Below are 57,671 nucleotides of genomic sequence, written 5' to 3'. Positions count from 1 at the left end.
TGAGAAATAAAGGGTTATTACATAGTATTACGGCCATTGGAATTCTGAAAAAATCGGTGTTATTTTTTGAGTATGTAAGTGCTGAAAATAAGCGACGCTTAAAGAATTAAGAAAAAGTCATAAGTAAATTTCTATTACGTTTGATTCTATGGTTCAACTTGCTATGGGAAAGAAGGCTTATAAGCCTTCTTTCTTTTTATTTGAACAAACTTTTGGGTAATTATGTTAAAATATAATATAGATTATTTTGGGGGATAATATGGGCCTATTTGACAAATTATTTGGAAATAGACAACAGAATATTGATTATCATATAGGTGATGCCATCTTAAGTAATGATGCTCGAAACGAGAGAGCAAATCGATTGCTGGAGTATGGCAGGTTCCTGCATACTCTAAATTCTGAGGATAGATATATTGCAAAAAGCGAATATTTAAAGCAAATATCAGATTATAAAGATGATGTAGATTTCTTCAGTGTACTTAAACAAAGCGGAATGCTCAAAAGCTTTTGTAAGAAAAACGGAGTACAGGTCAAAGATGTAGACAGCATTATCGAGATGGATGCTGACTTAGAAAAGGTTATAGATGAGCATAACGAAAAATTCATTGCAAAAGCAATGGTTGAAGAAAAGCAGTATCTTGATGGTATTTTAAGAGCAGTGGATTCCAATATTATCTTGGATGATGACCAGCGTAGAGTTGTGCTTACTGATGAGGATTACTGTTTAGTAATAGCTGGTGCAGGCGCTGGCAAAACGACAACTGTTGCAGCAAAAGTTAAGTATCTTGTTGATAAGAAGAATATTGACCCTTCTCAGATATTAGTGGTTTCTTTTACTAATAAAGCTGTAAACGAGTTGAAAGAACGCATTCAGAAGGATTTAGGAATAGATTGTCCTATAGCAACATTCCATTCTACCGGAAATGCGATAATTCATAAGAATTCCCCAGACGAAAAATTGAATATAGTTGATCAATCAAAGCTTTATTTTGTTATTCGCGATTACTTCCGTAATTCGATTATGCGTAATGAAAGTGCGGTGAACAATCTTATTTTGTTCTTTGCATCTTATTTTGATGCGCCTTATGAAGGAAATGATTTGAATGGATTTTTCAATAATATTGCTAAAGCAAATTTTTCAACGATGCGAAGTGATTTGGAGGACTTTAAGCGTGAGGTGATTGATGCCAGAACGAAAAAGTCCGTGACGATTCAAAATGAAATATTACGTTCTTATCAGGAAGTTGAAATCGCAAACTTCTTATACCTTAACAATATTGATTACGAGTATGAGCCAATTTATAAGTATGACATTACATTTGCACGTAAGCCATATACTCCTGATTTTATTATTTTTCAGGGGAATAAAGTAGCTTATATAGAACATTTTGGGATTACAGAATCTGGTAAGAATGATAGATTTTCTGATGAAGAGATTGAAAGATACAAGAAGGCTGTTAATGATAAAGTGACACTTCATAGGCAGCACGATACAACGCTTATTTATACTTTTTCGGCATACAATGATGGTAGAAGTTTGATTTCCCATCTGAAAGAAAAACTTGAAGAAAATGGATTTGAACTAAATCCCAGATCAAATAAAGAAGTTATGGAGATGCTTGTTGCTGGAGAGGAAAACAGGTATATCCGTCGATTGATAAGTCTTATTTGCCGATTTATATTTAACTTTAAGGTAAATGCATATCAGACAGATGATTTTAATAGAATGTATCATTCTACTCAGAATGTGCGTAGTAGATTATTCTTAAGCATTTGCAATGATTGTTATTTAGAATATGAACGTTGGTTGAAAGAAAACAACGCTGTTGATTTCGAAGATATGATAAATGAGTCTGCTAGGCTTCTTAGAGAAGTTAAAGACATGAAAAAGAAGTTGGATTTCAAATACATTATTGTTGATGAATATCAGGATATTTCACGTCAGAGATTTGATTTAACCAAGGCATTATCAGAAGTTACAGATGCAAAAATTATTGCAGTAGGTGATGACTGGCAGTCGATATATGCTTTTAGTGGATCCGATATTACTCTGTTTACAAAGTTCGAAGAGATTATGGGATATGCTAAGATGCTTAAGATTGTTAGGACATATCGTAATTCTCAGGAAGTAATAGACATTGCTGGAAACTTCATTCAGAGGAACAGGGAACAGATAAATAAACAGCTGATTTCTCCTAAACATATTGAAGACCCAGTTCTGATTTATACATATGATGGTTCAAGAAAAAAGAAGAGTGCTGATTGTAGAAGTGGTAGTAACTACGAGATGGCACGAGCCATTGAAAGAGTCATTGAAGATTTAATTGAGTATAAGAAGAAAGACCATGTAAAAGTAGGAAAAATCCTTCTTTTGGGAAGATATGGGTTTGATGGGGATCATCTTGAACGTACAGGATTATTTGAATACATCAATAAGACTAATAAGATTAAGAGTGTAAAGTATCCAAAACTGGATATCACATTTATGACAGCGCATTCATCTAAAGGTTTAGGTTACGATGATGTTATTGTAATAAATGGTAAAAATGAGACTTATGGTTTTCCTTCTAAAGTTGAAGATGATCCAGTACTATCATTTGTTATAAAAGGTGACCGTTCAATTGATTATGCGGAAGAACGTAGACTTTTCTATGTAGCAATGACACGAACAAAAAATAGGGTATTTTTTATTGCTCCTGATGAAAATCCATCAGAGTTTTTGATTGAGCTTAAAAAGACGTACAAGAATGTGAAGTTGCTTGGAGAGTGGAACGAGGATGAGCCTGTAAATATAGTAAAAAAAGCATGTCCAATTTGTGGATATCCTATGCAGTTTAAGTATAAGCGCGCATATGGATTACCACTTTATATATGTACGAATGAACCAGAACTGTGCGGCTTTATGACAAACGCATATCAGGCTGGTAAGCTTTGCGTACAGAAGTGTGATAAATGTAGAGATGGTTATTTGATTGTAAAACCCGGAAGAGATAAGAGTTTCTTCTTAGGATGCACAAATTATAAGCGGAATGGAACAGGCTGTAATAACACTATTAATAAACAGGCCTATTATGAAATGATGGGATATCAACTTGAACCGGAACCTGCTATAGAGAATAAGCCAGAGTTGCAGGAACCGATGAAGTCGAATCATAAGCCTAAGAGTTACAAGGTGGATAATAGTCCTGTAAAGAATAAGGATTATGTTGAAATACAAAAAGCAAATGTGGAACCAGTTCTTTATAGAGGTTATGATTTGAATGAGGTTGTTTATCTTACACTGTGTGCTTTACAAAATGTCAGTAGTGTCCGTTTCTATGGAATTACAACGTTATGTGAGGTTTTGCATGGTAGTGCTAAACAAAAGCTTTTAAAGGCAGGATTGGATATGGTCCCAGAATATGGTGTTTATTCAGATATTCCCATGGAGGATTTGAAAGGAATTGTTGAGTGGTTGATAAATGAGCATTATATGCTGCAAACAAAAGGGCAGTATCCTGTTTTACATTCTACGTATGAGGGACTGCATTATTCGGAAACAATTAATAAAACAATGCTTAATAAACTTAGTGTATTTTTAAAATCAAATGATTGAAAACAATATGGAGTCGTTTTGCATGTTGACATATATAAAGGAGGGTAAAAATGCAAGATTTTAGAAAACAAATAGAGGAAGATATAGCAGAATATGCTGAGAAATATTCGAGTATATCTAATATTAGTAAGCCTGAATGGGCATTTAATTTTTGGGTTCTTGATAAACTATTTTCTGAGGATGAGCAGTTAATAGAAGAAAAGATAGTCGATTATGATGATAAGGGAATAGATTGTTATGTTTGGCATGAGGATATGAAGGATTTGTATCTCATTCAAAACAAATTTTATTCAGAAGGAACGAATCTTTCAGTAGATTATGTAATGAATGATTTTTTGACACGAGCGATAGGCGCTTTAGAAAAAGGTACCTATACAAGATCGAAAGAATTGCAAGATATATATAATAAATTCCATCAGGAAGAAGATTTTCATATTTACTTTTATTTATATGTTACTAATAATTCTTCGAAAACTAAAAGCATTATGGAAAACATTGCAAAGTTTAATCAACAAAATGCTCATAATAGGATGGAAGCAAAGTTTTTCTCATTAGATGATATACAGCAGACATATTTTGATGAACCTTTAGTAAATAAAAAATCGTTTAACTATACTATTAATACGATTAACAAAGGTACCATCCTTAATGTAAACAACGATGCATATAAGATGACACAAGCACTAGATGCAAAATATGTGCTTACTCCGGTGCTGACAATTTATAAAATGGTACAAGCTGCTAAGAAAGAAAATTATCCATTATTTGATGATAATATTAGGGAATATTTAGGTGGTACAGGTGGTGTTAATAAGAAAATAAAAGATACTTTAAATAATCCAAATGATAGAATTAATTTTTTCTTTTATAACAATGGAATTACTATGATAGTGGATGACATAGGTTCTGAACAAATGGGAGTACAGGGACGTGAATTTGAAGTTTTTGATCCACAAATTGTTAATGGATGTCAAACAGTAAGCACTATTTATGATGCATTGTCAAGTTTACCACCTAGCTCTTTAGATAAAGAGTTTGAAAATACATATGTCATGGTAAAAATATTAAAAATTCCTGCTAATGATGGAACCTTAAAGGAATTGTATCAGAATATTGTACGTTATAATAACTCTCAGAATGCTATTACAGAAAAAACATTTACTGCAATAGCAAATGTATTTAAAAGAGTTCAGGCGGAATTCGAGGCTAAGGGATTTTTGGTATGCATAAAACAAAGTGACAAATATACTTTCACAACAAAGTACAAAACACCTACAGCATTGATAGATGCAAATAAATTATTCATTAATCGTTTTGGATTGGATGAGCTAACAAAAGTTAAGGATTTTGTAATAGATTTAGAGAAGTTATTGCAGGTGTTTGTGGCTTTTGAATCTACTCCTTTAGCTGCAATCCAAAACAAGTCTAAGCTTTTAAAACAAAATGATAATATGAATAAACAAGTGGTAGAGTTTATTAAGAATCCATTAGTTACATCAAATGATTTGTTGAACTTATATTTATTATATTTACGCGCAGAGAAAGAGAAAAAGACAAGTCAAGATGGTAAGTCACCTAATCCATTCTACCTTATTTATTGCTTTTCTAAGTATGAATGCTTGGGGGATCCATCAAAAATAAGTGTAAAGCTTTCTTCAAAAGAAGAAATAGATAAAATTGTAAAAAAATATAAGCTTACACTAATTAGGTATTACAAAAAATGGGTGTCTATGAATCCGGGAAAAGAGTATAACGATATGATAAAATCTCAGGTTGATATTTCTATTCTTGATGAGGAGAAAGATGGTGCAGAGGATTTGTTGGCATTAGGTGATATGTAATTACCGGAGAGAAAATAGCAATGGAAGTACAATTTGATGACTTAGAAAAATCGGATTTATATGTTGATTGTGTTTATAAAGGCGGTACTGTGCCAAACATGTCCTCGGAACCATTTCATAAACTAATTCCAGGTTGTGAAAATGCTGGAGGATTTAGAAAGAAGCTCAGAGAAGATGGCTCTGGTAAGTATGCATATGTGGTTCTGTATACTTCAATGGAAGAACTTGAATGGCCAGATTACCTGGATGAGGAAACTGGTATTTTTAGATATTACGGTGATAATCGTGAACCAGGACGGGAACTTACAGATACAAAGAAAAAAGGCAATAAAATCCTTGAGATGGTCTTTGATTTATTGAATGAAGGCGTGGCTCTAGAGGATATGCCACCATTTTTCATCTTTAAAAAGACTGGAGTAGGTCGTGATATACAGTTCCTTGGTCTGGCAGTTCCTGGTAATCCTAAGATATCTCCAGATAAGGATTTGGTTGCGTTTTGGAGAACAGTTAAGGAAAAAAGATTCCAGAACTATGAGGCTTATTTTACTATATTAGATACTGGAAATAAGCCTATTTATCGGAATTGGATTGAATCCTTAATTTATGACCATGACAATAGTTTACAGTATGCGCCGGAAGCATGGCGGCGTTTTGTGAAACTAGGTCGTAATGGAATTACAGCATTAACAGCGCCTCGAATGCATAAGATACCTACCAGGTTTGAACAGCTTCCGGCTGGAAGTGATACTGAAGGATTATTGTGTCTTGATGCAATTAGGAATCATTACAATGATTTTAGTCAGGGATTTGAGGCTTGCGCAACAAGCATAATAGGTAAGATGGACACTAATTTTGTAGACTTCTCACTAACAAGACCTTGGCGTGATGGTGGTAGAGATGCACTTGGTTTTTATTCTATTAGTGCAGGTGGTAAAGTAAACTCGCCTTTGAAAATTGATTGCGCATTAGAGGCAAAGTGCTATGCTCCTACACATGGTGTAGGAGTTAAGGAAATGTCTCGCCTTATTTCGCGTATCAGATATAGGCAGTTTGGAATAATGATTACAACAAGTTATGTAGATAAGCAGGCATATCAAGAGGTTGTTGAGGATGGACATCCAATACTCATTGTTTCGGCTGTTGATATAGCTGGCGTTTTGCGTAAGAATGCAATTAACTCTTCAAATGTAGATGAGTGGTTAAAATCTGTTGATAGCACTGATAAAAGGATAATGGCATATTACCAAGGAATTAAGGATATTATGAGCAATAAATAGTTAGGGGAATTCTATGTTTAGTGATAAACTTGGCTACGATCCTGCTAGCCCAGACAGCATAGAAGAATATGCGAAAAAACTAGAGGACAATACGTTTATAGACGTAATAAAATCCAAAGGAATTGAAGAGCAGGCTGCAGTTCAGGCTTATGCCAATAAACTTCGTAAAGGCGGATTAGGTATTCTTCTTGAAGAAGTATATTTTGGGTACAAAGCTAATTCCAAGCAAGAAGCTGATTTTCCAAAAGCTGGTGTTGAATTAAAAACAACTCCATACGAGATTACTAAAAAAGGAGAACTAAGGGCCGGAGAACGCGTAGTTATTACAAATATTAGTTATGATGGTCCAGTTGAAGTTGATTTTTATAAGTCACATGCATGGCTAAAAATGCGGCATATATTGCTAATTTATTATTGGCGAAATAAATTATTGGAAAATAGACTTCTGTATCCAATTAAGTATGTTAGATTATTTACTCCGCCAGAGGATGACTTAGAGATTATTAAGCGAGATTATAACTATATCACTGACTTGATACAGCAAGGGCGCGCCCATGAGCTTTCGGAAGCAGATACAATGTACCTTGGTGCGTGTACTAAAGGTGCTAATGCAGAAAAGAGTACAGTTCCTCAGTTTTATGGTGATAAGACACCAGCAAGAAAGAGAGCATTCTGTTTTAAGAACTCTTACATTACATATGTGCTGAATCACTATATTGCTGGTGATTCAAGCGATAATTCTATTTTGAAAGATGCTTCTGTTTTGAAGGAGAAGTCTTTTGAAGATATTCTTACAGATATTGTTAGCGAATATGTTGGTAAGTCTGATAAGGAATTATGCGAGAAGTTTGGCCGGGAATATAACAATAATAAAGCGCAATGGAATGATTTGGCGTGCAAGATGCTTGGAATCAGGGATGAGCATGCTGATGAGTTTGAAAAGGCCAATATTAAAGTTAAAACTATTCGTGTAGAAGAGAACAACAAGATTGTTGAGAATATGTCTTTCCCACCATTTAAATTTATGGATTTGGTGGATGAAGAATATGATGAGTCCACTTTGCATGATTACTTTGATGAGACACGACTATTTTTTTTCGTATGGAAGAGAGATGGAGATGTTTATCGCGTAAAGGGATGTATGCTTTGGAATATGCCGTTCCATGATTTGGATGTTGTAGTGCGCCAAGAGTGGGAGCAGTACAGACGTATCATTCGATACGGAGTAGAGTTTACCAAGCATATTGATTCAAAGGGGAAGATAAGTTTTTCAAATAATCTTCCGAACAAAAGTGAGACAGAGATTATTCACGTTCGCCCTCATGCTACAAAGGCTGCATATCGATTTAACAATGGAGACGAATATGGAAATGTAAATCGAGACGCAAATGTCTTACCAAATGGTGAATATATGACTACCCAAAGTTTTTGGATAAATAATTCATATATTTTAAAACAGATAAAAGATTTGGTACGAGATTGAAAAAATGATCTAGACATAAAGTGAAAAATGATGTAATATTATTTCTAGAAAAACAAACGATCGTTCACACATTTGTTCGATCAGGGTATTAAAGGGAGAGAACAGTGAAGAAATCAGTATGTGAACTCTTTGCAGGAGTAGGCGGTTTTAGATGCGGCCTCAATAATATTAATTCTATAGAGGATTTGAATCGCCCAGAAAAGTGGGAAACAGTTTGGTTCAGTCAGTGGGAACCAGCTGATAAGAAGACACAATGGGCACATTCTTGTTATGTAAATAGATTTGGTGATTGCAAGGATTTAAATGGCAATTATACAACTAACGATGATATAAACACAGTTGATAAGAATACAGTTCCAAGTCATAGTTTATTAGTGGGAGGTTTTCCTTGCCAAGACTATTCTGTAGCGTCATCATTAGCTACTTCTAAAGGCCTTGAGGGTAAGAAAGGTGTACTCTGGTGGGATATTAGAGATATGCTTGAGGCAAAGAAAGCACCTTTTGTTTTACTTGAGAATGTTGATCGATTATTAAAGAGCCCAGCAAAACAACGTGGTAGGGATTTTGGTATTATTCTTGCTTGTTTTAGGGATTTAGGATATACAGTTGAGTGGCGAGTTATTAATGCCGCTGAGTATGGTTATCAGCAGAGACGTAGAAGAACATTTATTTTTGCTTACAAAAATAGCACAGAGTATGCAGCACAGATTAAGCATGCAATAAAATATAACAGCATGTTTGGTGAAGAGATTAAGCGTCATAACATGGTTCATCTTATAGAGCAGGAAGGATTCTTTGCAAAGTGCTTCCCAGTAGATGCTACTGATGGAAAGAAGATTAAGTCAGGAACACTTCCAATGGGAATTGGTGAGCTTTCCGATTCATTTACATTTGATTTTGAAAACTCTGGTGTAATGAAAGATGGAGTTATATATACGTTAAAAACATTTCCTAAGTACGATGGAAAACAGATTACTTTAGGAGACATCATGGAAGATGGAGAGATTGATAAGTCTTTCTTCATTCCAGAAGATAAGCTTTACTATACTAGCCCTGATATACATCACAGTGACGAAACAAGAATGCAACTTGAGCCAGAGCAACGAAAGACTTGGCAGTATATTAAAGGTGCTAAGAAGATTAATCGTAAGGCTGCTAATGGACATGAGTACGTATTCTCCGAAGGCGCTGTACCTATGATAGATGAATACGATAAGCCTGCTAGAACTATGCTTACATCTGAGGGAGGTTTCAGTAGAACTACTCATATTGTAAGAGATAAGCAGACCGGTGCCATTAGATTACTTACACCCGTTGAAATGGAGCGAATCCAAGGCTTTCCATCAAACTGGACAGAAGAGTGTCTCGTACATGGTGAAAAGGTTGAAATGCCATTAACAAAGCGTAGATTTATGATGGGAAATGCGCTTGTGGTAAATCTTATAAAGCAGATGGAGCCATTGTTAGATGAGATTATTTCTTGTGAGCCAGAGATAGAGTTGCAATATAATATTGCCGAAGGAATAGAGCTTGAAAAAGAAACAATTTAATTATTTGAAAGATTAGCGATTGTAGTTTTTTACAGTCGCTTTTTTGTTATTTAATTATCGCATATACGTATTGAATGAAAAGCTTGGATTATAGTAAAATTATAGTAGATTAGTGCAGTTAGCATAGGAGGAGAATGATGGGAACGAGAAGACAAAAAAACGATAAAAGGAAAATAGAATTTGATGATAATCGTGATAGAATAATCAAAAATGTACAAGATTATTTGGAAGCAATTGAAGATATAAATGATAGATTTAGAAAAGAAGATGAAAACGGTATAGTTGTATATAGAGGCGAGCCTGTAACATATCCTACTTTTGCCATGCCAGGGATTTTTCGAGAGCCTTATTTAAAAAAAGACCCATATTTTGAAAGAAATCTCCTTGAAGAATTAAAGGCCAATAAGTTGACTAGTGGAGAGAGTTATCTTGAAATTGCTATAGATTCTCAACACGGAGGATTTCCGAGTAGATTGTTAGATGTATCATATAATTGCTTGGTAGCGTTATATTTCGCTGTAGTTTCTACCCCACAAAAACGAGATGAAGAGAGAAAGAAAGATGGCAGGGTTTTAATATATAAATTAAATAAAGCCTATTGTCCTAAAGCGACTAATGTTAAAGAAAATTATAAAACGATTTTGGATAATCCTACAGATATTAGAAATTCGGGCGTTTTTTCAGTTAATCATAAATTAGTTGATCATATAAAATTGAATAGCAGAATAATTGCTCAACAAGGTGCATTGATATATTTTCAGGGCCTTACCTGCGAACCTATTCCTGAATATATGTATGAAAAGCTGACTATCGATAGAAATAGTAAAACTACAATTGAAAAACAGTTGGAACAATATTTTGGCATTAATACTAGTTTTATATATCCAGAAATTGAACATGCTGTTGATAAATTTAAAGATAAAGCTATACGAATAGAGTCTATGGAATATACGCTTGATAATGAAATTGATTTATCAATTAGAAGTATGAAAAAAATAATTGATTTTAAGTTAAAAAAGTTAGAAGAGGGGGCAATGGATATTGATGAGCAAGTGAAAATAATTCAAGCTGTTGAAGATTCAATTAAATCTTTCAAATACGATATAGAAGAATGTATATATGATTTAAATAAAAATGAAGGCATAAATGAGAATAAGAACTTTATAAAAATGCTGGAAAAAGCTATTGGGGAAGTTGTTTCTTATTACAGCAATCATCCTAATATTTTTATTCTGGACAATAATATTGAAATAGATGATTCCGAACTAAAAAATTTAACTGATTTAAGTGAGTATAGGGGGTAATGATGATTAATTATTTTGATCAAATAACAAAGGTTCTAAAAAGCAGAGACGAAGATTTTACTTTGTCTGAAGAAACAGAAAAACAAATTAAAGAATTGGTGAAGGAATTAAATGTTAAAGATGAAAAAAAAGGAGGTATTATTTGGGCTGGTTTATACGGACTAAATGACAATACTCTTTTTATTAATAGTAAAAACATTGAAAAAAAGATTGGTACAAGGAAAGTAAGTGCTGAGCTAAAAAAAATGATACAAAGTGTTTTGAAATCTAAAACAGACGATGAAAAAGACACATTAAATAATTTATATTTAAAAGATTGCCTAATATATATTTTTGTATCATCTATTAAAGAGAAGATTAGAATAAAATCCCTAGTTGCCAGTTCATTAAATGTTAGATATATATTTGTTCCGGATAAACAGATTGACAATAAAGAATATACAATAACAATTGATAATAGAAATAATACATTGCGTAAGTCAACAAAACACATAGGTGAAAAATCATATATGACAAGTGAAGTGTTTGTTGCTAGATTATATGATTTAATACAATTGTATAATGGTACAGGTGACAAGTTATTTGATAGTAACGTACGATTGGGCCTATCTAGCGATACAAATGGAGTTGCACCTGCAATGATTGAAACATTAAAAAAAGAACCACAGAACTTCTGGTTTTATAATAACGGTATAACAATTATTGCAGATAGGATTTCTCTAATAAAAAGAGATAGTATTACTTTGAGAAATACTAATTATTATTCAGTAATTAATGGGGCTCAAACTATAACAACTTGCGCGGAATATTTTTTAAAAGAGATTTCGAAAGAACGAGTAACATCTAATGGAGATACGGAAGATAATCCAGATTATTTAGAATGGCAAAAGGCCGTAGATAATGCTTATGTATTATTAAGGGTGATTAGTGCAAGGACTAAATTAGAAAAAGAAAAAGAAGAAGAAAAAGAAGATAAAGAAGAAAAATATATAAGAAATGAATTAGCAGAAGAAAAAGTAAGTGTTTCATTGAACAGACAAAAACCTATTGACGGTGAAGATTTGGCATATGTAACTGATTATGTAAAAACAATTAATGGATTACGTGAAAATGCGATATTTAAAGATAAACTGTATTCTAGATTAGCTTTCAGTATAGCGAGAAAAGGTGATGATTTGCTTGAGACTAGAGCCTATTCACTAGGAACTATTGGAAAGATAATTTACGCCACAAAATTTCAAAAACCAGGATCAGCTAAGAATCAAGATATTCCAAAGCTAACTAGAATGGATAAAGGAAAGCTTATAAATACAAATATTTTTGTTGATATTGATGATGAAGCTAGTGAGGATAAGATTAAATCTACATTTCTAGAAAACTACGGAATGGTAAATTTTAGCCGTGATATACTAAAGAAGTGGGATAAAAATGCAAAACACTATTTAGAGAGTTTTGAGTCAGAAAAAAATATTGATAATAACGGCGAATATAAAAAGTATGGAAATGTATTACGTAGGGGCAAGGTGTCAGCCTCACATGGTAATTATTTATTTTTAGCATTTGTAACATGGAGCTTGTTTTCAAACGAAGATTTTGTTGATGTGAATACCACAATACACCCAATAGTAGTTCCTAATATTATAAAGCTAAATGAAGCAATGAATAGTGATATTGATTCATACATATTCAAACTTTTAGAGGTATACTTTGATTTAATAGAAAGCTATTTAAAAAAATCTGATGAAACATTGACTGAAAAAGATTTTAAAAGTGATGTTTTATATACAGATATTGATAACCTACAAGATGAAGAATTAAATGGGTATAGAGATAGAATACGTAGGGCTGTTTTTGACAGTGATGTGGCAACTGACGATGAGGATGGTGACACACCAGAGTTTTTACTTGATTTACCGCAGACTCTTGTTGACATGACAAAACAGATTAACGCCGAACTTGTGAAAAAGACTAACCCCAATAATAAGGGAAAGCTGTTCTAAAAGTAGATATATTGGTCAGCGCACGGAGGTTTTATGAACATACAAATTTTTGGCACTAAGAAGTGCAACGATACAAAGAAAGCAGAGCGCTTTTTCAAAGAGCGTGGCATCAAGTATCAGTTTATCGACATGAAAGTAAAAGGCATGAGTAAGGGGGAGCTTACATCTGTTGCTTCTACTAATGGTGGTATCGTAAATATGGTTAACGTAAATGCGAAGGACCAGGATGCTGTTGCTTTGTTTCAGCATATTGCTGATGAGGACAAGTTGGAGAAGCTTCTTGAATCACAGCAGATTATCAAGACTCCAGTTGTAAAAAATGCAAAACAGTCTACACTTGGTTATCAGCCTGATGTGTGGAAGAAGTGGGAGTAGAACTACTATAAATGTATTGAAAAAGAGACTTAAAATGTCATGAGTAGGGGGGAATATAAAATGTGGGAGATGGATTACGATGCGGCAGCATCACATTGGGAAAGAAGGATGCGGACTCTGTTCATATGGAGCCAGCAGCATTAAAAGAAAAGATTGAAGCTTTTATCGATGCTCATAATACATGTGCGCTGGCTACGTCTTCTAGGGATTGCGTGCGCAACACACCTATTGAATATAACTATGCGGATGGAAACTTTTATTTTTTCTCAGAGGGCGGCTTGAAGTTCAGAGGGCTGAAGGAGAATAAGAATGTGGGCATTGCCATTTTTGAACCTTACGGTGGTTTTGGTCAGCTGAAAAGTTTGCAGGTGCAGGGAGTTGCGTCTATGGTGGAGCCATTTTCTGATGAGTATCTGAAGCTGATGGAGCACAAGAAGATTCCTGTGGAGGTTATGAAGAAAGTGCCTCAGCCTATGAATTTGATTAAGGTTGAGCCATCTTCATTTGATTATCTGGATTCAGAGTTGAAGAAGGATGGGTTCGGGAGTAGGCAGCATTTGGATGTATAGAACTGAATGACTATTTGTACTATTACATAACGATTTAGTCACATCATGATGATATGCTATGTATTATAGGAGGTGCGTAGCTATGAGAGAAAACACTAAGCAATCATCGGACCAATTAAGAGGAATTGCGGGCTTGGTTATGTTAATTGGTATAATAATAGGCTTTGGATTAGGAATACTTGGAATTTTTTCTATTTCAGTTGGTTCTAGTAATACTTTCATGGGAATCGGCGGTGTAGGTTTAATTATTCTTGGTGCTCTTGTTATATTCTGGCATTATGTAGTTTTTGTTATGATCTCGGCATATGCAACTATTGTAGAAAATTCTGATAGGACTGCGGTTGTAGATGCTATTTGGGAAGTTGCTGAGAATCTACAGCAAACTCATAAAATCTAGATAGAAACTATAATTTTATTTTTTAATATTTCGAATAAAAGAAGCAGAGGAGGTTCCTCTGCTTTTTTATTCGAAATATTACTGCCACTGTTAGAGAAAATATTACGGAAAGAAGGGCAGGTTCCATTATTCTGAACGAATATAACGCATTTACGGTTTGGTTATGGTATCAAATAAATGACCCATCATTTGTAAATGCCAATATACTTTATTACGTTTGCTAGCTTAAACAGTTATGATAAAATGTAAATTATCGTAAATACGTAAATAAGTAAATAAGTAAATAAGTAAATAAGGGGGAACCAATGGAATATATATTAAAAATAATTAGATGTGTAGCTTATTCTTTACTGACTATGTGTATCGGACATATATTATATAAATTGGGATTATTGGATCCAATAAAAATTAATTTGATTCCTAATATTTCAATAATTACTGTAGATATTATATTAGTTATTTTAACAGTAATACTAACAATAATTTATTTATGTGTAGAACAACCTAATAGTATTTTTTTAATTATAAAGAGATATAGCGAATATTTTTATATAATTATTGGCGCGCTTGAAATAGTGATGTTGTTTAAAAGCTCAAAATTAGATTTTCTTTGTCAGTTCTTTCCATTAATAGAGGCAACAGTGCTTTATTATCTATTAAATTTAGAAAGTAGTAAATATTATGATTTAAATATAATTGAGAATAATAAGAAAGCTCTTTATGTTGAAAAACCAATTGTTGGAAAGGAATATTTAACGATTCCTCAAAAAAAAGCTTTTAATGAATTGGTTAAGCTTATAGATGAAAGAAAAAGTGAAGATAGCTTTAATATTGGATTAATCGGTCCTTGGGGGTGTGGTAAGTCTAGTATTATTAACTCATTGATAAATGATTTGTCAGATTCGAAACGTGACAATAGATATTTTATCCTGAAAGTTGGTGTATTAGAGTTAAACAATATTAGTAATATTGTTAGTTATATTCAAGGATATATAGAAGATTTATTTTCTCGCTATGAAATATCTTTAATAAATAAAGCACGCTTATTATCATCGTTGTCTTTAGTTCTAGAATCGAAGACATCAGTAAAATTTGGATTTGGATATGAAAGTAAGAACACTTTTCTTGATCTAGAGAAAGAACAAATGGTTCTTGAAAAGCAAATACAGCGATTACTTAAAAAATCTAAAAGAAAAAATATAATTCTGATTGTTGAAGATGCCGATAGAATGGAAAATAAGGACAAGATATTTAAACTTATGGCAGAGTTTTCGGGCATAGAAGGTTTTATAGGAATAATATGTTTGGATAAAAGTAATGATATTTTAATTAGGCCTCGTTATATTCAGCAGGAAGAAGGTACTGATTCTGTAAGCAAGCCAGTTGGTGATGAAAACTTGTATCATGATATTGATAAATTCATACATATACGAGTTCGTGTTGATTCAGATAGTAAAATATATAAAAATGAAGTTCTGACTCGAGAAGTACTTGGTCAATATAAAGATGGGTTTAGAAAAGAAAATGCATATATACAACTATCTCAAAAAAAGGAGGACCAGAGTCTTTTTTCGCTGTTAGGTTCTAATACTGTCGTTAATAACAGTCTAGATAGAAATGAATATGATGTTTTAACGGATATCTTTTTTGCCGTTCTTTCTCATAATACAAAAAAAAATCTGGGGAAATACTTTGATGAACTTGCATATTTATTCATACTAAATACTATTGAAATTCGCAAGTATTTTGGAAAACGACTACAAAAGGATGGAAAACTTAAAAATGATAAAGAGGACCATGGATTTCTGGGCTTTTATGCTATGTATATAAATCCTGAATTTAGTGAGCATTTAGGAATGGATTATCTTAACCGTATAGGTAATATCTCAAATGAGTGTTTTTCAAAGCTGTTAATAATAAGCAAAGCACTTGTAGATTATGCGGATGACTTATTTATAGATGAATCTACAGCTGCAGAATTATGGTTAAAATATATAAATAAGGATAATCAGAACTACAAGTATAGTCCAGATAACGAAATTGCAGAGAGTCAAGTCGGACCTTACTTGGAATTGGTTTTTGATGATAATGAAATAGAACAACTCAGTAAACAAATTAGTAATAAGAATTATACATTAGCATATAATCTAGTAAAAGAAGGTATTGCCAGAAGTTTAAATCTTTTGAGTTTTTCAATGGTACTTCAAGATTTTATTCTTTATGTTAGAGATGTGGCTAATAATTACCGATGTCTAAAAATGCAGTTGAGAGAAGCTGATTTATTACAGTTAAACTATTTAGATTATTTAATGGGGGAATGGGTGCCTAGAAAAGAGATATATGAGTATTTTAATAATCTTGAAGAAAAAGAGCCTATAGTAAAACAAGTAAACTATTCGATTCCCTCTATAAGATCAGTAGTAGACACAATTCTATTTGCAAATTATATCCAGCCGCATATTGATAGTATTCAAACAGATGAGCTTAACGATTGTAGAGCATATTTTATAAATGGAAAAAATAAGGATTACATCGTTGTATCAAAGAAAGAGAAATCTATAGAGGAAAATATATATATTGATATAGACAGTTTAAAGGTTATTAAATCTGAACAAGCTGATGAACAATTAGTGGAACAAAGAAATAATATTGTCTGGGGAAAAAGTGGGAATAAGCAGCATTTTGATGTATAGATTCATGCATGGCATATTTAATAATTCTAGTAGAAGGTAAATGAATAATGTTAAGTAAAATAAAGAAATCATTAAGTAGTATCGACTACAGATTGTTTGTAGCATTATTGTTTATGGGACTGTGTCCAACGTTGTACACGACACTGCGCACATATTTTCTTGGAACATTACCAGGTGAATGGTCGTATTCTATAGCAGGACAGTTGTCATGGATAAACCTGATTTATGAAGTTATTAATGAGGCGATTATATTGCCTCTATACTTCTTTATGGGAAGTGCATTAGCTGACAAGAAAAAGTTTGCAAATCGAATACGCAGTGGGCTGCTTATATCGTTTGGCGTATATGCGATTTGTTCAATTCTAGTAGCTACATTCATCAATCCATTGCTTAATTTTATGGCAGTATCTACAGATATACTTGTAGAATCAGCATCGTATATACGAATTGAATGTGTGGCTAATGTGTTTGGTATTTTATACAGTTTCATGTTGGTGGCACTTGTCGCTATCGGAAAAGATAGGCTGGTGTATATTATGACTTGCGCTAAATTGGTTATGTGTATTGTATTGGATACTATGCTGGTATCGAAGTTGCCTATATCTCTTAAGCTTGGAGTTAACGGAATTGGTATATCAAATTGCGTTAGTAATTTAGTGCTGTTTGTAATCGCAGTTTTGTTAATACAAAGTCAAGGATTTCCAGTATTGTCAAAGGATAAAATCTCTTTTGGATGGATGCGCAATTTCTTTAAGATAGGAGGAATTTCTGGCCTTGAATCTTTTGGAAGGAACATTGCTTATATGCTTATGGTTTCGCGTATGGTGAATATGGTTGGAGAGCAGGGAACCTATTGGGTTGCTAATAATTTCATTTGGGGATGGCTGCTACTTCCAATTACGCAATTGGCCGAGCTTATTAAGCAAGAGACGGCAAAAGATGAGAATGCGGTGAAGGAGAACACACCAGGATATTTCTTTATTACAACGATAACATGCTTACTGTGGATTGTTCTAATCCCAGTCTACAAGCCATTTATGCACTATGTGCTTGGGTTTGATGAAGTTGAAAAGCTATTTGGTTTAGTAATGGTATTGTTGGGATTCTACGTGTTATATGCGTATCAGAATATTTTTGATGCAACTTTCTACGGACGAGGTAAAACAGAATATATGCTGTTAGAGTCCGTAGTGACTAATAGTATATATTATGGTTTATTCTTTGTGTTATTTATTACAGGAGCATGGACACCAACACTTATAGGTATTGCTTTGATGTTTGGCGGCGGAAATGCATTTGATAGTGTTGTGTCATTTCTAGTGTATAGGTATTATAGAAAAAATAGCTGTGATTTTACCTAGAGTTCCATCGGCGAAGCCGATTACAATCCTTCCTTGCTCGCGTCAGCGAGTGGTCTGTGGAGCTCGGGCAGACCTGGCCGCGGAGCGGGCTGCTAGGAATGGTACAATAATAAAAACTAGGACGGATAATATTTTTATGAACATACAAATCTTCGGCACTAAGAAGTGCAACGATACAAAGAAAGCGGAGCGCTTCTTCAAAGAGCGTGGCATCAAGTATCAGTTTATCGATATGCGTGAGAAGGGCATGAGCAAGGGAGAGCTTACATCTGTTGCTTCTGCTAATGGCGGTATCGCAAATATGGTTAACGTAAATGCGAAGGACCAGGATGCTGTTGCTTTGTTCCAGCATATTGCTGATGAGGACAAGTTGGAGAAGCTTCTTGAATCACAGCAGATTATCAAGACTCCGGTTGTGAGAAATGGAAAGCAGTCTACACTTGGCTATCAGCCTGATGTGTGGAAGAAGTGGGAGTAATATGGCAGAAGAAATTTTTGACATCGTGGATGAAAACGGGCAGCCTACAGGCGAAACAGTGACCAGATCACAGGCGCATGCTGAGGGCATTAGACATAGAACAGCACACATATGGGTGGTTCGTGAAAATGGAGATAAGACAGAGGTTCTTTTACAGAAGAGAGCTATGAATAAGGATTCTTTTCCTGGCAGATATGATACTTCATCAGCTGGGCATATCCAGGCTGGGGATGAGCCATTGGAATCTGCTGTTAGAGAATTGTCGGAGGAGCTTGGCATCCAGGCGGATCCAGATGATTTGCATTTTGCAGGAACATTTCCAATTCAATATGAAAAGGAATTCCATGGCAAGCCTTTTAAGGACAATGAAATTGCATTCGTCTATGTCTATGACGAGGAGGTAGGAATCGATAATCTTACCATTCAAAAGGAAGAGCTGGACAGTGTAGAGTGGTTCGACCTAGAGGAAGTGTATCAGGCATGCCAGCCACCAAGGGATGAGAAGTTCTGCGTTCCTATAGGCGGGCTTGAGATAGTTCGTAAATACGTTAAAGCAGATGAGAGAAGGTCTGAAGGCATGGAATCAGGAATGTCTATTGGTATGTGCATCGGTATGGCTGTTGGAGCGGCTATTGGAGCATCTGCCGATAAAATTGGAACCTGGATGTGTGTTGGCATGATATTCGGAATGATGCTTGGAATGGTTATGGGAAATAGGAAAAATAGTGAAGAGGAAAAATAGCTAGAAGAAAGCCACTGGGAAAATAAAATTTGTGCAAAATAGAACTAGTGTTCCGAAAGGATGTTCGGTATAATTAGAACATATTATAGGGTACAGGAGGTAGTATTGTGAAGACCCTACAGGAACTTACATTATTGGACAAATTTTTATTTGATGAAGTGGTGGAGGACAGTGAGGCTTACGAGGCGCTGCTACGCATAATCTTGGGAGATGAGGAGCTTAACCTTCTATCAGAGGCACAGACTGAAAAGGAATTTAGAACAGCCCCCTGGCTTCGCTCCATCAGAGTAGATGTATTTGCAATGGATGACAAGTGCAACATCTACAACACGGAAATGCAAAAAGGGAAGCGAGATGATTTGGTTAAGAGAACCAGGTACTATCAAGCTTTGATTGATTCGTCCCTTTTGACGCCAGGCGAAGTTGATTTTAATAGTATCAATAACACAACCATTATTATGATTATGCCATTTGATTTGTTCGGCTTAGGCAAGTATGTTTACACCTTTGAAAGTGTTTGTATGGAGCATCCAGAATTAAAGCTTGAGGATGGAGCAAAGCGTATTTTTATTAATACTCATGGCACAAATGTTAGCGAAGTTTCACCTGAATTTATTGCGTTGATGAAATTCATTGAATATAATGAAGATGAAGAGAATAATAACATCATGGCCTCATCAAATCTTGAAAAGATTAAGGCGCGAGTCGCGCGGGTGAAGGCCAGCGAGAAAGTAGGTGTTAGGTATATGCAGAAATGGGAAGAGGAAGATCTCATAAGACATGAGGCCTTGGAGCAAGGTCGAGAAGAAGGTCGAGAAGAAGGCCGAGAAGAAGGTATAGAAATAGGTAAAAAGCAAGGTGAAAATCTAGTAATAGTTCGATCTATAAAAAATTTAATGAACAATATGGGCATCACAGCAGAAGAGGCAATGAGCAATCTTGGTATTGCCAGTGCTAATTATGACAAGTATTTAAAAATGCTATAGAAAATACAAATCAGGAGGCACTTCGTTGCCTCCTGATTTTAGGTTTGGTTACAGGGTTTGCTTGGAATGGTACAATTGTACATGAGGGGGATTTTTTCATGAAAACACTTATTATTTATTATTCCCATGAGGGAAATACTGACTTTGTTGTTAAGAAAATTGCAGAGAAGATAGGTGCTGATACATTAAGATTAGTTCCTGTTAAAAAGTATCCAGAAAAAGGATTTGCAAAATTCTTCTGGGGCGGGAAGAGTGCTGTTATGGCAGAAACTCCTGATTTGGAACCATATTCTATAGATTTAGCTTCTTATGAGCAGATAGTATTTGGTTTTCCGGTTTGGGCTAGCAATATTACTCCACCACTTAGAACATTTATAAAAGAGAACCCTGGGATTAAAGAAAAGAGAATTGCAGCATTCGCATGTCAAAGTGGAGCTGGTGCAGAGAAAGCTTTTGGAAAATTGAAGGAGAGCATTGGGATAGATTCGCTTGCTGCTACACTTATTCTTATTGATCCAAAGGACAAGCCTAGTGATGATAATGATAAAAAAATAGAAGATTTTTGTAAGGAAATCTTTTAAGGTGAAAAATGTAGAAAAGCAGTAGAAGGAGAATAGTCTTATGAGCAGTTTAAAATTGATAAATGGATCATGTGCAGACCAAAAGGTTGATGCAGTTGTTAATGCCGCCAATAGATATTTAGCTGCCGGTGGTGGTATATGTGGTGTTATCTTTAGCAAAGCTGGAATGAGAGAATTATCAGATGCTTGTGATAAATGCAATCCACCTCTAAATGATGGTGAAGCGGCTATTACTCCAGCTTTTAACATGACTAATTGTAAATATATAATTCATGCAGTAGGTCCAAATTTTGGAGCTACTCCTAAAGCATTTGAGGAATTATTTGAAGCTTATTACAATTCTCTAGTTGTTCTTAAGGATAATGGTCTTCATAGTATTTCATTCCCTTTAATAAGTTCAGGAATATTTGGCGGTAGTTTAGCAGATGCTCCTGGAGAGTCAGCTAAACAATGCAAGAGAGCATACGAGAGCTTCACTAAGGATTATCCAGATTATGACGTGGATGTATTACTTTGTGCTTTTACAAGTAGTGAAATGAAATCAGCTGAGGCGCAAATATAGGAAATACTGTAAATATGGAAGAAGTGGGAGTAGTTAATATGGGAAAAAAATTTGGCGAATTATGTATGTTTTTAATGCTAGCTTTTTTGGATTTTGCCCTTTTGACATTTGGATACGTAATCATAGAAGATTCCGTTAGATACCAAAGAACTGACGATTTAATTGATAGAATTGTTGTACTGGCAGTTGTAATTGTAGTAGGGATTGTGATTCCCGCGCACGTGGTTTGCTGGAATATTTATAAAAGTAAGGCATCTAATTGGGAATATACACATGCTACACTTACAGGACATGAAGAAACGTACCAAGAATATGTGTTTCCCGGTTCTAATCCTAGAACAGCAACAAAATACAGGAAATACAAGGACATTCAGATTAAATATACTGTTAACAACAGGGAATATATCAAATATATTTCTGATCATGAAGCTAATAATCGAAGACATGGCAGGGTGAGAATTAAGTATCTGAAGAAACGTCCATCATATTTTAGAGTTGTTCGGGGGAATTAGGATAAAGAGGCATTGAGTGAGGATAGAAGCAGTTGAGGATTTTAGCTAGAATAGAGCCATCGAGAAAATAAAATTTGTGCAAAATAGAACTAGTGTTCCGAAAAGATGTTCGGTATAATTAGAACATATTATAGGGTACAGGAGGTAGTATTGTGAAGACCCTACAGGAACTTACATTATTGGACAAATTTTTATTTGATGAAGTGGTGGAGGACAGCGAGGCTTACGAGGCGCTGCTGCGTATAATCTTGGGAGATGAGGAACTTAACCTTTTATCAGAAGCACAGACAGAGAAGGAATTCAGGACAGCCCCATGGCTCCGCTCCATCAGAGTAGATGTATTTGCAATGGACGACAAGTCCAACATCTACAACACGGAGATGCAAAAAGGGAAGCGAGATGATTTGGTTAAGAGAACTAGGTACTATCAGGCACTGATTGATTCGTCCCTTTTGGCGCCAGGCGAAGTTGATTTTAATAGTATCAATAACACAACCATTATTATGATTATGCCATTTGATTTGTTCGGATTAGGCAAGTATGTTTACACCTTTGAAAGTGTTTGCATGGAGCATCCCAAATTAAAGCTTGAGGATGGAGCAAAACGTATTTTTATTAATACTCATGGCACAAATGTTAGCGAAGTATCACCTGAATTTATTGCGCTAATGAAATTCATTGAATATAATGAAGATGAAGAGAACAATAACATCATGGCCTCATCAAATCTTGAAAAGATAAAGGCGCGAGTCGCTAGGGTGAAGGCCAGCGAGGAAGTAGGTGTTAAATATATGCAGAAATGGGAAGAGGAAGCACTTATTAGGCACGAGGCTTTGGAGCAAGGGCGCGAAGAAGGACGAGAAGAAGGTCGAGAAGAAGGTCGAGAACAAGGTCGAGAAGAAGGCCGAGAAGAGAAACTTGTTGAATGTATAAAGTCGTTGATGAGTAAATTAGGCATCACAGCGGAAGAAGCAATGAGCAATCTTGGTATTGCCAGTGCTAATTATGACAAGTATTTAAAAATGCTATAGAAAATACAAATCAGGAGGCAACACGTTGCCTCCTGATTTTAGTTTTAGTTACAGGGGTTGCTAGGAATGGTACAATAATAAAAACTAGGAAATAGGTATGAGCAAGGGGGAGCGTGCACTCCATGTGAAACTAGAGAGGATTAATAGTATGAAAAGATTGATTATTATTACATTATGTATTGCTTCAATTGGTTTAATGGCCTGTAAAGAGGCTGAGCAAGATGAAATAAATGAACCTATTTATTCTCCAACTGAAGAGATAGAGGTTGAGGTACCAGAGTTAGAAGAGCCAGTTCAGGAATACAGCATGTCTTCTTTGATAGTAATGGTTGAAGATGGGACCACTGAAGAGCAAATCCAAGAGCTTTGTAATGCTTATAACCTTGAGGTTATGTATAAGTACGATGTGATATCTGGATATGCATTATCTATAAAAGATACAATTAATGACCAGCAGTTAGATTCTCTCATTGAATCAATAGAAAGCTATAGCTTTGTTACTGCTGTAGAGAAAGATTCGATTATTCAGCTAGATGACGTGGAGGAATAATTATGTCAGTGTGGCATAACTTTTTGATTGATTTTCAAATCCTACGGGCAGCTGATTAAAAAATTGATTTTGAACCGTAGGAATGGGGGAGATTTGATGTAATCAGGGCTGAGGTATTATTAATTAATATACACATTCTATAGAAAGTCTTATAATTTGGCTGTAATTTATAGAAATTCATTGAGATAATACACACTAGTGGTCATTTTTCTCTTTTTCCTACGGGTGAAATGTCCTATTTGAAATTTGAACCGTAGGATTTCAATTTTCTTCCTGATTTTAGGTTTAGCGGCAACAGCAAGACTTTAGATTTCTCCCAAAATGTACAATGTATTGGGAAATATTGACATTACTTGGGAGAAAGGAGTATTTATTAAATATATGCTTAGTATCATACGGAGGCAGACCTGGCCCTAGAAGGGCCCGCTAGGAATGATACAATAAGATGGACAAAAGGGAGAATGCAAACATGATGAGAATGAGAAATGTATTAAGTTGCGTAATAATTGGTAGTCTGCTCATTGGCTGTGGGCAGACTATTTCTGATGAAGAGGATATTTCTGATACAATTGAATCGACTACGGAGTCTCAAGATACTGAGGAGAATGAGGTAGCTGAAGAAAGTGTGGGAGAATATCCTACTGAGTGGGGCCAGGCATATTGGGATTATATTAACAATATGGAAGTTGGTTCAGATGATTCTAATAAAGAAGAGACTTTGAACACTTGGGACTATACTCTTATTTATTTGGATGACGATGATATACCTGAGCTTATGATTGATACAAATATGGAAGCAGGTGGAGAGCTAATTGCAACTTATTATGATGGTAAGGTTGTTGATTATGCGCTAAGCCGTATTGGCACGAAATACATTCCTGAAACTGGGTTATTATATACTGATACTGGCCATATGGATTATTATCCTGTATATATTTCCAAATTGGAAAATGGTCAATTTACACAAATAGCCGAAGGTTTATATTACATGTCTGATGAAGAACGTGAACGACTATCGAATCTAGATGAGTTAGAGGAAAGTAGTATTAACTATACATACGAGTGGGAAGGTAAAGAAGTTACAGAAGATGAATTTGATAACAATATTTCAGCATATATAGATAAAGATTTATTAGAGAGACCAGATAATTATTATCAGCTTGGCGAGATTCGTGCGATGCTACAAACTGGCAAATGGAGCTCCTATGGCCATAGGTATGAATTGGTTAAGGAAAATGTATCATGGCAGGAAGCCTTTGATGAGGCGCAGGCCATGGGCGGATATCTGGCCACAATTACCTGTAATGAGGAACTAGAAGTAGTCCAGGAACTTATAGAAAAGGAAAATATGACTGACAACTCCTTTTATATCGCCTTTAGGAAGTGTGAATGGGAAGGTGATGTATTCCTGAGTGATCGTTGGGTTATTCCGTCTGGGGAAACCGTAAATACGTATTCTTCGTATGATTATGAGTACAGGAATGATCCTGATTATGATTCATCATTTAAGGAAACTGAGTGGGACGTAGACGATGGCAAGGCTGGGCTTTTAATGTATGGCTCATCAGGACTGTATCTATATTTTGCGCCCGATGATATAGCTGAAAGTGTGCCTAAATATAAGGACCATGTAGGGTATGTGATTGAATATGATGAGTAGGAGGAATTTAAATTAATGCCTAATGAAAATGGTACATGGGTAATGTATGGAGTGGAATGGGATGATCCAGAATGTTTACATACAGTTGATGAAGCAATTGAATATATAAATGAAATCGGATTTCTGCCTCTATTTAAGAATGAAATTCCCGGATTTTCACTAGAAGAGCGCACAGTTCCCGAATATTGGTGGAGTGGCAATCCAACACTTGATCCATGGGAATGGAGAGAAATAATAGCACGTCGTGGTGACATTGCCTATGGTAAGTTTTTCAATAAGAAAGCTGGATTTATTTCGAAGGAATGGTTTCCATTTTTTGCTAACTACAGGCGTGATGGCTATGACTTTGATGCTCTATGGGATGATGAAAAAGCTTCAAGACGCCAAAAGAAAGTTATGGATGTTTTAGAAATCTGTGATGAAATATATTCTAATGAATTGAAACAAAAAGCAGGCTTTGGCAAAGGCGGCGAAAAAGGCTTTGATGGTACAATCACTGACCTTCAGATGATGACATATCTTACAGTACGTGATTTTAGGCAACGCAAGAACAAAAAAGGCGAAGCTTATGGCTGGCCTATCGCCATATATACTAAGCCTGAAAATATCTATGGGCGTGACCATGTGGCATCTTTATATAGTATGAATCCCGCAGAATCTGGAAAAGCTATAGCTGAGCATATTATGGAAGTATATCCTATAGCAACTGAAAAACAGATTAGAAAGATTTTACGGGGAGTGATAACTATATATAATACATAATCGACGAAAGGGAAAGAGTAATGCGGAAAGTAAGATTAATATATGCACTTTTAGCCATTTTTTCAGCATTGTATTCAATTGCTGTATATATGGTGGGAAGTGGTACATTTTCATTTATTATATGGGTCTTTGCAGCTATATTTTTTGGCTTCCTGTATCTGATGGACAAGAAAAAATTATGGCCCAAAGTACCTAAAGCGATAAGATTTGTTTTCAGAATTATTGTAACCACTGGCATCGGCATTTTCATCATATGCCAGGGGTGTATACTCACTCAGTTCTTTTCAAAAGGAGAGAGTGGAGCAGATTACATTATTGTTCTGGGCGCGCAGATGAAAGACTGGGGGCCAAGTGTAGTCTATAAGGCAAGGCTTGATTCTGCAGTTGATTATTTGAATAGTAATCCTGACACGAAGGTAATTGTTACTGGTGGCCAGGGCGTCAACGAATCCATCTCCGAAGGTGAAGGCGGGAAAATTTATCTTATTGAACAAGGCATATCAGAAGATAGAATTATAGTTGAAAGTGAGTCACGAGATACTGATCAAAATATCAGCAATGCAATGAATCTTGTGGAGGTATCAGCTGATATGAAAATCGGCATCGTCACAAATAATTTCCATGTATTCAGAGGAGTGATGATTGCAAAGCGCTACACTGATGCTGATGTGACAGGCATTGCTGCTTTTACGGAATACCAGTATCTTCCTAACAATATGGTGAGGGAGACTTTTGGGATTTTGAAAGATATTTTCTAGAAGATAGTATATAATCGTTATATTATTAATTTAAAGAAGGAATAGTTTATTATGAATTTATCTATGATACATCATGTGGCTATAATCGTTTCTGATTATGAAAAGTCCAAGGATTTCTATGTTAATAAGCTAGGATTTGAAATCATCAGAGAAAATTTTAGGCCTCAGAAGAACGATTGGAAGCTAGATTTGAGGATAAATGAGTCAACTGAACTGGAAATTTTTGCACCTCAAAATCCGCCTAAAAGACCATCATATCCAGAAGCTTGTGGCCTTAGGCATTTAGCGTTTGAAGTTGATGATATCGTAAATACGGTAAATGAATTGAATGCCATTGGAATCGAATGCGAGCCCATCAGGACTGATGAATTTACAAATAAAAAAATGACATTCTTTTTTGATCCAGATGGATTACCACTAGAATTACATGAATAGATTGAGAGGTTAGTTTTATGTATTATGTTCCAGATGGCACAGAATTAGCAGGCTTTTATGAATGCTCAGAATGTGCTAACAGATTTTTATCAGTTCAGGTTGGTCCAAGTTTGGTTTGTCCATACTGTGGCAAGGAGCCAGATATGGAAATTGGACCAGATGAAGAAATGCCGGTGGTCAAGGAAACAGCAAAGCTTTTGCAGGTTGTTAGAGGCGAAGAAGATGTTGAGCGAATGGACGCACTACTTTCATTAGCTGTCACCGGTGGCGATTATAATTGGATGTAGAATGAATGGAGATATAAATATTTATGGGATTTTTTTCAGAGATAGATGGAGAGCTTAAGCCATCGGATGAATATTTAGCTACTCATAAGCTGGAGGGCTATGAAGAGGGCGACATGGAACACGACGACTATGAAGTAGAGGATGATGAAGTTGCTATGTCTCTTATGAGGAAATGTAAAGATTGTGGCAAAGCCTTTACTTTGGCTGGCGCCATTAAGGAATTTGATTCCTATTTTGATGGCGAGTTTTTCTACATGGAAGAATTCGTCGGCCAGCTTTGCGGCAAGTGCGCTATTGCTGATGTAGAACAGGATTTTGATTAGGCGAGGCATTTAGTCTTGTTATTGTTTTTCTAATACTGTATGGCGAGGCTGAGGCCTCGCCTTTTTTGTGGTCGTTGCTCATTTTTACATAAAAAATGATAAAGTTAGACATACCTAACTAAAAGTAGTATTATGTAATCAAATTAAAACTATTTAAGAGTGGAGGGTAATATGAAACCAGATTACAAAAATTGGATGCCTAAGGGAATGATTCTGGGAGTGCAGACTGTATCAGTTTTTTTTCTTGTGTTGACGTACTTTACTTTTTACAGAACACCATTGGGAAAAGTTTTTTTGGCACTAACAGTGATATTTTTATTGTGTAGCATATGGATGTATTTGATGTATAGAGCTTTCTCATATGATGGCAAGCGACAGATGTCAAAACAAATAATTAATGGTGTCTCTTCTTATATCAGCATTCCAGCAGGAGGTAAATGTCTTGATGTTGGCTGTGGAAGCGGTGCGCTGAGTATTGCATGTGCAATAAAAAATCCTGAGGCTGAGATCACAGGAATCGATAGATGGGGCAAGGAATATGCATCCTTTAGCAAGTCGCTCTGTGAGAACAATGCAAAAGCTGAGGGCGTTAATAATACCACATTCTTGCAGGGAGATGCTTGTTCTCTTGATTTCCCAGATGAAACATTTGATGCAGTAACAAGCAACTATGTTTATCACAATATACCTAGTAAAGATAGGCAGGCGATTCTTTTAGAGACACTGAGAACTCTCAAGAAAGGTGGAACATTTGCTATTCATGACATCATGTCTAAAAGCAAATATGGTGATATGGAAAGCTTTGTTAAAAAACTGAAGGACATGGGGTATGAAGAAGTAAAGCTTGTAGATACAACAAATGGAATGTTCATGAGCAAATGGGAGTCGGTATGGATGGGCCTGAGCGGCTCCACAATTCTTATGGGAAGAAAATAGGCCAGATATTAAAAAGGCGAGGCATTTAGCCTCGCTTTTTTTTATGGCAATGATAATTTTTTAAGATACTATTTGACAAGTTAGCTATACCTAACTATAATGTTAGTCGGAACTAACAAGTTAACAGTGTTAACTTTGAAAGGAATTCACGTGAAAACCAAAGAAACTAAAGAACAAATTTTAAAAGCCGCAATGGAAGAATTCATGGAGAAGGGCTATAAGGATGCCTCCATGAGAAAAATCGCAAGTAAAGTAGGTATCACAGCCACCGCTTTGTACAGGCACTATGCTAACAAAGAGGAGATTTTTGATGCTGTTGTTGAGCCTGCTGTTAGTGCTTGGGAAGGATTATGCCAGACAGAAGAGGCAAGGCAGGTGGGCACTGCTAGAGAAGATGGCGTTGAAGCCATGTGGGAAGATGAGGATCAGGCGAAGATTATCGTTAAGCTCATTTACGATAATTTTGACGCCCACAAGCTTTTGTTTTGCAAAAGCGAAGGCACGAAATATGAGAATTATCTTCATACAATTGTCTCAAAGGTGCAGGAAGCTACGCTGGCTTTCAAGGATGAGCTTGAAGCTGGAGGCATGCTTGTAAATTCAGTTGATGAAAATGAGATGCATTTGCTTTTAAGCGCGCAATACACAGCAATGTTAGAGATGGTTCATCATGATTTCACATACGAGCAGGCCCTTCACTATTGCGATACCATATCCAGATTCTTTAAGGAAGGTTGGAGAAAATTCTTAGGTTTCTAAATTTGTTCTTGTTTGCCAGAAGGAGGAATTTATGAAGAAAAAAAGTACGTTCTCCTGGGTTATTCATTTTGCAGGGAGAAAGAAAAGTTTTTACATTGGCAGTGTGCTGCTTGCCATTATCGGTGTAGCCATGTCATTTATTCCATATTTGATAATTGCAAAGATTGTTGGAATGCTTTTATCAAAGGAAATGGATTTCAGCCATTACATGTCACTGATTTTGATGATGGCGTTATGTTGGATTCTTAGAGTTGCACTTCACTCAACATCTACAACATTGTCCCACATTGCTACATTCAACGTATTAGGCGGAATTAGAACTCAGCTTTGCAAGAAGCTTTCAACTATTCCACTTGGTTCGGTTTTGGATGATAACAGTGGTGCCTACAAAAATATTATTGTAGAGCGCGTTGATTCTATGGAAACAACTTTGGCTCATATTGTGCCTGAGTTTACAGCAAATATCTTGTTGCCTATAGTCATGTTCATTTACATTCTTGCTTTGGACTGGCGTATGGGCTTAGCAAATCTCATTTCAGTTGCAATCGGTTTATGTTTTGTGGCTGGTATGATGGCCCGAAGTCAGGGTGAATTCGAATATACGATACAGAAAACTAAATATTTGAATGATACAGCTGTTGAATATATCAATGGTATCGAGGTTATCAAAGCCTTTGGTAAGACAGGAAGTTCTTATGAAAAATTCGTGCTTGCTGCAAAGGAAGGTGCAGATTGCTTCATCAATTGGATGAGAAAATGTATCTGGTTCCAGGCGGGAAGCTTCGCTTTCACACCAGCTACATTCCTTGGAGTTCTCCCAATAGGTTTGCTTTTAGTGAAAAATGGTGGCATGACACCAGAGGATTTCATCACATCAGTTATTCTTTCGGCAGGTCTCATGGGACCTTTGATGATTGCATTCTCATACATGGACGACATTATGAAAATGCAGGCAATCTTTGGAGAGGTTACAGAGATTATTGAAAGAGAAGATATGGTGAGACCTGACACTCTTACAAAGCTGCCAGTGGGCTCTGATATCACTCTCAGAAATGTGTATTTTTCTTACAAGGATAAGGAAATTTTGCACGGCTTGAATATGGATATCAAGCAAGGTGAGGTTAACGCATTTGTGGGACCTTCTGGTTCAGGCAAGAGCACCATTGCCCGTCTCATCGATTCACTTTGGGATGTGAATGAAGGAACCATCACTTTTGGCGGAGTGGATATTAAGGAGCTTCCGCTTGATTATTACACAAGCCAGATTGCTTATGTCGCCCAGGACAACTATCTATTTGATATGTCTGTTATGGAAAATATCAGACTGGGCAAGGCCGGTGCTACAGATGAAGATGTTATCGCTGCAGCGAAAGCTACTGGATGCCATGAATTCATCCTTGGCCTTGAAAATGGATACGACACCATAGTTGGTGGCGCAGGCGGACATCTATCAGGGGGAGAGCGACAGAGAATCTGCATAGCACGAGCAATGCTCAAAGATGCACCGGTTGTAATTATGGACGAGGCTACCGCATATACGGACCCAGAAAACGAAGCACTGGTACAGGAAAGCGTGGCAAAGCTGGTTCAGGGCAAGACACTTATCGTTATTGCTCATAGACTTTCAACCATCATTGATGCGGACAAGATTTTCGTTATAAATGATGGAAATGTGGAGGCAGAAGGCACTCATGCTCAGCTCCTAACTGATTGTCCTCTCTACAGAAATATGTGGGAGGCACACACCATGTCGAAGGATGATGACAGAGTGGATTCAGTTATGGGTTCTGAAGCTAGAAGGGAGGCCGCTCATGCTTAAAATTCTGATGAAATTTTTCAAATTCTGCAATGAAGAAAACAGAAAAAAGTTTTATAAATCAATTGCATTAGGTGTTATCGATGCAATATTTGCAGGTATGAAAGTTCCTGCAGCTTATTTTGCAATAGATGCCATTGTGAATAATAACATTACCGTAAATACGTTTTTACTTGTAATGGGATTTATGCTCTTAAGCACTGTCGGAAAAATGGTTATAAATAGGTTCTATCAGATGCTTCTTACAGAAGGCGGCTATAGGACCTGCGCTGGCAAGAGAATTGAAATTGGCGAGCATCTCAGATATTTGCCAATGGGATATTTTAATGATACAAGCCTGGGACATATCACATCTGTCACCACCAACACTTTGGAACAGACAGGAGATATAGCAACCCGCGCAATAATACTAGTTATGCAGGGCACAATTACAACCCTCATCGTTAGTCTTGGCATGTTTATTTTTGATGTGCGAATCGGCTTGATATGTGTGGCTGTTATCCTGATTTTCTTTATCTTCAATCAGTTTACAAACAAGAGCGTAGAGAAGGTTGCCCCTGAGAAAATTGAGTCAGATAAGGACATGGTTGGCGTAATTCTTGAGTTCATCCAGGGAATTGCTGAAATCAGAAATTACAACATTATCGCCATGAACAACGCAAGGCTCAATAAAGCCATCGAAAGAAAAACAAAGGCTGATATCAAAGCTGAGATTGCCGCTATTCCTTTGGTGGGCGTGCAGATGCTCATCTGTAAGCTTGCGGGAGTTGTAATTGCAGGCGCATCAATTGCTTTTTATCTGAATGGCACCATGAAGCTCACATACTGCATCACAATGATGCTTTGTGCATTCATCATCTTTGAGTCCCTTGATTTGGCAGGAACTTACACAGCCCTTATCAGAATCATTGGAAAAGGCGTTGACATGGTAAATGAGATTATGGAAGTTGAGCAGATGGATATTAATGGTGAAGATATTCATCCTTTAAACCGCGACATTCATCTTGATCATGTCAGCTTTGCATATGAGGACAGGACTATCATCGACGATGTGACCCTTGATATTAAAGAGAAAACTACTACAGCTATCGTTGGCCCATCCGGTGGTGGTAAGACTACGCTGACATCCCTTATCGCGAGATTTTGGGATGTGAAATCCGGCAAGGTCACACTTGGCGGAAGAGATGTAAGGGACTACAGCTTCGATTCTCTGATGGAGAATTTCAGCTTTGTGTTCCAGAGAGTTTATTTGTTTGAGGATACCATTGCAAACAACATCAGATTTGGTCGTCCGGAGGCTTCCATGGATGAGGTAATTGCGGCAGCCAAGAAAGCATGTTGCCACGATTTCATCATGTCACTTCCAGATGGATATGAGACATTGGTTGGCGAAGGCGGAGCCACATTATCAGGTGGAGAAAAGCAGCGAATCGCCATTGCCAGAGCCATCATGAAGGATGCCCCAATAATCATCTTGGATGAGGCAACAGCCAACGTGGATCCTGAAAACGAGAAGGAATTGACAGAGGCAATCGAGAATCTTACTAAAGAAAAGACCATCATCATGATTGCTCACAGACTGAAAACTGTAAGACATGCAGATCAAATTCTAGTCATCGACAAGGGCAAGATTGTCCAGCAGGGCAAGCATGACGAGCTCATGGCTGTGGATGGCATCTACAAGAATTTCGTTAGCGGACGAAAGAAGGCTGTAAGCTGGAAGATAGCGTAATTAATTTGGACGAAGAAAATGGATAAGAAAACTGTAATTGCGCCATGGATTTACGCATTGATAAGGACTATAATCTAGGTAATAGATTAGAGGAGGATAATGAAAATGCAGTTTGAAACATTACAAAAAGACATGGTTGCAGCAATGAAGGCAAGAGATAAGGCAAGAAAAGATGCCATTTCTTCATTGGTTTCTGATGTAAAGAAGGCCGCTATCGACGCTGGCACTAGAGATAACATTGCAGATGATTTGGTAGATCAGGTTATTCTCAAGTCATTAAAGACAGCAAAGGAGCAGCTCGACACATGCCCTGCTGAGAGAACAGATTTAAAGGAAGAGTACCAGTTCAGATATGACGTAATCAAAGAGTACGCCCCTGCAATGATGAGCGAAGACGAGATTCGCGCATTCCTTCAGGCAAACTTCGCTGAGGTGCTTGCTTCTAAGAACAAGGGCGCAATCATGAAGGAAGTCATGCTAGCACTTAAGGGCAAGGCTGACGGAAAAGCCATCAATATGATTGTTGCTGAGCTTTGTAAATAATTTTTTTGCCGGGGATTCTTGGGATTTATTGTAATTCTTGGGAGTTGTTGGGAATTCTTGTGATTTGTTTGGGAAAAGTATTAAATGTGTTATTTTTTCGTTTTAATACTTGCTGAGATTTTGTTATTACACAATGTAGAAGAAAGATGCCTCTAAGGTATTAAATTCAGTAATATTTGAATTTTAATACTTAGGGGCATTTTGAATATATGCTTTAAAGGGGAATTTTGGTATTAAAAATTAAATATAATGTATTTTAATACTTTTGATTTTCAAAAATAGATTTATATCTTTGGATTAAGCAACAAAATATCTAAATACTTTGAACTACAAGAACGTAAGACCTCATTATCTTTGAACTGATACATAACTCCTATTTACTAACTGCGATTATAAAGAAATTATTAAAAATACAGTTCTCACCTAGAATTATCAGCAATAAAACAGTACTATTGTTTTATATTAATTGCGTACAATAAAAGGAGGATAATTACTTATGGAGTTTAATACAAACATTTTTGAGCAGTACGATAAAAAGTGGGCATTGCTTACTGTAGGGGATAAGGACAAGTTTAATACAATGACAATTAGCTGGGGAGGACTTGGAACTCTTTGGAATAAGCCAGTTGCTACAGTTTATGTTAGAACATCACGCTACACAAATGAGTTTATGAAGGACAACGATTATTTCACTGTTAGCTTTTATCCAGAAGAATACAAAAAGACTTTGGGAGTCCTTGGATCAAAATCTGGTCGCGATATGGACAAGGTTCATGAATCTGGCCTTACTCCAAAGGAAGTAGAAAATGGAATCACATTTGAGGAAGCAGAAGTTACTCTTGTTTGCAGAAAACTTATTAGCCAGAGACTTGAGCCAGAAAACATGATTCCTGAAATTGCAAAGCAGTTCTATGAGAATGAGGCCCAGCATGACATGTATGTTGGAGAAGTTGTTTTTATTGAGAAAAATGCTCAATAAGGTAAGCTAAATATCCTTGAATATGACAAGGAGTTCTGTTAATCTACTTGTAGTTAGTAAGGACTAACTATGTGTAAATCATTGCGGAACTCCTTTTTGTATTGTTAAGTGCAGCTGCTACCTGCCTTAACAATATGGAGTTCTAAAAAACAAATTCATGTGAAAGGATGGATAGTTATGGATTACTTAGAAATTGAAAAGGTTATTGGTAGAGAAATCCTCGACTCAAGAGGAAATCCTACTGTTGAATGCGAGGTCACACTTGTTGATGGAACAGTTGGACGCGGAATGGCTCCTTCAGGTGCATCTACAGGAGAGTTCGAGGCACTTGAGCTTCGTGACGGCGATAAAGGCAGATACTTAGGAAAAGGTGTTACAAAGGCAGTTGCAAATATCAACGGACCTATTGCAGATGCAATTTGCGGTATGGATGCCTCTGATATCTATGCAATCGACGCAGCTATGATTAAGGCAGATGGCACAAAGGATAAGTCTAACCTTGGTGCAAACGCAATTCTTGCAACATCAATTGCTTGTTGTAGAGCAGCAGCTACATCACTTGATATTCCTCTTTATAGATTCCTTGGCGGTATTCAGGGCACTAAGCTTCCAGTTCCAATGATGAACATTTTGAATGGTGGTGCTCACGCTGATAGCGCTGTTGATACACAGGAGTTCATGATTATGCCTGTTGGCGCTCCTTCATTCAGTGAGTGCTTACGTTGGTGTGCAGAGGTATTCCACGCACTTAAGGCAATCCTTAAGGAGATGGGAGATGTTACAGCTGTAGGTGATGAGGGTGGTTTCGCTCCAAATTCACTTAAGAATGATGATGAAGCTATCGAAGTTATCTTGAAGGCTATCAAGGCTGCAGGCTTTGAGCCAGGTAAGGACTTCATGATTGCTATGGATGCTGCATCTAGCGAGTGGAAGTCAGAAAAAGGCAAGGGCTTCTATCATCAGCCAAAGTCAGGTAAGGACTTTACAACAGACGAGCTTATCGATCACTGGGCAGCACTTGTAGACAAGTACCCAATTATCTCTATCGAAGATGGTCTTGATGAGGAGGATTGGGAAGGCTGGAAGAAGATGACAGCTAAGATTGGTGATAAGGTTCAGCTTGTTGGCGATGATCTTTTTGTAACAAACACAGAGCGTCTTTCAAAGGGTATCGAGAACGGATGTGGTAACTCAATCCTCATCAAGCTCAACCAGATTGGTTCAGTTTCAGAGACACTTGAGGCTATCAAGATGGCTCACAAGGCTGGTTACACAGCAATTTCTTCACATCGTTCAGGTGAGACAGAAGATACAACAATTGCTGACTTAGCTGTAGCTTTGAACACATGCCAGATTAAGACAGGTGCTCCTTCTAGAACAGAGCGTGTTGCTAAATACAACCAGCTCCTTAGAATTGAAGAGCAGCTTGGTGACGCAGCAGTTTACCCAGGAATCAAGGCATTCAATGTAAAATAATTCCTATTTGCATTAAAAAGGCAGGTTTTCTCAACCGGGAAAACCTGCTTTTGTTATGCCTTATTAAATTTATCGCAGATGTAATTCCATCCGCAGTCGCCACAAATCTCAGCTCTAAGACCAGTATCAATTATCTTTGTTTTTACAGTTGAAATGAAGTCTTGGTATTTTATCTCGGTGCCATTGGAAATTCCGCATGCCTTTAAAACTTCATTATCGTATTTACGAACTTTTTCCTGCGAAGTACAAATGCCAGATTCGTTATTAGGACAGTTCTTGCAGACGATATCAGTTTCAACTTTCAGTGTTATCATCTGAGCTGGATCTTCCTCCATCTCATATATGATGCGCCCCATATGATCAGTGAAATCCTCGCTGTATCCCTTTCCCTCGTAGAATTGAAAGCACATTCCGTGGTGTGGTCTAAGTATTTTGTTCATGATGCCTCCTCCCTTTAGGATTTCTAGTATAGCACATTATATGGATGCGCAGACTTATCTTATGTATCTAGTTTGTTATCAATATATTTAATAATGGACCATAAGAAATGGCTATATAGGAAATGGAGAAGTTATATTGTGTATCACCTACTAAAATAGTATGCTTTTAAAAAACAAGTGATGGAGGTAGAAAAAATGGGGCTTGTAGATGATGAAATAAAAGAGATTTCTGCAGAGAATTTCGCAAAACTAGATAAAGCAAATATCACAATTGTAGATTTGAGAGAACCGGATGAAGTGTTAGTTCATGAGCTTCCTGGCTCTATTAATATTCCTTTCAGCAAGATTGGAACTGATTTGAAAAATGTTCCTAAGGAAAAGCCTGTTTACGTTATTTGTAGAACGGGAGATTTAAGTGAGGAGATTGTAGAAATCCTCCAGGACAGAGGCTATGATGCTACAAATGTAATTGGAGGCTACGATGCATACAAAGAGTTTGCTTCTGTTGAAAAAGTAGAAAAGCAGGCCTTATTTATCGATGCAAAAAACTTAAGATGTCCAGGACCTATTGTAAAAGTGGCGGACACTTTAAGGACGCTTCAAAATGAAAGTACAGTGAATGTGGAGGCAACAGAAGATGCTTTTGCTTCTGACATTAAGGTTTGGTGTGAAAGAACAGGAAACAGCCTGGATTCCCTTGAAATCCAAGATGGCATAATCAAAGCAAAGATTACTAAAAAGGATAAACTGCAGGTTTCAAACGTAGCGACAGATAGTGCTAATAATGACAAGACTTTCATTGTATTTAGCGGAGATTTAGATAAAACTATTGCTTCATTTATCATGGCAAATGGTGCCGCTGCATTAGGCCGAAATGTTACCATGTTCTTCACATTCTGGGGATTGAACATTTTACGAAGCGCTAAAAAGGCGAAAGTCAGAAAAGATTTCATTGAGAAGATGTTTGGATTCATGATGCCTAGAGGAACTAAAAAACTTGGTTTATCAAGAATGAATATGTTTGGCGCAGGCCCTAAAATGATTCGATGGATAATGAAGCGAAAAGGTATTTCTTCCTTGGAAGAATTAATAGAAAGTGCGAAAGAGCATGGAGTACGCCTAGTAGCCTGCCAAATGTCCATGGACATTATGGGTATTCGTCAGGAGGAATTGATAGATGGCGTTGAGCTTGGCGGCGTCGCAACATTTATCGGAGCTGGTGAGAAGTCAGATATTAGTTTGTTTATTTAGTTGTGGAAAGGGATGGGAATGAAAAAGTATAGAAATTTGGTAATTACGTTAGTAATATTGTTGGGTATATTGTTTATTGATAAATCTTTGGTTTATGCGGAGGGCGAATTGATAGGCACTCATATCGAATTAAGCATTAATCAGGATTTATTAAATAGTAGTGATGGGAAAAAAGTTCATATATCTGCGGAAGTGTTTACGGATTCTGGGGAGCCAGTAGAAGACGGAAGCGTTACTATCTATTACAAGCAAGATACGTCTGACAAATATAATACTACTAGTGGAAAAATAAATGTTAGTGCAAATAAAAACTACAATATTTATGCCGAATTCTCAGGTACTGATTTATATAGTGCATCAACTAGTGAAACAAGAACAATAAACGTAAGGCAATTTGCTTCATTAAAAGGTTATCTTTCTGCTACAAGTACTCCTGCGGATGAAAGTTTAGGAACCATTAAGCTGAAGGAAGATTATCCTGACTTAGGTATCGTAAATGCGTTAACCTATCACAAGACAAATTCTTCAGATACAGTTGTTTCTGGGATTAGTCTTACTAATCTAGCTGAGGGAACGTATTACGTAGCTGTTCCAGCCAGACAGGATGGAGATACTTTTTATATTTCATCATCATATCAATCTATAGATGTTGCAGAGGGAGAGGCTCCTACAAAATATACCGGAAAAGTAGAGGTTGATGAGAGGATCTCCTGGTCTATAAGCTATTTTGAGACTGATGAAAATTCTGGAAGAGTTTACACAACCTACGTCAAATCATTGGACGAGAATATGTATTATGTATCAGGTGTTGTGGCCACACCTGTTGAGAATGCATCTGTATCATACTATCCAAACACAGGAGAGGTATCTATTACTGATATCAAGGGAGACTTTGTTTTATCTGCATCAATTGTAGAAAAAGCAGCACCAGCAAAAATCACTGTAGAGAAAGTCAGTGTTTCTGAAAATCAAAACTACAGTGAGGACAATGCTTTTAAGCAGTTTATATTTAATGTAAAAGCAGTTGATGAAAACGACAATCCTATTCCTAATGTAAAAATCTATTATAAGTCTGATGAAAAAGAGGTTTCATTTACAAATGTAAGAACGACTGATGAAAATGGAATCGCATCTTTTACAAATAGCTATGGAGTTAATAGGTCGAGTCAGAAAGTATCTTATACTGCGTTATTCGCCTCAAGCGCTGATTTTAAAGAAGAGAACTTATTGGTTAAAAAGAATATCAATTTAGTTCTTCAGAAAAAGGCTGATTTGGAACTATACGAAGACCAACTTGTGGGAACTGAACCAGGGACTAATAACGGTAAAGTAACTGACGTTCCTGATAATTATGAGATATGGACAGGTGAAGTTCACCAAGGAGCTATCGTTATCGGCTCGGGTAAATGGGTCGGTCCAGTCAATGGAGAATTCACCGGATTATCTACAGGCCAGCATATTATACAATTTGGGGAAAGATTTGATGAAGCGACCACAACTTTTTACTTTGCTTCAGACTACAACTATTTTGAAATCCCAAGAGGGGTGAAATCAGTAGATAGTAGTGATGATAGTTCTGTAGAAAAAGGTAATCCTACTGTAAATGATAGTTCCTCAAGTAATGGAGATTCTACAGGTAATGGAGGTTCTGTTAGTAATGGAACTATTGCAAGCAATGGAACTCATTCTGCTACTCCAAATACTATTTTGATTCAAACCCCAAGCGTACCTTTAGCTGCCGAAGCTCCGCAGCTTATCTCATCGTTGCCATCGGTGAAGAATAATGTCGGTAGCTCGGAGACAATTAAGTTGGTTCAGGGAGAAAGTGAAGAAAATAGTCAGAATGAAAACGATGCAGAAGAACTGATAGATACTAATAAAGAGATTGTATCGCAGGCTTCTGAGGAGAATAAGAATATAGAAGAATCTGATGTCCCACTTGCTTTATCAAATGACACAGTGGAAGAAGGAAATGGATTATTCATATTCTTGATTATTATAGGGTTAGTAATTATAGGTGGTAGTATTTATTTTGTTAGAAGAATACGTAAATAGTAGATAAGAGAAAAGCGATGCATAGCATCGCTTTTTTGCGTAGACACGAAAATTAAGGGGGATACAGAATCTTCGTGTCAAGGAGTACTAGAGGCGACACGCAGAATTAACAGATGCTGGAATTTACGTGTCTGTAAAAGAGCTGAAAGACACGAAGAATTGAGAAATCCTGAGATTTACGTGTCTGTAAAAGTGAGGACAGACACGTAGAATTGAAAAAGTCCGGGATTTTCGTGTCAAAAAAAGAGTATGTAGACACGAAGAAATGACAGTTGGGAGAATTTTCGTGTCTGCAAAAGGATGGAAAGACACGAAGAATCGAATAATCCTGAGATTTTCGTGTCGATGGAAGCAAATTCAGACACGTAAAAAGGGCTATTACTTGATTCTACGTGTCAGTGTGCATTGAATCTGACACGCAGAATTAAAGATTTGCAGAATCTGCGTGTCAGAGAAAGCTGCCTGAGACACGCGGAAGTAGGAAAATCGAGAATCTGCGTGTCTACTAGAGTGGTGAAAAGCATGCGGAATAGAGATAATGACAAATCCGCGTGTCTGATAGAAGGAGAAAAGACACGCCAAAACAAAGAAATAGCAAAATGGCGTGTTCAAGCAGCCTGAAATTGACACGCGGAATTGAAGTTATAGCAAAAGCGCGTGTTTCTGGCCTCCAAAACAGACACGCCGTATTGCAGAAAGCTCTAATCCGCGTGTCGCCACCTACTCACAGACTTGTGGCTCTGCCACAGTCCCAGTTTCAAGCCTGCTTGACTAACATGTATCTGCCAATAGTTATGAAGTCAAGGGAGCGAAGCTCCAAAGGCTTGCCCTTGACTGAAATAACTTGGCAGATATGATGTGTCTAGCAGGTTGAAACAATAACAGAATCACAGCTTGAAAAGAACTAAACCAACACATATCATATTTTTAATAATAATGATTTGAAATCATTACACACTACAGGAGCAACACATGAACAAAAGCCAAGCGCGTAAAATCCTGGGGCTGGATGGCAGCGAGGATAAGCGTGAGATTAAAAAGAAATATAGAAAGCTGATGCATGAGCATCATCCGGATAATAGCGATTCTGATGATAGCAAGCTGGCGGCGAAGATTAATACAGCCTATGAGCTGATTATGAAGTACTATGACGACGACACCAGAGGCTCCCAAAGTTCCGGCAGCCAGTCAATGGGCGTAGCCAGAGCAAAAACATCTCGCCCTAAGCACAAGCCTTGGTCTGCAAAGGAAAACAAGAATGCATTTTGTGCAAGGCCAATCCTGCATGAGGTGGAGGACTTTAATGGGAACAACTTAGGCACTATCGAAATCGCTAGAGGCAAGTACATATGGACAAAGGACGAAGAGTTTTCCATGTTTTTGAAAAGCCTTTATGAAACAAGCAAGGAGCTAATTGATAATGCCAGACCATCCTTGTTCTTTGAATTGCCAGAGATAATTAAGCAGAAATACCTGGCAGATATCACTTACCTGCTGACAGGTCAGTTCATTGATAGCACACTTACTTTAAATGAACTGGCACTTGTGGAAGCAGATTCTTATAAAGTGAATGCAATGGTAGAGCTTGAACCCGGTGCATCTCCACCAAAGCCTGGCAGTATGCTTTATCCTGCAGGCGTTTCTAATCACAGGCTGTTTCTTAGAAATAAGGTGGGAGAGATTATAGGCTACCTTAGCTTCAAGGATGACAGACTTTACTATGTAGTCATCCCGCTTTTTGAGCAGAAGAAAGCACAGGTGAAAATGGTAGTGGCAGATGATATTCAGAAAACGCGTAGAGGCAATAAGTACGTTGATTTAGACTTGTGGATTAGGATTCTACCAACTGAAACATCGGCTGTAGAAAGTACCAACAATCAAATACAAGCATTATTAGATAAGTATGCGCATGAAGGATTTTAAGTATCGTAAATGCGATAACAGAAATTTCAAAATATTCGAAAGTATGAAATAATAGTGAATTTTTATTTATACCACTAGTATGTAGATTTTGTTGTGCTATTATGTTAGGAGCAGATGTGCACAAAGCTAATTAAATGAGGAGAAACAAAATGAAAAATAAGGTATTTTCAATACTAATTTGCTCTATGTTGTTACTTTCGGCTTGTGGAGCGAACAATGCTGATAACAGTGTTAATAATGAGACTGCAGGGGAGGCGGAATCATCAGAGACACAAACAACAGAGAATAATGCCACAGCAGCTGAGACAGGAGAGGTTCTTTCAAATTCACTGTTTTCAATCACAATGCCTGCTGACCTTGAAGGCGTATATGAGGCAGAGGTTGAGGATCAGCAGATTACTCTTTATCACAAAGAATCTAAAGATGCTGGTTACAATGGTATGGCATATACGATATGGGCAAGAGAGATGCCACCAGAGTTCTACGGCGGCCCTTATGTTAAAAAGGGTGAACTTACTGATGCAGATGGAAAGCAATACGAGGTTGTATTAGGATATGCAACTGAAGTTCAATGGGATTTTGAAACATACACAGAGATGCCAGAGGACTTCGAAAAGTTGTATGATTCAGCAGAGGATGTTGTTGCTAACATGACCGGTGTTAATGGTGCAACATTTGAATATTTGGCCGGCACCCAGGGTGAGGACCTTTACGGAGATGTAGTTGCAAAATACCAGACAGCACTTGATGAAGGATGGGATGCATCAAAGTATGAAGAGAATGGCATGAGCCCAGAATTCTATAGCATTTCACAGACAGATGGCGCTTCAGGCATAGGCATTGCTTACTACGATACTGATAAAGATGGCGTCGACGAATTGTTCGTAGGCACACTTGTTGATGACGAGCTGAGAGGTTCTATCTATGATATCTACACAATTGTAGATGGTGAACCAGCACTCGTGGCTTCTGGAACAGCCCGCAATAGATTCTATGTTTACAGCGAAGGTATGATTGTAAATGAGTACTCAAGCGGCGCCCTTGAAAATGGCAAGCTTGTATATTGCTTGGAGCCAAATTCAGCGGAAATGACTTACCAGTGGGGCACCAAAATCGATGCTTATACAAATGAAGATCAGCCTTGGTTTATAAGTTATACAGAAGATGAATGGGAAAATGTTACCGAGGATGAATTCAAGGATAGAGAAGCTGCTTCAGAGGATTACACAGACCTTGAGTTTAAGGCTTTATCAGATTTCTAAATGATAAAAATTAAGGGTACGTACTTTAATGTACGTACCCTTTTTGTTTTAGTTAAGAATTTTGATTCCGCCAAGAATTGGAACTGGTTTTTCTTCATCATTGCAAGCTGCAACTAATGCCATAATCCAAAGAACGATCATAACAATCCACCAAACCCATCCAAGTACTGGAATAGCACAAGCGAAGAAGAAGAGGTTGATTACAAGAGCCTGATTGATGTGGAACTTAGCTCCCTCACGATCACCTACAAGAACTGCGATTAAGAATCCAATCCATGTAAGATATGCAACAATACCTGTTGCGTGTGCGCTCATGCTAGCTGATGAGCTTGTTGTGATAGGTGTTGCATTAAGCAAATCAGCCTTTTTCTGTTCAAATTCTTCCTCTGTGATTACTCCCTGGTCAAGCAAATCCTTATACTTTTGGATTTCCTCTGCTGCTGAAAAATTACTCATATCTTTCCTCCCTGATTTAAAATTTCTGTCAATTATTTTATCACTCTTTATATGATGCGTCATTAATAATTTAAAATATTTTATCAATCAAAATTAAAAGCGATTATGAGTTACTTAAACGTTTACGAAAATCCCTCCTTTTATTAGAATATAACTAGTTTTAATAACATATAAGGAGAAGGATATTATGAGAAAATTTGATGGTTATATCCACGGAATCAACCTGGGAGGCTGGCTATCTCAGTGCGTGCACACAAAGGAGCACTACGATTCATTTATTCATGAGGAAGACATTGAGACAATCAAGAAATGGGGCATGGATCATTTCAGAGTTCCTGTAGATTACGAGCTTGTAGAGCGTGGCGCAGGGGACTATAAAGAAGATGGCTTCCAGTATCTTCAAAACGCAATCGACTGGGCTGGCAAAAATGGCCTGAACATGGTTCTTGATTTGCACAAAACAGCAGGATTCAGTTTTGATGAGGGAGAGGCAGAGAGCGGCTTCTTTGAAAATGAAGAATATCAGGAGCGTTTCTATCTTCTTTGGGAAGAGTTCGCAAAGAGATTTGGAAAGTATTCTGACCGTCTCAGCTTTGAGCTTTTAAATGAGGTTACTAAGAAGGAATACTGCGATACATGGAATAGAATTTCCCGCACATGTGTGGAGCGTATCAGAAAGTATGCACCAGACATCAAGATTCTCATCGGCGGATATTACAACAACGCAATCGAATCACTTAAGGACATTGCGCCTCCTTATGATGAAAATATCGTTTACAATTTCCATTGCTACGAGCCACTGATTTTCACACATCAGGGTGCATATTGGATTCCAACAATGGACAATGATTTCAGAATGCCATTTGATGTTACATACAAGGAGTACAAGCAAAATACTCGAAACAATCTTGAAGGCTTCACTATTAACTTTGATTCTTACAATGAGAATGATAAAATTGGAATAGAGTTCTTTAGAGACTTGGTGAAGGAAGCCGTTCGTGTGGCAGATGAAAGAAACGTGGCTCTTTATTGTGGAGAGTTTGGAGTAATCAATCTTGCATCTCCAGAGGACAGCAAGAAATGGTACGAAATGATTTGCAAGTGCTTCGATGAGTATGGCATTGGCCGTGCAGCATGGAGCTTCAGACAGATGGATTTCGGTATCGAAGATGAACACATGGCTTCCGTTAGAGACGATATTTTGAAAATGATTTAATAGGAGGCTTAATGAAGACAGCACTTATTACAGGAGCAACATCAGGCATCGGCCTTGAGTTTGCCAAAAGACTTGCAGACAGAGGATACAGACTGATTGTCACAGGACGAAGAGTAGACAGACTTAATGAACTTGCAGAGCAGGTAAATGTTCCTGTGGAAATAATCTCAGGCGACCTTAGCAAGAAAAAGGAATGCTTTGCCCTTCTTGATAAGCTGAAGGAGGAGCGCATCGATGTATTTATCAATAATGCAGGATTTGGTGTGGCTGGTTCATTTCTTGAAACAGATATTAATAGAGAAGTTTCTATGATAAAGGTCAATGATGTTGCTATGCACATCCTCTTTAAAGGAATTCTTCAAAAGATGGATGCAGATGGTGCTGGTCAGATTTTAAACGTAGCTTCATCAGCGGGGCTCCTTCCAGGAGGTCCATACATGGCTGGCTACTACGCAAGCAAGGCATATGTCACAAGCCTTACTCGCGCTGTTGCAGTAGAGCTCAAGGAAAAAGGCTCAAAGGTAAAGGTTTCAGCTCTTTGCCCAGGGCCTGTAGATACAGAGTTCAATGACAGAGCAGATGTAGTTTTTGCATTGAAGGGAATCAGCCCGGAAAAATGCGTAGCGGAAGCGCTGAAGGGAATGGATAGAGGCAAAACAATTATCGTGCCAGGCTTTGGTATGAGACTTGCCATGGCTTTCCAGCATTTGCTTCCAATTACAATCCTTGTTAAGCTTACAGGCCATCAGCAGAAAAAGAAACTTGGCTAAAGGGTTGCATTTTTTCAAGTATGGGTTTATCATACAGAGGCTTTAATAATTAAATAGGACAGTTCGTTTGTACCATCCTGTCCCTAAACAAAACCAGGACTAATTTTTTCTTTATGAAATCAATTAGGCTGTAGGTGCGCATCTACAGCCTTTTCTTTTTTGAGAAAATCAGGTCCTGTTTCCGGAGGAAATCAATGTATTATTTAACTGCAGAAGCATCATTTGACGGCGCTCATTTTTTAAGTGGCTACGAAGGCAAGTGTTCTAATCTTCATGGTCATCGCTGGAGAGTGATTCTTAAAATAAAGGCTAATGAGCTTCAGGCTGAAGGTCAGCAGCGAGGCATGGTTGTAGATTTTGGTGATGTAAAAAATGCTCTCAAGAAGGAGACAGATTTCTTTGATCACACATTTATATATGAAGAAGGATCACTAAAGGAGACAACTGTTGCAGCTCTCAAGGACGAGGACTTCCTTATGAGAGTGGTTCCTTTCAGACCTACAGCAGAAAACTTTTCAAAGTATTTTTATGAGAAGTTTGAGGAATACGGCTTTGAGGTTGCTGAAGTGACTGTATACGAAACTCCAAACAACTGCGCAAGCTATAGCAAGTAGGAGGAGTTATGTCGGTATTTAATGTAGTAGAAAAATTCGTAAGTATAAATGGCGAAGGCCAGCACGCAGGTGAGCTCGCAGTGTTTATCAGGCTTCGCGGCTGCAATCTTAGCTGCAGCTATTGCGACACCAGATGGGCTTGCACGGCAGATGCACCTGCAGAGGAAATGACAGAAACACAGATTGTGGACTACGTCATCTCTACTGGCGTGAAGCGTGTTACTCTCACAGGCGGTGAGCCACTTCTTTCGCCACATGTCATTGATTTGCTGAAGGCTTTTGCTGCCAACCCTGATATTTTTGTTGAGATAGAAACAAATGGAAGCGTTGATATACATCCATTTGCTTGTATAGATAATCCGCCAGCATTCACTCTTGATTACAAGCTGGCAGGTTCGGGAATGGAAGATAAAATGCTTCTTTCAAACTTTGATGTTCTTACAGCAAAGGACACAGTAAAGTTTGTTTGCTCTGATGTAAGTGAGCTTGATAAGGTTTGTAAGATTGTTGATGATTATCGTATTTCCGATAAATGTACTTGCTTGATAAGTCCTGTGTTTGGACGAATTGAGCCAGCAGATATGGTTGATTATCTGATTGACCACAAAAGAAATGATATAAGATTGCAGTTACAGCTTCACAAATTTATTTGGGATCCAAATAAAAGAGGCGTTTAAGAGAGGAAAGTCATGGCTATAAATAAAGAGCTTATTAAAGAAAGCATTAGAAATATTATTATTGCCCTTGGTGATGACCCTGAAAGAGCAGGTCTTAAGGAGACTCCTGATAGAGTTGCTCGCATGTACGAAGAAGTTTTTGAGGGCATGAATTACACAAATGAACAGATTGCAGAGATGTTCAACAAGACCTTTGATGAGGACTATTACGATGAAACAAATCAGGATCTTGTTTTTGTAAAGGACATCGAAGTTTTCTCATATTGCGAGCATCATCTTGCACTTATGTATGATATGAAGGTCAGCGTTGCCTACATTCCAAATGGCAAGGTCATCGGCCTTTCGAAAATCGCTCGTATTGCAGATATGGCTGCAAAGCGTCTTCAGCTTCAGGAACGTATCGGCAACGATATCGCAGAAATCATCCAGATGGTTACAGGTTCTGAGGATGTGGCTGTATTTATAGAAGCAAGCCATAGCTGCATGACAGCACGTGGAATCAAAAATGCCAGTGCAAAGACTCATACACAGACATTAAGAGGTCGTTTCAAGACTGATAGAGATTTACTTCAGAGATTATTATAAGGAGAATTGAAATGAAAGCTTTAGTACTTGTTAGCGGAGGCTTGGACAGCACAACTTGTCTTGCCTTGGCAGTAAAAGAATATGGACATGAAAACGTGGTGGGACTTTCTATTTTCTATGGTCAGCGTCACGATAAAGAAATTAAGGCGGCAGATGCAGTTTGTGAATACTACAAAGTGGAGCATATCACACTTGATCTTTCTACAATGTTCCAGTTTAGCGATTGCACATTGCTTCAGCATTCTGATGGTGAGATTCCTGAGGAGTCATATGACAAACAGCTTGAAAAGACAAATGGTAAGCCAGTAAGCACTTATGTGCCTTTTAGAAATGGATTATTCCTTTCTAGCGCAGCAGCAATTGCACTTTCTAAGGGATGCTCAAAAATCTATTATGGTGCCCATGCTGATGATGCTGCTGGTAACGCATATCCGGATTGCTCTAGCGATTTCAACAATGCAATGAATACAGCAATCTACGAAGGAAGTGGAAAGCAGCTTACAATCGAAGCTCCATTTATCAATAAGAATAAGGCCGGAGTTGTAAAGCTTGGCATGGAGCTTGGAGTTCCTTATGAGCTTACATGGTCATGCTATGAAGGCCATGATAAGGCATGCGGCAAGTGCGGTACATGTATCGACAGAATTGCGGCATTTGAATTAAATGGAATCAAAGATCCAATCGAGTATGAGAATTAATTAGGAGGTCTACTATGACAGATAGCAGAAAAGAAGAAGGAACACTTACACTTTTAGGAAATAAAAACAACGTTTACCCAGACAACTACGCACCAGAGATGCTTCAGACATTCCTTAACAAGCATCCTGAGAACGATTATTTTGTAAAGTTCAATTGCCCAGAGTTTACATCACTTTGCCCAATCACTGGCCAGCCAGATTTTGCAAACATCATCATCTCTTATGTGCCAGGTGAAAAGATGGTAGAGAGCAAGTCATTAAAGCTTTACTTGTTCAGCTTCAGAAACCACGGTGATTTCCATGAGGATTGCGTAAACATCATCATGAAGGATTTAATCAAGCTTATGGATCCTAAGTACATCGAAGTTTGGGGCAAGTTCACTCCAAGAGGAGGAATCTCTATCGACCCATATTGCAACTATGGTAAGCCAGGAACTAAGTGGGAAAAGGTTGCAGAGGACAGACTTTTCAATCACGATATGTATCCAGAAAAAGTAGATAACAGATAATAAATATGATAAATTTAAAGGCAGACAGATAGTCTGTCTTTATTTTATTTCTGGGAGATTTTTATGAGAATACTAATTACAAATGATGATGGAATTAATTCAGATGGAATTATTCGTTTAGCCAGAGCAGCTAAGGAGTTTGGTGAGGTTTGGGTGGTTGCACCTGAAAGCCAGAGAAGTGCAGCAAGCCACAGTATTTCCCTTCATAATTCCATTGATGTTTACCCATGTGAGGAATTTCCTGTAGAGGATGTTTTTGCATATTCTTGCAGTGGAACACCGGGAGATTGTGTTCGAGTTGGCGGCTTAAGTGTTATGCCAGAGCGCCCGGATGTGGTCCTTTCAGGAATTAATTTTGGATACAATTGCGCTTCGGATATTCAGTATTCAGCTACCTGCGGAGCAGCCTTTGAGGGAGCGTTCCAAGGGTATCACGCAATAGCCCTTTCGGAAGGTGCTTGTGATTGCCATCAGGTAACTGACAAATATATAAAGCAAGTTTTAAAGAAGCTTTTGGCGGAACCACTTGCACCTGGAATGATTCATAATGTCAACTTCCCAGGATGCGAATTATCGGACTGTGGGGGTGTTTTATACGATAGAAAAGTTTCCCGAGGAATGTTTTATAAAGACTCATACGATGTGGTGGAAAACCTTGATGATGGCGGCGTCAGATACATGGTAAATGGCTGCTATACACCGGTTGCAGAGGAGGGCACAGACTTTGATGCAATCCTTAATAACTATGTGTCTGTCGGGGTTGTAAATAATGTAGGTTATTGATATAATTACGATAGTTTTTCTATGATTTTTAGGAGGCAGATATGGCAGAGAACAAGAATTTTGTTATAAATATTAATGGCGATGGCGGTGTAAACATCTCTGAAGAGGTTGTTGGAATTATCGCTGGCCTTGGTGCAGTTGAGGTTGATGGTGTTGAGTCACTTGCAGGCAACCTTACATCTGAAACTATTTCAAAGGCTGGTCAGGGAAAGCTTGCAAAGGCTATCAGAGTAGTAGATAGCGAGCCAGGCAAAATCTCAGTACACATGGCTATCAATATGAAGTATGGCTATGAAATCCCAAAGGTTTCAGGCATGGTTCAGGAAAAGGTTAAATCAGCAGTTGAGACAATGACAGGTCTTGAAGTTACAGCTGTAGATATCCGCATTGCAACTGTTAGCGTAGCAGGAAACAATTAATCAGGATTTATTTATTTTTTATGCATATTAATGTATAATTATGGGGTGCTATTTTAAGTAGCACCCTATATTAGTCTAAACTATTAGATTTTCAGGAGTTTTTATTTATGAATAGACATGAAATTAGAAAAGAAGTATTTAAGGCTGTATTTATGAACGAGTTTCATGATACAGAGGATATGGATAGCGTAATCAGCACATTCCTTGGCGGCCGTGATAATGCTGAGGCAGAGGATCTTGCTAAGAACAACAAGACAGCTGAGGATGAGGAATACATCAAGACAAAGGCTGAGGATATCATTGCTAAGCTTCCAGAAATCGACGAGCTTATTAACAAGTCTGTTGATGGTTGGAAGACTACACGTATGGCAAAGGTTGATTTAACACTTATCAGACTTGCTTTATATGAAATCAAATTCGAGAATCTTCCTGTTGGTGTTGCTATCAATGAGGCAGTTTCACTTGCTGATGAATTCGGTACAGATTCTTCTGCTGGATTCGTTAATGGAGCACTTGCTAAATTAGTATAATGAATAAAAATGTATATAGTGTATCTCAGATAAATACATATATTGAGCGTATGTTTTCTGATGATTTTATGCTTGGAAACCTTTCCTTATCAGGGGAGGTTTCTAATTGCAAGTACAATCATACAGGACACATATATTTTACTTTGAAGGATGATAAATCATCTATTTCTTGTGTAATGTTTGCTGGTAAGAGAGCAAAAGGGTTGAAGTTCAACATGAAGGATGGAGACCAGATTGTGGTTACCGGATATGTTGGAATCTATGCGGCTGCCGGCAGATATCAAGTGTATGCAAACGAGATAGAGCTGGCTGGTGTGGGCGATTTATATCAACGTTTCGAGGCGTTAAAGCAGGAGCTTGAGGAAAGCGGTATGTTTGACGCAATGTACAAAAAGCCACTTCCTAGCCACGCTATGAGAATCGGTATCATCACAGCTCCTACAGGAGCGGCTGTTCACGATATCATCCGAGTATCTAAGACACGAAATCCTTTTGTAGAATTGATTCTTTATCCAGCTCAGGTTCAGGGTGAGGGGGCAGTGCCTTCCATCATTTCCGGAATCAATTGTCTGGATGAGTTGAATCTGGATGTTATCATCCTAGGTCGTGGTGGTGGTTCCATCGAAGACCTTTGGGCTTTCAACGAAGAGCCGGTAGCACGAGCTATTTTCAAAGCCAACACACCAATCATATCTGCCGTTGGCCACGAAACAGATTTTACAATTGCGGATTTTGTTGCAGATAAAAGAGCAGCTACACCTTCTCAAGCAGCAGAGCTTGCAAATTTTGTTTACGAAGATTTTGCCAGAACAGTAGAGCGATATTCCGATAGGCTCAACAGCACATTGGATTACAAGCTTTCATCAATCACTTCTCAGCTTGAGAACTACAAACTACGTTTACAATCTCTCAGACCAGAGAACAAAATAAAAGCAAATCAGGACAAGCTGAATCATCTCTACGACAGACTCAACAGCCTGATGAACGCCAAAATAGAGCGCTACGAAAGCCGTCTGATTGCAGCTTCCGGCCGTTTGGATGGTCTTTCACCAGCCAAGCGATTGGCTTCCGGTTTCGGTTATGTTACTGGTCCTGATGGAAAAAAGGTTGATAGCGTATCAAATCTTTCCGTTGGCGATAGCCTTAGTATCAGAGTAAAGGATGGTATGCTGGAGAGCCAAATCACCAGCATTTCAAAGGATAAATAGGAGCACGTATGGCAGAAAAAGAAACAAAAGAGACAACAATTGAAGAAAGCTTTCAGGCTCTCGATGAGATAATCACAAAGATGGAATCATCAGATGTCACTTTGGATGAATCCTTTGCTTTATATAAAAGCGGAATGGAAGAGCTTCAAAAAGCTAATTCAAAAATAGAACAGACTAAAAAAGCTGTCATGGCAATCAGCAAAGATGGCGGCTTTGAGGTGTTTGAAGGGGTTGAGTAAAATGGACATTAAAAACGAACTTAGCGTAAGAGCAGAGTCTGCACAGGATGTTGTTTGCAGATTTTTGCCGGATGTAGAGGGATTACAGGGCATCATATTTGATGCAATGGAATACGGGGTTACAGCAGGCGGTAAACGCCTTCGTCCAATTCTTATGAATGAGACGTTTCAGCTTTTCGGTGGCACTGGCGACGTGATCGAGCCATTTATGGCTGCCATCGAAATGATTCACACATATTCGTTGATTCACGACGATTTACCAGCAATGGACAATGATGCACTTCGCCGTGGCAAGCCTACTGTGCATGTAGCATACGGTGAGGCACTGGGCGTACTTGCAGGTGATGCTCTTTTAAACTACGCTTTCGAGACTGCATTAAATGCATACGATGCAGATGTAGATGTGGTTCGCGTCACAGAGGCAATGCGCATTCTGGCCAGAAAAGCCGGTGTATTCGGCATGATTGGTGGCCAGGTTGTAGATGTGGAGGCTGAAAAGAAGCAGCTAGACATGACAGAGGACAGGCTTCATTTCATCTACGAGCTAAAGACTGGTGCGCTGATTGAAGCATCTATGATGATAGGTGCGGTTTTGGCTGGCGCCAGTGAAGAACAGGTTTCTCTCGTTGAGAGCGTGGCAGGCAAAATCGGCATGGCCTTCCAGATTCAGGATGATATCCTTGATATCGAAGGAGATGAAGCAAAGCTTGGCAAGCCAATTGGCTCAGACGAGAAAAACGAAAAATGTACCTACGTTACATTTGCAGGTATAGAAAAATCCAAGGAAGAGGTAAAGCGTCTTACAGACGAGGCAGTTGAAGAACTTAATAGCTTAGATAATCACAACGAGTTTTTAAATGAGCTACTTAAATACCTTGTCTACAGAGACAATTAAAATCGATTATGGTTCTTGAAAAAATAAAGCAACCTAATGATATAAAGAATTTAACAGAGGAAGAAGTTTTAGCTCTTCCTGCAGAAATACGAAGCTTTCTTATTGAGCATCTATCAAAGACTGGTGGTCATTTGGCTTCCAATCTTGGAACTGTTGAGCTTACAATTGCTCTTCACATGCTTCTTGATTTCCCAAAGGACAAGCTTGTTTGGGATGTAGGTCATCAGGCATACACTCACAAGATTCTTACTGGTAGAGCAAATGAATTCGACCATCTTCGTCAGTACGATGGAATCAGTGGCTTCCCTAAAAGAGTAGAGAGCCCTTGCGACAGCTTTGATACAGGTCACAGCTCTACATCTTTGTCTGCAGCTTTAGGCTATTGTATGGCAAGGGATTTAGCAGGAGATGACTATAAGGTTTGCGCAGTCATCGGTGATGGAGCTCTTACAGGTGGCCTTGCTTACGAGGCATTGAACAATGCTTCTCGTTTAAAGAAGTCTAATTTCCTTATCGTACTTAATGATAACGAAATGTCCATCTCTAAAAACGTAGGTGGTATGTCTACCAATCTTGAGCGTCTTCGTACCAGCTCAAAATACGTTGGCTTGAAAAACAACGTGTTATCATCTTTGGAAAGCTGGCCTAATGGTGAGCGCATTATTAGAAAGATTCGTAGCACTAAAAATGGTATTAAGTCTCTTATGGTTCCTAATATGGTTTTTGAGGATTTAGGAATTATGTATCTTGGCCCGGTTGATGGCCATGATATCAAAGCCATGATAGAGACATTCAATATGGCCATGGGCATCAATGGACCTGTGCTTGTTCACGTCATTACTAAAAAGGGTAATGGTTACGAGCCAGCAGAGCGTCATCCATCCAGATTCCACGGTACAGATATATTTGAAATTGAGACAGGACTTCCAATGCGCAATCCAAACCCTGGATACACAGATGTTTTCTCAACTGTAATGCGCAAGATGGGAGATCGTAACCCAGAAGTTGTTGCTATTACTGCAGCTATGGCAGAGGGCGCTGGATTAAAGCGTTTCAGAAATATGTTCCCAGACAGATTTTTTGATGTTGGAATCGCTGAGGAGCATGCAGTTACATTTGCTGCCGGATTGGCACTGGGCGGTCGCATTCCTGTTTTTGCCGTATATTCATCATTCTTACAGCGTGCATACGACCAAATCCTTGAGGATGTTTGCTTACAAAATCTTCATGTGATTTTTGCAATTGATAGAGCAGGTCTTGTTGGAGCAGATGGAAGTACACATCAGGGTATATTCGATGTTTCATTCCTTACATCTATGCCAAACATGACAGTGATGGCTCCAAAGAATAAATGGGAGCTTTCAGATATGATGAAATTTGCAGTGGCTTACGATGGCCCAATCGCCATCAGATACCCTAGAGGCGAGGCATACTGCGGATTAAAGGAGCATAGAGCTGAAATCGTCCTTGGCAAATCCGAGGAGATAAAGGCTGGTTCAAAGGTAATGCTTTTTGCTCTTGGTTCCATGGTAAAGAAGGCTGAGGAAGTGGAAGAGCTTCTTAAGGCTCAGGGAATTGATGCAGGTATCTGCAATGCTAGATTTGCAAAGCCGCTTGATCAGGCATATCTGGATAAAATCAAAAATGAATACGATTTAATCGTTACATTAGAGGAAAATGTTATTACGGGAGGCTTTGGCCAGCAGGTTCAGGCCTATCTTGATGACAATGGCTATAATGGTCAGGTCCTTAAAATAGCAGTTCCAGATGAGTTTGTTAGACATGGAAGTGTTACACTTCTGTTTAAAGAGCTTGGCATGGATGCAGAGTCCATTACACAGCGTATATTAGAAAAATTAGGAAAGTAATATGAAAGAAAGACTTGATATAGTATTAGTAGATAGAGGGTTTGCTCCTTCTCGTGAAAAAGCCAAGACCATGATTATGGAAGGCAATGTTTTCGTTAAAGGAAACAGAGAGGATAAAGCAGGCACTAAAATAGATGTAGATGCAGATATCGAAATCCACGGACAGCAGCTGAAATACGTTAGCCGTGGTGGTCTTAAGCTTGAAAAGGCTATGACCCACTTTGATATTTCCTTAGATGGCAAGGTGTGTATGGATATTGGGGCATCTACTGGCGGATTTACCGATTGTATGCTTCAGAATGGAGCTACAAAGGTGTTTTCTGTAGACGTTGGATACGGACAGTTTGCTTGGAAGCTTCGTCAGGATCCTAGAGTTGTCTGCATGGAAAAGACAAATATCAGATATGTCACTGTAGAGGACATCGGCGAGCAGCTTGATTTCGCTTCAGTTGATGTATCATTTATCAGTCTTACAAAGGTACTTGGTCCAGCAAAGGCACTTCTTAAGGATGATGCTGAAATGGTTTGCCTCATCAAGCCACAGTTTGAAGCTGGACGTGAAAAGGTTGGAAAGAAAGGCGTTGTCCGTGATCCAGCTGTTCACGAAGAAGTTATTAATACAATTATTGATTTTGTAAAAGAAATTGGTTTTTATGTTCTCCATTTGGAATATTCCCCAATTAAGGGACCAGAAGGAAACATAGAATACCTCATTCATATATCAACACAGGAAAAACAGGGGGATGCTATTGATGTTGCTGCAACGGTAGCAGCTGCACATGGTAGCTTAGACAAATAATGAAGAATTTCTTAATTGTTGCAAGATCTTTTAGTGATTTACATGAAAAATATATCAACATTATTCGTGATTATATTTCGGCACATGGCGGAATGTGCATTCTCGATTTAGACACTTGCCCGGATAGCTCCGAAACACAGGTAACAGTTGATGACAATATTGAGTGCATCATTACTGTTGGTGGTGATGGAACTGTTGTTAGGGTTGCTCAGAATGTTACAAATCGCAAGGTGCCTATCGTTGGTCTTAACTGCGGTCACCTGGGCTATCTTTGCGATATGACAGTTGATAATGTAGAGCACTGCTTAGATCAATTACTTAGCGACAATTATAAGATAGATGAGAGAATGATGCTTGAGGGAGATTGTTCAAGTGATGCTGACAATCGTTTTAGAGCTCTTAATGATATTGTAGTTGCATCTGATGCTGCTGGGCTTTTTGTTTTAAACCTGACAGTCAAGGTCAACGGAATTCAGCTATATTCCCACAATTGTGATGGACTTATTGTTTCCACACCTACAGGTTCAACTGCTTACAATCTTTCTGCTAACGGTCCTATTGTTAGCCCTCATGCAGATTGCATTGTTTTGACACCTATCAACCCTCATACACTTAATTCCCGTAGCATTATTTTGGCCTCAAATGATGAGGTTGAAGTTAGTATAGAGGCTCGTCACGAAGAGGACGATCCAAAAGCAAACATTATTTACGATGGAACACTTAGACAAATCCTAAGAAAGGGTGAAGTTTTAAAAATCCATCGTTCAAAGATTACATCCAACATGGTTATGTTAGAAAACGTCAATTTCTTGGAGCGTATTCGAGCTAGGATGCAGGAGATTTAAATGAAGATTGAAAGACAGGCAAAGATACTAGAGTTAATAGTAAAAAATGAAATCGGAACTCAGGAGGAGCTTACAGCTCGCCTTGAGGAAGCTGGATTTAACGCCACACAGGCTACAGTTTCCAGAGATATTCGCGAAATGAAGCTGACAAAGGTTGCTGATGCAGCTGGCAAGCTTCGTTATGTTGCATACAAAACTACCGAGGACGATATGAATGAGAAGTACATTCGTATTTTCTTGGATGGTTTTGTTTCAATGGACAACGCCCAGAATATTTTAGTTGTCAAGACTGTTTCAGGTATGGCTATGGCTGTTGCGGCTGCCTTAGACCATATGGATTTTGCAGAAATAGTTGGCTCAATTGCTGGTGATGACACTATTATGTGCGCTGTCAGAAGCATTGATGATACTGTCGTTTTAATGGGGAAACTAAAACGAATCATCGAGAAATAAAAGGTTGGTGCAAGGATCCTTTTACACAGAAACGCGGGCATAGAAAAGGAGAATTAAATGCTAGCTAGTTTGCACGTTAAAAACTTAGCCCTTATTGATGAAGAGGAGATTATTTTTTCTAAGGGGCTTAATATCTTATCGGGAGAAACCGGAGCAGGTAAATCTATCATTTTAGGAGCACTTCATCTGAGCCTGGGAGATAAAGCATCAAAGGATTTCCTTCGTGATGCTGATTCTGAGGCATTTGTGGAAGCTGTGTACCTTATCAATGATGATAGCACAAAGGAAGCTCTGAGAGAAATGGGAGTGGAGCCATACGATGATGAGGTGATTATGTCCAGAAGAATCACTGAATCTCGCGCCGTTGGAAAGATTAATGGCGAGCAGGTTCCAGCTGCAAAGATGAAAGAAGTTGGGGCGTTGTTACTTGATATCTACGGACAGAAGGAACATCAGTCACTTCTTAACACAAAGCGCCATATGGAGCTTTTGGATGAGTTTGCTAAAAATGAAATTGGCGATTTAAAAGATAAAATCGCTGAATCTTACAAGAATTATAAAGCACTTACTGCGGAGCTTGAGGAAGCAAAGCAGAGTGATGTTTCAAAGGAAAGAGAGATAGTTCTTTTGGAACATGAGATAAATGAAATCGAATCTGCTAATTTAAAAATTGGTGAGGATGAAGAACTTGAGGATGAGTACAAGCGTCTTTCAAACTTTAGCCGCACTATGGAGTATTTTGGTAGAGCTCATGAAGCAATGGCAGGAGATGGCGGTGTATCAGATGCTATTAGTTCTGCAATATCGGATATACGATATA

Annotated in this window: 58 protein-coding genes (2 of these 58 running past the window's edge); 56 read left to right on the top strand and 2 right to left on the bottom strand. The window is 37.8% G+C overall.

Going from position 1 to position 57,671, the window contains the following annotated elements:
• From CRN97_RS01695 to eno, 34 genes are all read left to right on the top strand, one after another.
• Positions 1–110 carry the end of a DUF3800 domain-containing protein gene (locus CRN97_RS01695; RefSeq protein ID WP_097075613.1) on the top strand. Its footprint begins 1,048 nt before the window's first position, so the window shows 110 of its 1,158 coding nt (coding positions 1,049–1,158); the start codon falls outside the window, past its left edge; the stop codon is at positions 108–110.
• A gap of 149 nt (positions 111–259) precedes the next feature.
• Positions 260–3,598, top strand: a complete 3,339-nt coding sequence (locus CRN97_RS01690) for a UvrD-helicase domain-containing protein (protein ID WP_097075612.1) — start codon at positions 260–262, stop codon at positions 3,596–3,598.
• A 50-nt stretch (positions 3,599–3,648) separates the two neighbouring features.
• Positions 3,649–5,439, top strand: a complete 1,791-nt coding sequence (locus CRN97_RS01685; RefSeq protein ID WP_097075611.1) for an AIPR family protein — start codon at positions 3,649–3,651, stop codon at positions 5,437–5,439.
• A gap of 20 nt (positions 5,440–5,459) precedes the next feature.
• Positions 5,460–6,716 (top strand): restriction endonuclease, encoded by a 1,257-nt coding sequence (locus CRN97_RS01680; RefSeq protein ID WP_097075610.1) that lies wholly within the window; start codon positions 5,460–5,462, stop codon positions 6,714–6,716.
• 13 nt (positions 6,717–6,729) lie between these two features.
• Complete coding sequence (locus CRN97_RS01675) at positions 6,730–8,199, top strand: Sau3AI family type II restriction endonuclease (RefSeq protein ID WP_097075609.1); 1,470 nt, start codon at positions 6,730–6,732, stop codon at positions 8,197–8,199.
• A 104-nt stretch (positions 8,200–8,303) separates the two neighbouring features.
• A complete protein-coding gene (gene dcm / locus CRN97_RS01670) occupies positions 8,304–9,749 on the top strand; it encodes a DNA (cytosine-5-)-methyltransferase (protein WP_097075608.1) in 1,446 nt (481 codons plus the stop codon).
• Between the two features lie 137 nt (positions 9,750–9,886).
• The gene (locus CRN97_RS01665; RefSeq protein ID WP_179670643.1) at positions 9,887–11,053 is read left to right on the top strand and encodes an FRG domain-containing protein; all 1,167 of its coding nucleotides are present in this window, start codon (positions 9,887–9,889) and stop codon (positions 11,051–11,053) included.
• Positions 11,054–11,055: 2 nt separating this feature from the next.
• A complete protein-coding gene (locus tag CRN97_RS01660) occupies positions 11,056–13,053 on the top strand; it encodes an AIPR family protein (protein WP_179670642.1) in 1,998 nt (665 codons plus the stop codon).
• Between the two features lie 33 nt (positions 13,054–13,086).
• Positions 13,087–13,428 carry an arsenate reductase family protein gene (locus CRN97_RS01655; RefSeq protein ID WP_097075605.1) on the top strand — a complete coding sequence of 114 codons (342 nt, stop codon included), beginning with the start codon at positions 13,087–13,089 and terminating at the stop codon, positions 13,426–13,428.
• A 62-nt stretch (positions 13,429–13,490) separates the two neighbouring features.
• Positions 13,491–13,997: a pyridoxamine 5'-phosphate oxidase family protein gene (locus tag CRN97_RS01650; protein WP_242961982.1), complete on the top strand. Its 507-nt coding sequence runs from the start codon at positions 13,491–13,493 to the stop codon at positions 13,995–13,997.
• 82 nt (positions 13,998–14,079) lie between these two features.
• The gene (locus CRN97_RS01645) at positions 14,080–14,394 is read left to right on the top strand and encodes a hypothetical protein (protein WP_097075604.1); all 315 of its coding nucleotides are present in this window, start codon (positions 14,080–14,082) and stop codon (positions 14,392–14,394) included.
• Positions 14,395–14,699: 305 nt separating this feature from the next.
• Positions 14,700–17,087 (top strand): P-loop NTPase fold protein, encoded by a 2,388-nt coding sequence (locus tag CRN97_RS01640; RefSeq protein WP_097075603.1) that lies wholly within the window; start codon positions 14,700–14,702, stop codon positions 17,085–17,087.
• Positions 17,088–17,134: 47 nt separating this feature from the next.
• Positions 17,135–18,448 (top strand): MATE family Na+-driven efflux transporter, encoded by a 1,314-nt coding sequence (locus CRN97_RS01635; protein WP_179670641.1) that lies wholly within the window; start codon positions 17,135–17,137, stop codon positions 18,446–18,448.
• A gap of 136 nt (positions 18,449–18,584) precedes the next feature.
• Positions 18,585–18,926, top strand: coding sequence for an arsenate reductase family protein (locus CRN97_RS01630; RefSeq protein ID WP_090393816.1), 342 nt, complete (start codon positions 18,585–18,587; stop codon positions 18,924–18,926).
• 1 nt (position 18,927) lies between these two features.
• A complete protein-coding gene (locus CRN97_RS01625) occupies positions 18,928–19,668 on the top strand; it encodes an NUDIX hydrolase (RefSeq protein WP_097075602.1) in 741 nt (246 codons plus the stop codon).
• Positions 19,669–19,775: 107 nt separating this feature from the next.
• Complete coding sequence (locus CRN97_RS01620; RefSeq protein WP_179670640.1) at positions 19,776–20,654, top strand: Rpn family recombination-promoting nuclease/putative transposase; 879 nt, start codon at positions 19,776–19,778, stop codon at positions 20,652–20,654.
• Positions 20,655–20,752: 98 nt separating this feature from the next.
• On the top strand, positions 20,753–21,235 hold the full coding sequence (locus CRN97_RS01615; protein WP_097075600.1) for a flavodoxin family protein: 483 nt from the start codon (positions 20,753–20,755) through the stop codon (positions 21,233–21,235).
• A 40-nt stretch (positions 21,236–21,275) separates the two neighbouring features.
• Positions 21,276–21,797: a macro domain-containing protein gene (locus CRN97_RS01610; RefSeq protein WP_097075599.1), complete on the top strand. Its 522-nt coding sequence runs from the start codon at positions 21,276–21,278 to the stop codon at positions 21,795–21,797.
• 14 nt (positions 21,798–21,811) lie between these two features.
• Positions 21,812–22,309 (top strand): hypothetical protein, encoded by a 498-nt coding sequence (locus CRN97_RS01605; protein WP_097075598.1) that lies wholly within the window; start codon positions 21,812–21,814, stop codon positions 22,307–22,309.
• Positions 22,310–22,461: 152 nt separating this feature from the next.
• Positions 22,462–23,340 (top strand): Rpn family recombination-promoting nuclease/putative transposase, encoded by an 879-nt coding sequence (locus CRN97_RS01600; RefSeq protein ID WP_179670639.1) that lies wholly within the window; start codon positions 22,462–22,464, stop codon positions 23,338–23,340.
• Positions 23,341–23,488: 148 nt separating this feature from the next.
• Positions 23,489–23,890 carry a hypothetical protein gene (locus CRN97_RS01595; protein WP_097075596.1) on the top strand — a complete coding sequence of 134 codons (402 nt, stop codon included), beginning with the start codon at positions 23,489–23,491 and terminating at the stop codon, positions 23,888–23,890.
• Positions 23,891–24,335: 445 nt separating this feature from the next.
• On the top strand, positions 24,336–25,550 hold the full coding sequence (locus CRN97_RS01590; RefSeq protein ID WP_179670638.1) for a hypothetical protein: 1,215 nt from the start codon (positions 24,336–24,338) through the stop codon (positions 25,548–25,550).
• Between the two features lie 15 nt (positions 25,551–25,565).
• A complete protein-coding gene (locus tag CRN97_RS01585; protein ID WP_097075594.1) occupies positions 25,566–26,312 on the top strand; it encodes an AlkZ-related protein in 747 nt (248 codons plus the stop codon).
• A gap of 20 nt (positions 26,313–26,332) precedes the next feature.
• Positions 26,333–27,070 (top strand): YdcF family protein, encoded by a 738-nt coding sequence (locus CRN97_RS01580; RefSeq protein ID WP_097075593.1) that lies wholly within the window; start codon positions 26,333–26,335, stop codon positions 27,068–27,070.
• A gap of 51 nt (positions 27,071–27,121) precedes the next feature.
• Complete coding sequence (gene gloA2, locus CRN97_RS01575) at positions 27,122–27,505, top strand: SMU1112c/YaeR family gloxylase I-like metalloprotein (protein WP_097075592.1); 384 nt, start codon at positions 27,122–27,124, stop codon at positions 27,503–27,505.
• Between the two features lie 17 nt (positions 27,506–27,522).
• The gene (locus CRN97_RS01570; protein ID WP_097075591.1) at positions 27,523–27,792 is read left to right on the top strand and encodes a hypothetical protein; all 270 of its coding nucleotides are present in this window, start codon (positions 27,523–27,525) and stop codon (positions 27,790–27,792) included.
• A gap of 23 nt (positions 27,793–27,815) precedes the next feature.
• Positions 27,816–28,115, top strand: coding sequence for a hypothetical protein (locus CRN97_RS01565; RefSeq protein ID WP_097075590.1), 300 nt, complete (start codon positions 27,816–27,818; stop codon positions 28,113–28,115).
• A 342-nt stretch (positions 28,116–28,457) separates the two neighbouring features.
• Positions 28,458–29,051 (top strand): class I SAM-dependent methyltransferase, encoded by a 594-nt coding sequence (locus tag CRN97_RS01560; protein WP_330400053.1) that lies wholly within the window; start codon positions 28,458–28,460, stop codon positions 29,049–29,051.
• 150 nt (positions 29,052–29,201) lie between these two features.
• Positions 29,202–29,810 carry a TetR/AcrR family transcriptional regulator gene (locus CRN97_RS01555; protein ID WP_179670637.1) on the top strand — a complete coding sequence of 203 codons (609 nt, stop codon included), beginning with the start codon at positions 29,202–29,204 and terminating at the stop codon, positions 29,808–29,810.
• Between the two features lie 31 nt (positions 29,811–29,841).
• Positions 29,842–31,629 carry an ABC transporter ATP-binding protein gene (locus CRN97_RS01550; RefSeq protein ID WP_097075587.1) on the top strand — a complete coding sequence of 596 codons (1,788 nt, stop codon included), beginning with the start codon at positions 29,842–29,844 and terminating at the stop codon, positions 31,627–31,629.
• Positions 31,622–33,358 (top strand): ABC transporter ATP-binding protein, encoded by a 1,737-nt coding sequence (locus tag CRN97_RS01545; protein WP_097075586.1) that lies wholly within the window; start codon positions 31,622–31,624, stop codon positions 33,356–33,358. The genes CRN97_RS01550 and CRN97_RS01545 overlap by 8 nt, the downstream gene beginning before the upstream one ends.
• Before the next feature lie 105 nt (positions 33,359–33,463).
• On the top strand, positions 33,464–33,901 hold the full coding sequence (locus CRN97_RS01540) for a GatB/YqeY domain-containing protein (RefSeq protein WP_097075585.1): 438 nt from the start codon (positions 33,464–33,466) through the stop codon (positions 33,899–33,901).
• Between the two features lie 496 nt (positions 33,902–34,397).
• The gene (locus CRN97_RS01535; protein ID WP_097075584.1) at positions 34,398–34,880 is read left to right on the top strand and encodes a flavin reductase family protein; all 483 of its coding nucleotides are present in this window, start codon (positions 34,398–34,400) and stop codon (positions 34,878–34,880) included.
• A gap of 177 nt (positions 34,881–35,057) precedes the next feature.
• Positions 35,058–36,356: a phosphopyruvate hydratase gene (gene eno, locus CRN97_RS01530; RefSeq protein WP_097075583.1), complete on the top strand. Its 1,299-nt coding sequence runs from the start codon at positions 35,058–35,060 to the stop codon at positions 36,354–36,356.
• Positions 36,357–36,409: 53 nt separating this feature from the next.
• Here eno and CRN97_RS01525 read toward each other — a convergent pair whose 3' ends face one another.
• Positions 36,410–36,796 carry a DUF1284 domain-containing protein gene (locus tag CRN97_RS01525; protein ID WP_097075582.1) on the bottom strand — a complete coding sequence of 129 codons (387 nt, stop codon included), beginning with the start codon at positions 36,794–36,796 and terminating at the stop codon, positions 36,410–36,412.
• Between the two features lie 195 nt (positions 36,797–36,991).
• Between CRN97_RS01525 and CRN97_RS01520 the strand changes: the two genes are divergently transcribed.
• The 4 genes from CRN97_RS01520 to CRN97_RS01505 all read left to right on the top strand — a co-directional run bounded on the left by CRN97_RS01520 (position 36,992) and on the right by CRN97_RS01505 (position 43,287).
• The gene (locus CRN97_RS01520) at positions 36,992–38,047 is read left to right on the top strand and encodes a DsrE/DsrF/DrsH-like family protein (RefSeq protein ID WP_207653193.1); all 1,056 of its coding nucleotides are present in this window, start codon (positions 36,992–36,994) and stop codon (positions 38,045–38,047) included.
• Between the two features lie 18 nt (positions 38,048–38,065).
• Positions 38,066–40,102 (top strand): Ig-like domain-containing protein, encoded by a 2,037-nt coding sequence (locus CRN97_RS01515; protein WP_097075580.1) that lies wholly within the window; start codon positions 38,066–38,068, stop codon positions 40,100–40,102.
• A 972-nt stretch (positions 40,103–41,074) separates the two neighbouring features.
• Positions 41,075–42,025, top strand: coding sequence for a DnaJ domain-containing protein (locus tag CRN97_RS01510; protein ID WP_097075579.1), 951 nt, complete (start codon positions 41,075–41,077; stop codon positions 42,023–42,025).
• Between the two features lie 149 nt (positions 42,026–42,174).
• Positions 42,175–43,287, top strand: coding sequence for a hypothetical protein (locus tag CRN97_RS01505; protein WP_097075578.1), 1,113 nt, complete (start codon positions 42,175–42,177; stop codon positions 43,285–43,287).
• Between the two features lie 48 nt (positions 43,288–43,335).
• Here CRN97_RS01505 and CRN97_RS01500 read toward each other — a convergent pair whose 3' ends face one another.
• A complete protein-coding gene (locus CRN97_RS01500; protein WP_074789043.1) occupies positions 43,336–43,743 on the bottom strand; it encodes an SHOCT domain-containing protein in 408 nt (135 codons plus the stop codon).
• A gap of 187 nt (positions 43,744–43,930) precedes the next feature.
• Here CRN97_RS01500 and CRN97_RS01490 point away from each other — a divergent pair, with 187 nt between their 5' ends.
• From CRN97_RS01490 to recN, 18 genes are all read left to right on the top strand, one after another.
• Positions 43,931–44,959 (top strand): glycoside hydrolase family 5 protein, encoded by a 1,029-nt coding sequence (locus CRN97_RS01490; protein WP_097075577.1) that lies wholly within the window; start codon positions 43,931–43,933, stop codon positions 44,957–44,959.
• A gap of 11 nt (positions 44,960–44,970) precedes the next feature.
• Positions 44,971–45,729 (top strand): SDR family NAD(P)-dependent oxidoreductase, encoded by a 759-nt coding sequence (locus CRN97_RS01485; RefSeq protein WP_097075576.1) that lies wholly within the window; start codon positions 44,971–44,973, stop codon positions 45,727–45,729.
• A 194-nt stretch (positions 45,730–45,923) separates the two neighbouring features.
• Positions 45,924–46,343, top strand: a complete 420-nt coding sequence (locus CRN97_RS01480; RefSeq protein WP_074789040.1) for a 6-pyruvoyl trahydropterin synthase family protein — start codon at positions 45,924–45,926, stop codon at positions 46,341–46,343.
• An 8-nt stretch (positions 46,344–46,351) separates the two neighbouring features.
• Positions 46,352–47,020, top strand: a complete 669-nt coding sequence (queE, locus tag CRN97_RS01475) for a putative 7-carboxy-7-deazaguanine synthase QueE (RefSeq protein WP_044934843.1) — start codon at positions 46,352–46,354, stop codon at positions 47,018–47,020.
• Positions 47,021–47,032: 12 nt separating this feature from the next.
• On the top strand, positions 47,033–47,605 hold the full coding sequence (gene folE, locus CRN97_RS01470; RefSeq protein WP_044934840.1) for a GTP cyclohydrolase I FolE: 573 nt from the start codon (positions 47,033–47,035) through the stop codon (positions 47,603–47,605).
• An 11-nt stretch (positions 47,606–47,616) separates the two neighbouring features.
• On the top strand, positions 47,617–48,303 hold the full coding sequence (gene queC, locus CRN97_RS01465; protein WP_044934837.1) for a 7-cyano-7-deazaguanine synthase QueC: 687 nt from the start codon (positions 47,617–47,619) through the stop codon (positions 48,301–48,303).
• Between the two features lie 14 nt (positions 48,304–48,317).
• Positions 48,318–48,812, top strand: coding sequence for a preQ(1) synthase (gene queF, locus CRN97_RS01460; RefSeq protein ID WP_044934834.1), 495 nt, complete (start codon positions 48,318–48,320; stop codon positions 48,810–48,812).
• A 63-nt stretch (positions 48,813–48,875) separates the two neighbouring features.
• Positions 48,876–49,595 carry a 5'/3'-nucleotidase SurE gene (surE, locus tag CRN97_RS01455; RefSeq protein ID WP_097075575.1) on the top strand — a complete coding sequence of 240 codons (720 nt, stop codon included), beginning with the start codon at positions 48,876–48,878 and terminating at the stop codon, positions 49,593–49,595.
• Between the two features lie 41 nt (positions 49,596–49,636).
• Positions 49,637–50,014, top strand: a complete 378-nt coding sequence (locus CRN97_RS01450; protein WP_044934828.1) for an Asp23/Gls24 family envelope stress response protein — start codon at positions 49,637–49,639, stop codon at positions 50,012–50,014.
• Positions 50,015–50,121: 107 nt separating this feature from the next.
• Positions 50,122–50,544 (top strand): transcription antitermination factor NusB, encoded by a 423-nt coding sequence (gene nusB, locus CRN97_RS01445; RefSeq protein WP_074789036.1) that lies wholly within the window; start codon positions 50,122–50,124, stop codon positions 50,542–50,544.
• Positions 50,544–51,752, top strand: coding sequence for an exodeoxyribonuclease VII large subunit (xseA, locus tag CRN97_RS01440; protein ID WP_090478626.1), 1,209 nt, complete (start codon positions 50,544–50,546; stop codon positions 51,750–51,752). Before nusB ends, xseA begins: the two co-directional genes overlap by 1 nt.
• Before the next feature lie 8 nt (positions 51,753–51,760).
• Complete coding sequence (xseB, locus tag CRN97_RS01435) at positions 51,761–51,991, top strand: exodeoxyribonuclease VII small subunit (RefSeq protein WP_044934819.1); 231 nt, start codon at positions 51,761–51,763, stop codon at positions 51,989–51,991.
• Position 51,992: 1 nt separating this feature from the next.
• Positions 51,993–52,886, top strand: a complete 894-nt coding sequence (locus CRN97_RS01430; RefSeq protein ID WP_097075574.1) for a polyprenyl synthetase family protein — start codon at positions 51,993–51,995, stop codon at positions 52,884–52,886.
• 8 nt (positions 52,887–52,894) lie between these two features.
• Complete coding sequence (gene dxs, locus CRN97_RS01425) at positions 52,895–54,754, top strand: 1-deoxy-D-xylulose-5-phosphate synthase (RefSeq protein WP_097075573.1); 1,860 nt, start codon at positions 52,895–52,897, stop codon at positions 54,752–54,754.
• Between the two features lies 1 nt (position 54,755).
• Positions 54,756–55,553 (top strand): TlyA family RNA methyltransferase, encoded by a 798-nt coding sequence (locus tag CRN97_RS01420; RefSeq protein ID WP_033154266.1) that lies wholly within the window; start codon positions 54,756–54,758, stop codon positions 55,551–55,553.
• Entirely contained in the window at positions 55,553–56,398 is an 846-nt protein-coding gene (locus CRN97_RS01415) for an NAD(+)/NADH kinase (RefSeq protein WP_097075572.1), read from the top strand. Before CRN97_RS01420 ends, CRN97_RS01415 begins: the two co-directional genes overlap by 1 nt.
• Positions 56,399–56,851 (top strand): arginine repressor, encoded by a 453-nt coding sequence (argR, locus tag CRN97_RS01410; protein ID WP_044934804.1) that lies wholly within the window; start codon positions 56,399–56,401, stop codon positions 56,849–56,851.
• Between the two features lie 57 nt (positions 56,852–56,908).
• Positions 56,909–57,671 carry the start of a DNA repair protein RecN gene (gene recN / locus CRN97_RS01405; RefSeq protein ID WP_097075571.1) on the top strand. Its footprint extends 917 nt past the window's final position, so only the first 763 of its 1,680 coding nucleotides appear in the window; its start codon is at positions 56,909–56,911; the stop codon falls past the right edge of the window.

The sequence above is a fragment of the Pseudobutyrivibrio ruminis DSM 9787 genome (assembly GCF_900218035.1).
GTDB lineage: Bacteria > Bacillota > Clostridia > Lachnospirales > Lachnospiraceae > Pseudobutyrivibrio > Pseudobutyrivibrio ruminis.
Note: the sequence above shows the minus strand (reverse complement) of the source record. Positions and strands in the feature narration are given on the sequence as shown.

Bases quoted from the DNA above. Each gene is read 5' to 3' on its own strand.
- CRN97_RS01500 (WP_074789043.1), bottom strand. From the start codon at position 43,743: ATGAGTAATTTTTCAGCAGCAGAGGAAATCCAAAAGTATAAGGATTTG.
- CRN97_RS01480 (WP_074789040.1), top strand. From the start codon at position 45,924: ATGTATTATTTAACTGCAGAAGCATCATTTGACGGCGCTCATTTTTTA.
- nusB (WP_074789036.1), top strand. From the start codon at position 50,122: ATGAATAGACATGAAATTAGAAAAGAAGTATTTAAGGCTGTATTTATG.
- eno (WP_097075583.1), top strand. From the start codon at position 35,058: ATGGATTACTTAGAAATTGAAAAGGTTATTGGTAGAGAAATCCTCGAC.
- CRN97_RS01635 (WP_179670641.1), top strand. From the start codon at position 17,135: ATGTTAAGTAAAATAAAGAAATCATTAAGTAGTATCGACTACAGATTG.
- CRN97_RS01610 (WP_097075599.1), top strand. From the start codon at position 21,276: ATGAGCAGTTTAAAATTGATAAATGGATCATGTGCAGACCAAAAGGTT.
- argR (WP_044934804.1), top strand. From the start codon at position 56,399: ATGAAGATTGAAAGACAGGCAAAGATACTAGAGTTAATAGTAAAAAAT.
- CRN97_RS01595 (WP_097075596.1), top strand. From the start codon at position 23,489: ATGAAAAGATTGATTATTATTACATTATGTATTGCTTCAATTGGTTTA.
- CRN97_RS01560 (WP_330400053.1), top strand. From the start codon at position 28,458: ATGTATAGAGCTTTCTCATATGATGGCAAGCGACAGATGTCAAAACAA.
- CRN97_RS01525 (WP_097075582.1), bottom strand. From the start codon at position 36,796: ATGAACAAAATACTTAGACCACACCACGGAATGTGCTTTCAATTCTAC.
- CRN97_RS01685 (WP_097075611.1), top strand. From the start codon at position 3,649: ATGCAAGATTTTAGAAAACAAATAGAGGAAGATATAGCAGAATATGCT.
- CRN97_RS01430 (WP_097075574.1), top strand. From the start codon at position 51,993: ATGGACATTAAAAACGAACTTAGCGTAAGAGCAGAGTCTGCACAGGAT.
- CRN97_RS01690 (WP_097075612.1), top strand. From the start codon at position 260: ATGGGCCTATTTGACAAATTATTTGGAAATAGACAACAGAATATTGAT.
- CRN97_RS01580 (WP_097075593.1), top strand. From the start codon at position 26,333: ATGCGGAAAGTAAGATTAATATATGCACTTTTAGCCATTTTTTCAGCA.
- dxs (WP_097075573.1), top strand. From the start codon at position 52,895: ATGGTTCTTGAAAAAATAAAGCAACCTAATGATATAAAGAATTTAACA.
- CRN97_RS01515 (WP_097075580.1), top strand. From the start codon at position 38,066: ATGAAAAAGTATAGAAATTTGGTAATTACGTTAGTAATATTGTTGGGT.
- CRN97_RS01485 (WP_097075576.1), top strand. From the start codon at position 44,971: ATGAAGACAGCACTTATTACAGGAGCAACATCAGGCATCGGCCTTGAG.
- CRN97_RS01535 (WP_097075584.1), top strand. From the start codon at position 34,398: ATGGAGTTTAATACAAACATTTTTGAGCAGTACGATAAAAAGTGGGCA.
- CRN97_RS01590 (WP_179670638.1), top strand. From the start codon at position 24,336: ATGGACAAAAGGGAGAATGCAAACATGATGAGAATGAGAAATGTATTA.
- CRN97_RS01680 (WP_097075610.1), top strand. From the start codon at position 5,460: ATGGAAGTACAATTTGATGACTTAGAAAAATCGGATTTATATGTTGAT.
- CRN97_RS01520 (WP_207653193.1), top strand. From the start codon at position 36,992: ATGGGGCTTGTAGATGATGAAATAAAAGAGATTTCTGCAGAGAATTTC.
- CRN97_RS01585 (WP_097075594.1), top strand. From the start codon at position 25,566: ATGCCTAATGAAAATGGTACATGGGTAATGTATGGAGTGGAATGGGAT.
- CRN97_RS01565 (WP_097075590.1), top strand. From the start codon at position 27,816: ATGGGATTTTTTTCAGAGATAGATGGAGAGCTTAAGCCATCGGATGAA.
- xseA (WP_090478626.1), top strand. From the start codon at position 50,544: ATGAATAAAAATGTATATAGTGTATCTCAGATAAATACATATATTGAG.
- queF (WP_044934834.1), top strand. From the start codon at position 48,318: ATGACAGATAGCAGAAAAGAAGAAGGAACACTTACACTTTTAGGAAAT.
- queE (WP_044934843.1), top strand. From the start codon at position 46,352: ATGTCGGTATTTAATGTAGTAGAAAAATTCGTAAGTATAAATGGCGAA.
- CRN97_RS01675 (WP_097075609.1), top strand. From the start codon at position 6,730: ATGTTTAGTGATAAACTTGGCTACGATCCTGCTAGCCCAGACAGCATA.
- xseB (WP_044934819.1), top strand. From the start codon at position 51,761: ATGGCAGAAAAAGAAACAAAAGAGACAACAATTGAAGAAAGCTTTCAG.
- CRN97_RS01640 (WP_097075603.1), top strand. From the start codon at position 14,700: ATGGAATATATATTAAAAATAATTAGATGTGTAGCTTATTCTTTACTG.
- CRN97_RS01510 (WP_097075579.1), top strand. From the start codon at position 41,075: ATGAACAAAAGCCAAGCGCGTAAAATCCTGGGGCTGGATGGCAGCGAG.
- CRN97_RS01490 (WP_097075577.1), top strand. From the start codon at position 43,931: ATGAGAAAATTTGATGGTTATATCCACGGAATCAACCTGGGAGGCTGG.
- CRN97_RS01545 (WP_097075586.1), top strand. From the start codon at position 31,622: ATGCTTAAAATTCTGATGAAATTTTTCAAATTCTGCAATGAAGAAAAC.
- CRN97_RS01570 (WP_097075591.1), top strand. From the start codon at position 27,523: ATGTATTATGTTCCAGATGGCACAGAATTAGCAGGCTTTTATGAATGC.
- CRN97_RS01645 (WP_097075604.1), top strand. From the start codon at position 14,080: ATGAGAGAAAACACTAAGCAATCATCGGACCAATTAAGAGGAATTGCG.
- CRN97_RS01450 (WP_044934828.1), top strand. From the start codon at position 49,637: ATGGCAGAGAACAAGAATTTTGTTATAAATATTAATGGCGATGGCGGT.
- CRN97_RS01660 (WP_179670642.1), top strand. From the start codon at position 11,056: ATGATTAATTATTTTGATCAAATAACAAAGGTTCTAAAAAGCAGAGAC.
- CRN97_RS01665 (WP_179670643.1), top strand. From the start codon at position 9,887: ATGGGAACGAGAAGACAAAAAAACGATAAAAGGAAAATAGAATTTGAT.
- surE (WP_097075575.1), top strand. From the start codon at position 48,876: ATGAGAATACTAATTACAAATGATGATGGAATTAATTCAGATGGAATT.
- CRN97_RS01655 (WP_097075605.1), top strand. From the start codon at position 13,087: ATGAACATACAAATTTTTGGCACTAAGAAGTGCAACGATACAAAGAAA.
- CRN97_RS01630 (WP_090393816.1), top strand. From the start codon at position 18,585: ATGAACATACAAATCTTCGGCACTAAGAAGTGCAACGATACAAAGAAA.
- CRN97_RS01550 (WP_097075587.1), top strand. From the start codon at position 29,842: ATGAAGAAAAAAAGTACGTTCTCCTGGGTTATTCATTTTGCAGGGAGA.
- CRN97_RS01615 (WP_097075600.1), top strand. From the start codon at position 20,753: ATGAAAACACTTATTATTTATTATTCCCATGAGGGAAATACTGACTTT.
- queC (WP_044934837.1), top strand. From the start codon at position 47,617: ATGAAAGCTTTAGTACTTGTTAGCGGAGGCTTGGACAGCACAACTTGT.
- CRN97_RS01420 (WP_033154266.1), top strand. From the start codon at position 54,756: ATGAAAGAAAGACTTGATATAGTATTAGTAGATAGAGGGTTTGCTCCT.
- gloA2 (WP_097075592.1), top strand. From the start codon at position 27,122: ATGAATTTATCTATGATACATCATGTGGCTATAATCGTTTCTGATTAT.
- folE (WP_044934840.1), top strand. From the start codon at position 47,033: ATGGCTATAAATAAAGAGCTTATTAAAGAAAGCATTAGAAATATTATT.
- CRN97_RS01505 (WP_097075578.1), top strand. From the start codon at position 42,175: ATGAAAAATAAGGTATTTTCAATACTAATTTGCTCTATGTTGTTACTT.
- CRN97_RS01625 (WP_097075602.1), top strand. From the start codon at position 18,928: ATGGCAGAAGAAATTTTTGACATCGTGGATGAAAACGGGCAGCCTACA.
- CRN97_RS01415 (WP_097075572.1), top strand. From the start codon at position 55,553: ATGAAGAATTTCTTAATTGTTGCAAGATCTTTTAGTGATTTACATGAA.
- CRN97_RS01540 (WP_097075585.1), top strand. From the start codon at position 33,464: ATGCAGTTTGAAACATTACAAAAAGACATGGTTGCAGCAATGAAGGCA.
- CRN97_RS01605 (WP_097075598.1), top strand. From the start codon at position 21,812: ATGGAAGAAGTGGGAGTAGTTAATATGGGAAAAAAATTTGGCGAATTA.